Source organism: Desulfogranum marinum, assembly GCF_016918565.1.
GTDB lineage: Bacteria > Desulfobacterota > Desulfobulbia > Desulfobulbales > Desulfobulbaceae > Desulfogranum > Desulfogranum marinum.
Map to the genome: position 1 here is coordinate 1 of NZ_JAFFQD010000001.1, position 57,671 is coordinate 57,671.

Consider the following 57,671-nt stretch of genomic DNA (forward strand, 5'->3'; position numbering starts at 1 on the left):
ATTTTTCGGTGACCATAGCGAAGAGGCTCCACCCGTTCCCATTCCGAACACGGTAGTTAAGCTCTTCAGCGCCGATGGTACTGCATGGGTGACTATGTGGGAGAGTAGGTCGTCGCCGTCTCTTTTTAAAAGACCCAATACACAATTGTGTATTGGGTTTTTTTTTGTTTGCTGCCGGCAGGGCCTACCACAGCCGAACAATTACAGTATGAAGTAGATTGATAGTTTTAAGATTTTTGCTAAATAGTTACAAAAAAACTACTCCAAAATTCGCCCTACTTCATACGCCAGATCCTCCGCATTAAAAGGTTTTGCTAGATAACCGGCCAGTCCTAGTTCCTCTGCATTCTCGCGTGTGACCAGCTTGCTATAACCCGTACAGAGAAGGACCTTGGTTTGAGGCTGGAGTTCTTGTATCCGTTCAAACAACTCAAGACCCGTCATCTCAGGCATCCCCATATCGGTTATCACAAGATCAAAGTTACCATCAGCCTGTTGAAATATCTGCAAAGCCTCTTTACTTACCGTGCTGGAAACAACCTCATAACCAAGATGTTCGAGGACTTGAGACTGAAGGCTTACAATTTGAGGTTCATCGTCCACTATGAGGATTCTACCGCCTTTAAAGACTGATAATTTACCATCCACTTTCCAGTCATCTTCTTCTGGATCAGCAGCTGGAATGTACAAAGAAAATTTAGTCCCCTTCCCTACTGTTGACTCAACTTTTACGGCACCTCGGTGATCATTTACTATTCCATGCACAACCGATAATCCCAGCCCGGTCCCTTCATTTTGGGGCTTAGTCGTAAAATATGGCTCAAATATACGAGATATATACTCCTTTGGAATTCCCTTGCCATTATCTTCCACAGTTATACATACGTATGCCCCGGGACTGAGATTGCCTATCTCCAACCCTTGTCGTGGGGTCAACACAACTTCTTCTAATCCGACCTTTATCTCGCCACCTGTTTCTTCCAGTACCTGAAAAGCATTTGTACACAGATTCAAAACAACTTGGTGCATTTGGGTCGGGTCCGCCTTAACCATTGCGCCCTTCGCTAAGTTTGCAATTATTTCAATATTGGCCGGAAGACTGGCGCGTAAAAGTTTTAATACTTCGTTTACGATTAAATCTATCTGCAATGTAGAAACACTTTTTTCACTCTGGCGACTAAACTGCAGGATCTGATTAATGAGTTTCCCTGCCCTTTCAGCTCCACGTATGACCTCCCCTAAATTATCATGCAGCACCGTGTTTTCTTGACTGAGGGCCTGGCTCAATTCCGCATAGCCCAAAATAGCAGTGAGGATATTATTAAAATCATGGGCTACCCCACCGGCAAGGGTGCCGATCGCCTGCATCTTTTGCGACTGGCGCACTTGGTTTTCCAGCGTTAGTTGCCGAGTAATATCTCTTTTTACTGCTACATAATGCCTGATCGCTCCCTGCCCATCCTTCACAGGTGTAATCGTCGCCTCTTCTTTATACAGACTGCCGTCTTTCCTTCTATTGGTAAAAGTTCCCCTCCAAACCTGCCCCTTCGAAATCTCCTGCCACATCAAATTTGTCTCCATCCGCGAGGTCTCACTGCTACGCAACATTTTCGGAGACCGCCCAACTACCTCTGTAATATCATATCCACTGACCTCTTCAAAAGCTGGATTCACATATTCGATTGTACCTGACAAATCAGTAATCATAATAGATTCTGCCGCCTGTTCCACGGCTGTTGCCAATAAACGTCTACGTTCCTCCAGCTTCAATCTATTTCGCAAATCATGGAAGGTAACCAATGCCACCCTTCTCTCTCCAATTTCTGCACTGGCAAGATGAATTTGCACTGGTACCAATTCACCATCTCCCCCTGAAATAGCAGTATCAAGACTTGCAGCATTATCTTCGCTCTGTAATTGCTGTTGATAGTACCGCCTATAGGTCGCTCTTTCCTCCTTCGGATACAGCAATGCATGGTCACTGCCAACCATAGACTCCGGTTGTCGACTAAAAAGTATTACTGCTTGCGGGTTGACCTCAAGGATCTTGTTCATGGCACAATCTATCAGGATAATCGCATCATTTGCAGCAGTGATAAGCATCCGATACTTTTCCATCGACTCCTGCAACTGGGAAATAAGATACCTCTCTTCTGTGATATCTACAAAACTTAACATGGCTACATGTTTCCCCTCCTCAGGGAGAAAATCCATATACACAGTAAAATACAGACGACCTTTATCTTGTTGGGAAAGTTGAGCCTCAAAACAGGCATTTTTTTTCTCATGCAGCAAAAGAGAGGTTACTTTGCGAAGAATATCTGTTTTGTCGGTAGAAAAGAGTGATGGCATTCTCAATTTGAAATCTGTTTCACTTTTCACTGCAAAAAGAGCAAGCATACTGGTATTCACGGCAAGACTCTGTAACAGGGCAACACCTTTTTCCTGGAGCTGCCGTTCCGCTGAAAGATAAGCATCAAGATCTGAGAGTTCCAAACGGCGTAGGTTTTCACACTCTAAATGCAAGGCTTCAAAATCTATCAACCACCTCGCAATCTGTCCGCTTTGAAAAAATATTTGGAAATAATTGTTCGCCATGCCGCCTCTGTGGCAATATTTCTACAGCAGTTAACTCAACATTTTGCTATTTTAACCAGATACTTTCAGGATACCTTTTTTCCTTATCAGCTACATCCTTTTTATTTACAGATCCAGAGTCTATCTTTTCAGCTATCTTCCCCATAATTCACAAAAAAAACCTATCCGCCATGAAACAGGCCCAGCATCTTCCCACAAACAAGGCACCCTCCGGACAACTTTATGTTGTTGCCACCCCTATCGGCAATCTCGGCGAGATGAGTAAACGGGCTTGTGAAATTCTCCACTCTGTGGATGTTATTGCCTGTGAAGACACGAGACATACGAAAAAGCTCTGTTCAGCTTTTGGGATAGCGACCCCCCTAACAAGTTATTACCGTGAAAAGGAGCAACAAAAATCCGACCAGCTTGTCAATCAACTGCTTAATGGTAAAAACATTGCACTTGTTTCAGATGCCGGAACCCCAGGTCTTTCAGACCCCGGGGCAATACTTGTTAAGAAGGCAAGGAATGCCGGAATTCCTGTATCTGCTGTAGCCGGCCCTTCGGCCCTTGCAGCAGCCTTATCCATATCCGGAATCACCGAAACCGGTTTTTTCTTTGCTGGTTTTCTGCCCGCCAAAAGCAGTGAACGAAGACAAATTCTCAAAAGCCTCCGTCCCCTTCCCTATCCATTGGTCTTTTATGCATCACCACACAAGATCCAGACAATCCTGAGGGACCTCCTCACGGTTCTCGGCAATCGGGATGCCCAGCTAATAAGGGAGCTCACAAAGATTCATGAAGAATGTCGCGAAGGGACCTTAAATCAACTCGTTGAATCTGTAGCAAAAGGCGTCAAAGGCGAGTTGGTACTTATAGTTCAAGGGGCTGCTGCGCCACATCAAGAAAAACCTGATAATTTGCATGAGCTCGTAACGTGGTACAGGGACGAACAAAACGCAACCCTCAAAGACACTGTTCGCCATATATCAGGTGATCTTGACCTTCCCCGTTCAGCTGTTTACAAAGAGGTTTTAGCTCTCTGGAACGACTCCTCCGACAGCTGACAAGCCGTCCGTAGATTCTTTCCCTACCAAATCTATGCATGTTCATCATGATCTTGAGGGATTTTGTGCATAAACAACGTCTACTCTTGCCCGTCTACATTTTCCTTTAACCTGTGATTACATTATCATTACTCAATGAATAGAATAACAACTGCTGCCGCTGACTGCAGAGATTCGCGACAGGGCCCCCTTGTTACCGTCGCATGCAAAGCCGCCTTGGCAGGCGGAGCTTTACTTACTTCGCTATATAAACAACCGCACACTATTACAATGAAGGGGAAAACAGATCTTGTTACCGAGGCAGATCTTGCCGCTCAAGATACCATTACCACTGTACTGGCAAAAGACACCCCTGGTATTGCTCTGCTCGCTGAAGAATCGGCAAAGGGGCATACTGACAACATGGACGGACAATTATGGATTGTAGACCCTCTTGATGGAACTACCAATTTCGCCCATGGCTTTCCCTATTTTTGTGTTTCCATAGCCTTACTTGCTCAAGGCAAGCCTCAGGTGTGCGCCATATATTCGCCCTGTATGGATGAATTATTTTATGCCTGCGCAGGGAAAGGAGCATGGCTTAACGGAGATCCCATAAAAGTTACGACAACAGATCATCTTATTGAGGCACTCATTGGCACAGGTTTTCCCTATGATGTCCCCCAACATTTGCAGGAACTCATTGCGCAACTGAAAACTGTTCTGCCCCAGGTAAGAGATATCCGGCGTGCAGGCGCAGCGGCACTGGACTTAGCTTATGTTGCCTGTGGTCGCCTGGACGGCTTTTATGAACGAGCACTTCAGCCATGGGACACGGCTGCAGGCTGGTTGCTCGTAGAAGAAGCCGGCGGTAAAGTCAGCAATTATGGAAACAAGCCGTACTCTGTTTTGTCCAAGGAAATAGTAGCCACCAACGGTAGCTTACATCTCAAGCTGCTGCCCCTGCTTAGATGATGAAAAAGTTACAACAAAACACAGGAGCCATCCCTGCACTCTGGCTGGTACACGGGTGCATTCTCTTCAGTACTACTCTGGTCGCCACCTCATTTACCGTGGGTAAAGCAATTGCCCCTGCACTTGACCCGGGCATCATCATTCTGCTCAGGTTTATATGCGCTGCCTGCTTTTTCATACCTTATATCCACTGGCAATATAAGCTGACATCTCCCTCTGCAGCAGCTCTCTTTCGGTACAGTCTTATCAGCGGGGTTCTGGTCGGCTTTTTTTGGTCAATGTTCCTTGCATTACGATTTACCACGGCACTCAACACAGGCGTTATCTTCACCCTGGTTCCGGGAATATCAAGTGTTTATAGCGCAGTGCTGATCAAAGAAAAACTGGGGATGTATCGGTTGGCATCACTCCTGCCGGCCACTTTAGGAGCGCTTTGGGTTATTTTTGAGGGCAACCTGCAAAGGATGCTCTCCCTTGAGCTTAATCAGGGGGATTTGATCTTTTTCTTCGGCTGCCTGCTCATGGCACTGTATACCCCGTTGGTCAAACGCCTCCATCGTGGCGAGCCGATGGCAATAATGACCTTTTGGATACTGGTGACAGGATGTGGCTGGCTACTGGTGCTCAGTGGGTACAAGCTCCCGACAGTAGCCTGGATGGATATTCAGCCAAAAATTTGGGTGGGCATTATCTACTTGGCAATTTTCACCACAATCATTACCTTTTTCGTTTCCCAATGGGCTACACTGTATCTTGGGCCTACCAGAGTCATAGCCTATTCTTTTCTCTATCCGCCACTCATAGTCCTTATCGAATGGCTCTTGGGAAAAGGTATTCCTCCGCTTTCCACCCTTTTGGGCGTGCTGCTGATTCTACCGGCAATGTTTATTATTCAAAGAGGGGTAAAACGGCAGTCGACCAGCAGGAAACAATGAAATAACTCCCCCTTTTCCCTACCGAATAAAATTAGTCCAATCTGTTCAAGAGCGATTCTATGGTATCAAGTCCGCCCTCCCAGAAGGATGCCGCATTCAAATCAATTTCAAATGGCTCCAGCAATTCGTAAGGCGATTTACTGCCACCTGCTTTCAGCAGTGTTTGATATTTGTCGACAAATGCACTTCCTTCCTGCTGGTAGAGAGAATAAAGCGCCAACACAAGCAGCTCACCAAATGCATAGGAATACACGTATCCCGGCGTACTTAAAAAATGAGGTATATAAGACCACCAGGAGGCATAATTTGTAGTCAGGGTAACGGAGTCGCCGAACATAGCCTGCTGCGTATCTAACCAGATACTATTAAATTCTTCTTCTGCCAGCTCCCCTTTTTCTCTCCGTTTAATATGCATGTGATGTTCGAACCTATTCATCGCCACCTGCCTAAAGACAGTGGCAAATATAGATTCTATTTTCTGGCAGAGAAAGCCTCGCCGCTGATTTTTATCCTTGAGTAAATTCAGCTGAGCGTTAAAAACGATAAATTCGGCAAAAACAGAAGCTGTTTCAGCAAGAACTAACGGGGTATCACTATTATAGAATCCTTTTTCTGCAGCTAAGAACTGGTGCACCCCATGGCCGAGTTCATGGGCTACCGTCGACACATCACGCATGGTCCCTGCGTAATTAACCATCACATAGGGATGGACTTCAGGCACACACGGATGGGCATAAGCACCGCCTCTTTTGCCCTCTATGATCGGCGCATGAATCCACTGATTGGTAAAAAAACGATCGGCAATGTCGCCCATCCGTGGCGAAAAACCACTAAAAGCATCGACCACAATCTGCCGGCAATGCTCCCATGGAATTGGATCTTCAGTGTCGCTGAGCACCGGAGCATATCGATCATAATCAAACAACTCGTCATACCCAAGCAATTCTTTTTTGTACTGATAATAGCGGTGCACCAAGTCGTAACGCCCTGTTACTGCATTGATTAAGGTATCGACAGTCTGTGCTTCCAATTCGTTGCTGAGATTGATAGCGCTGCTCCACGAATCATAGCGACGCACCCTGTCGGAAATCATCTTTTCCGATGCCAAGGTATTGAAGATATGGGAGAGCAAATGCATATTGCTCCCCAGTGCATCTGTCATTTCCTGTGCGGCTTGCTTTCGCACCTGTCGCTCACTGTGGTACAGGTCACTGAGCACTTCCTCTTCTGTCCGACCGGATTCTCCAAACCGTAGCTGGCCCATAAGTTTATCAAAAAGCACATTCCATGCATTGCGACCAACCGGAGCAAAATCCTGCAACAACTCTTCTTCCTTGCCGGAAAGTTGATGTGGAGCAAAACGTCGCAGTGATTGAAGATAATGCTTATACGGTGTCAGTGCTGGAGCAGCAAGTAACCGATTTGCTTCCATCTCTGTAAGATCATTAATTTCCAGACGGAAAAAAACAGTTAACCGCCCTACTTCAGCAGCCAGTTCTTCGACTCGTTGCAAGAATGCAGAAGCCTCACCGTTACCAGTCTGGGTGGAAAAAAGCAAATAGGCAAATGTAGCAAGTTTAGCAACCAAGGTATCAACCGCTTCCAATTGAGTAACCAATAGCAACATCTGGTCGTCATTGAGCCCTGCCACTTTTTGCGAGTATTGTTGGGAGAGACTTTCAGCTTTTTCCCTACACTGTTCAATATCTATGGTTGCAGCAGGATCATCGGTGCCTGAATAGAGATCACCAAGTTCCCAAACAATATCTTTCGTTCCAAGTGCTTCCGCGTTAACCTGTCCCATCCTCAGTATATCTCCTTCCCCAGTTCTCTTGCCTCTAGGATCATTGCCGTTCATAGCAACGCTTGGTACCGCCAGCTCAGGCGGCGCCGGCCAGTTCAGCAATAAAAGGCCCCACCGCTGCTGCACCCTGTTCATCTACAAGCCTGATAGTGGCCGTGCCGATAACCGCCATGTCGGCCTTCCCGGTCAACATCGCAATATCATCCCTGTTGCTGATACCAAAACCGACTGCCAAAGGCAGCCCCGTGGCTTGACGACATTGCTCAAGATACGAATCTAGAGATTCGTCAATCGCTGTCTGCTTGCCGGTTACGCCTCTCCTGGCCACGCAGTAAACAAACCCTTCTCCCTGCTGTGCGACCTCTGTCATTCTTTCCGCAGTTGAGGTCGGGGTAAAGAAGGTGATCGGGGCCAGCTCTAATTCTTTACTCAAAGCAAAATACTGCTCCCCTTCTTCGGGAGGCAGATCAGGTATAATCGTACCAACCAGTCCGACATCTCTGGTTCGGCGAAGAAACGCTGCCTCGCCATACTTGAAGACTATATTGTAATAGGTCATAAACAAAAAACAGACATCCGGATATTTGGCAGCCATTTCTGCTGCAAAGGCAAAACATTGTTCAACCGTAATCCCGGCCTCCAGGCTCTGTTGATTGGCTTTTAAAATAACAGGGCCATCTGCGATAGGTTCGGAAAATGGAATCTGTAATTCTATACAGTCAACCCCATTGAGGGCCATCTGTTCTATCACCTCTTTATTGGTATCCAAAGATGGATAGCCTAATACCAGGTGGGTCATCAGCAATATATTCTTCTTTTTCAGCCGCTGTTGTAATTCTGTTTGCAATTCCATGCTTTTTCTTACCATGTACTGTGTTCATTGATTGTTGCTCTACACTCAAGGATCGTACTTACTTACTGTATTCATTCCCCCTATCAACAATAAACTTCTTCCAGGACGGGTCATCAAAGGCATGAGCAACGGTAAAGATGTCTTTATCTCCACGACCTGACATATTGATAATGATTGCCTCATCGCCGGCCATGGTAGGTGCTTCTTTAAACGCCTGGACAAAACCATGGGATGATTCAAGGGCCGGGATGAGTCCTTCCTTGCGCATGGACAGTGCAAGTGCATCGACTACTTCTTTGTCAGTTGCCGCCTCAAACCGAACTCGGCCTTGCTCACCAAGATCAGCCAGGATGGGCGATACTCCGACATAGTCCAAACCCGCTGCAATAGAATGCGTATCAAGCATCTGCCCCTCTGGGTTTTGGAGAAACATGGTCTTATACCCCTGTGCAACGCCGGCACTTGCACGGTCGCCAGTCATACGGGATGCATGCCTATCGGTATCAATCCCTTCTCCGCCCGCCTCAACACCTACTAACTCAACTTCAGGTGTATCCAGAAAACCTTGAAAAATACCCATGGCATTTGACCCGCCACCTACACAGGCATACACACGGCTAGGCAAACGACCGAATTGCTGCAGGATCTGCTTGTGTGCCTCAATCCCTATGATGGATTGAAACCAAGCCACCATCTCGGGAAAAGGGTGTGGACCACACACTGTTCCGATCACATAATGGGTATCATCCATGGAACTTACCCAATCACGAAAGGCTTCATTCATCGCATCCTTCAACGTCCGTGATCCTGAAGTAACCGGTACGACAGTTGCCCCGAGTTTTTCCATCCAGAAGACATTGGGGCGCTGACGGGCAACGTCCTCCTCTCCCATATAAACAGTGCAATCAAAACCAAAACGAGCAGCCATGGTTGCGGTCGCAACCCCGTGTTGGCCGGCTCCGGTTTCAGCAATAACCCTTTTTTTCCCCATACGTTTAACCAGCAACCCTTGTCCCATAACATTATTTGCCTTATGGGCGCCGGTGTGATTAAGATCTTCTCTTTTAATGTAGATCCTTGCGCCACCAAAATGATTACTCAGGTTTTCTGCGTAGGTTAATGGCGTTGGGCGGCAGGAATAATTGCCCATCAACTCAACATATTCTTGCCAGAATGCAGCATCTGCACGCGCTTTTTCATATTCGGTATTGAGTTGTGCAAAAGTTGCGTAGAGTACTTCGGGGATAAACGCCCCACCCCATTGCCCAAAATATCCTTTTTTCATTACAATAGATTCCATTTATTTTTTTTTACAACTTCCTGGAAAAATCAACAAAGGCCATACGACAGGCACTGGCAAAATCTTCAGGATAATGACCACAGATATATCTCGACTGCGCTTCGCTAAAAGCCCCCATTGACCACGGTAGCTTAGGAAGCAACGAATAGAGTAAACGCTGTCCGTTTCTTTCACCAAGTCGCTTGGAAAATTCAATAGTGGTGACAAGTTCCGCCCCCAGCGCGGCTAATGTCTGCTGGGCAATGAGCAAACCTTTATCAAGTGAAGCCCGGACGGCATTCCCAGCCTCAATAATATTGCCGATTGGCTCCTGGTTGCCATTTGCAGTAACCATCAATTGCAATTCCCATTGCGATACTTGCGCTTTAGGGACAAAGAGTAACACATTCTCATCCTCCCAAACAACCAGTGAGCGTTCACCAACGCCCTGATCTACCCTGGAATTAGTGCGTATAGCTGTAAGATAATCTTCAAAAAAGTCTGTGCCATAAGCGTCATGGTATTGTTCAACTGTATCTGCCACCATGTCACCACAGGAAAAGGCTGTATACTCTTCCCCATTGACTGTTTGAACAGATTCGGGAACCATGGCATACTGCTGATGGATCATTTGATGGGAAGCATGCAGGCGATACCCGGAACCGGAAAAATCATACCCAAAATTCCATCCCCACAGCGTTGCAATTTTTTCAGGAACTGTTTTCGCGACTGCCGCAACGATTGCTAAACGTAGCTCTTCCAACTCAGTGACAGAATACTGCCTCCCTTTTACAGGGCTCGCTAATCCTAATTTTCCAGCCAAGACGACAAAAGTTCTCTGATAGTACAGATGTCGCACCCCCCTCATATCTTGCAAAGATAAATCATGAATACGATATCGGATTGAATTATGGGCAAAGTTAGCGGCAAAATGCCCCCAAGGAATATATGAATTCCCGCGTAGATACTCAAAAATCTCTACATCTTCACAGACATAGTCGCCGACGATTTCACTCTTTCCTTGCACTCCTGGACGCAGCACCATCACTTCTTTGTATGCATCAGGTAAATAGGGGTTATTGGCAACTGTCTCAAATAATTCAAAATCACCAATACTGACAACTGGTTTGTTAACATTAGTCGTATATTCGAGGCCTTGAGGTTGACCATTTACATCGAAAACGATTTTGCAGCACATTTTGGCAAGTAAAATCAATTCTTCCGGGTCATCAGAAGTCTGCGCGACACTCAGCTGGAGTGATCGAGGTAAGTCTTGAAAAATACTGTCGATTGTTTCCCCTGACAAATGCTTACCCAGTGTTTTTACAAACGATCCACGAGGAGACGGGGAAAGCCTAATGGATTGTAAATTCTTCGAGCGGTTAGCAGCCCAACTGGAATCGATATAGGTACAGCCACGAAACGGGAATGGATTTCTAATTTCATAAATAGTTTTCGTGCTCTTAACCTGCACATCACCTGTTACAAAATTAGCCTCATTAACAAGCACAGTGCCATCTTTGAACTTTCCTAAGTTCAAAGTATGATCATTTTGCCGAAGATTAACCACTTCGTATTCAGGCTGGTATACGCCGACACGGAATGACCCACCGGGGACGACTGAGGTACGTATCATGATATTTCGATTATCTGTTGATAAAATGAGGAGACTAATGAAGGAGTAGTTGATTAAATTACAGCGCACAAAATGACAACAACAATGATTCTACATGAAAGAACAGGGTATGGCCATCATATATCTATCCACACAATAAACAAGAGCAAAACAAATCTTTTTGTACCCATTCAGCGAATATCAAAAAACAGTCAATCTACCGCGAAGTATAACGGTTCAGCAGTGCTCTAAATGTTGACCCGCTGACCGAATAGCAGATAAGCCTCGACTTCAATGCATCGGTATGTTGAGCGGGAAGATCGTCGAGAGTTGGGTGCTGCTGAAGTTACATCTTTTAACAAAGAGACAGACAGAATAACGAAACAGCATAAACCATCATCTTGTTCTAAACAGCATGCCCAAAAGATAAACACAGTTTCAAAAAGATCGAGGACATTATTCCCGAAAATACATCAGGCAAAAATCAATGTGTGCTAATTGTGCAATCATTACAACGTAATCGTTCACGACAAAAGATTTTTCGATCCATACTACATGAATTAAATCAAGTCGATTTGGAGCGCAACCCCCAAATAACCCGTCTTCACAATTGGCACAATTGGCACACAAAAAAACGCACTCTCAATGCTCTGAATAATGAATAAATCCTGCAGATTATTAGCAACTTTTTTTTTACTTGACAGGGAATCTACCCCCTGTTAATGAATGATCGTTCAGTCAATAAATCTTGTTTGTTACTGAATATGGTCACGTTGCCAAAACCGGTTGAAACGCAGTACGTTTTTGTTTTTCGTTAACCAAAACTCAAGGTCAACAATTATGTCGTGGTTCATTCAAACTTGTCGGTCATCTTTAGGCAAAAAGTACATCATGGCCCTAACAGGTTTTCTGTTAGGAGGTTTCTTGCTTGTACATACCATTGGTAACAGCACTATCTTCTGGGGAAGAGAAGCTTTCAATGCGTATGCACATCATCTGCATTCGTTAGGGATTTTTGTTCCAATTTTTGAAATCGGACTCTACTCGATTTTCTTTATCCATGTTATCACAGGTGTACTTCTCTGGCTCCAAAACCGTAAGGCAAGGGGTCCGCAGAAGTATGAAGTACAGACCAATCCAGGTGGTAGGACTTGGGGATCCCAGACCATGATCTACACCGGCGCGACCATTTTTGTTTTCATCCTGATTCACCTGGCAAATTTTCACTTTGTTGAAAAGACGGAAGTGTTAACTATTTCAGACATTGTAACCAAGGTCCTTAACAATCCTGGTTTCACCCTTATCTATATCATAGGCATGTCCGTTTTGGCACTGCACATCAGCCACGGATTCTGGTCACTCTTGCAAACATTCGGCATCAATGATCCCCAGTACAACGCTCCCATTCGTGTTGTTACCTGGGCAGTTGCAGCTATTATGATCACCGTCTTTGTTTTGATCACTTTGCTGCTCGTTGTTTCTCAAAACCAACTGCTCGGCTAGAGCATTAGACGGCGCAACGTAACTGAAAACAAATTGCAGCAGAGAGTAAGGTACGGATCTACTGTTGCGATTAATGAATAGAGAGTCGACCTTTAAAAAGTCGCTACTTCACTTTCCACCCATAGCCAGAAGAAAATATTATGCAGCTTGATTCGAAAATACCTGAAGGACCGTTGGCAGAAAAATGGGATAAAGCCCGTTTTTCCAATAAACTCGTCAATCCGGCTAACAAAAGGAAATACGAAGTCATTGTTGTGGGAACAGGACTTGCCGGAGGAGCAGCAGCAGCGACCCTAGGAGAACTAGGGTATAACGTTAAATCATTTTGTATCCAAGACAGCGCCAGGAGAGCCCACTCCATCGCTGCCCAGGGTGGCATTAATGCTGCCAAGAATTATCAGGGTGATGGTGACTCCATCTTCCGTCTCTTCTATGACACCATCAAAGGTGGTGACTTCCGTGCTCGTGAGGCAAATGTTTACCGCTTGGCACAGGTATCCAACAACATCATAGACCAGGGCGTTGCCCAGGGAATCCCTTTTGCTCGTGAATACGGCGGAACGCTGGCCAACCGCTCATTTGGTGGTGCTCAGGTTTCTCGTACTTTTTATGCACGCGGCCAGACGGGGCAGCAGCTTCTTATCGGCGCGTATTCTGCAATGATGCGTCAGGTAGCAGCAGGTAAAGTTACCCTCTATACCCGCCAGGAAATGGTTGACTTGGTAGTCGTTGATGGCGAAGCCAAGGGTATCATCACCCGTAACCTGATCACTGGTGAAATTGAACGTCATTCAGCACATGCGGTTGTACTGGCAACTGGTGGTTACGGAAACGTATACTTCCTCTCTACAAATGCCATGGCATCTAACGTGACTGCAGCTTGGCGCGCTCATAAAAGAGGCGCTGGATTTGCCAACCCATGTATGGTGCAGATCCATCCCACATGTATCCCTGTTCATGGAGACTTCCAGTCTAAACTGACGTTGATGAGTGAGAGTCTGCGAAACGACGGTCGCGTTTGGGTACCAAAAAATCCAAATGAAACCAGAAAGGCCGCTGACATTCCTGAGTCGGAACGTGACTACTACCTTGAGCGTAAATACCCAAGTTTCGGTAACCTCGTTCCTCGTGACGTTGCATCCCGTAATGCGAAGCAGGCTTGCGATGACGGTCTTGGTGTCGGCGAGACAAAACTTGGTGTGTACCTTGATTTTGCTGAAGCTATCGAACGGGATGGTTTAGATGTCATTTTGAGAAAATATGGAAACCTTTTCCATATGTACGAAAAAATTACTGCTTCCAACCCAACCAAAGAACCAATGATGATTTACCCTGCGGTTCATTACACCATGGGTGGCCTCTGGGTTGATTATGAGTTGATGACCACTATTCCCGGTCTGTACGCCGCTGGTGAAGCGAACTTCTCTGATCACGGTGCGAACCGGCTTGGAGCTTCTGCTCTCATGCAGGGCCTTGCTGACGGTTACTTTGTATTGCCTTACACCATTGGTAATTACCTGGCAAACGTTGCTCCTGAACCAACCACCACCAACCACGAAGCGTTTGACGAAGCAGAAACTAATGCTAGGGAGTTTACAAACAAACTTCTCAAGAACACAGGTTCCGGCAAAAGCGGTCTGCAGACTGTTGACTATTACCACAAAAAGCTTGGTCAGATTATGTGGGATGATTGCGGTATGGGCAGAAACAAGGAAGGCCTTGAACACGCCCTGAAAGTTATTCCTGAAATTCGCGAAGAATTTTGGGAAAACGTTACCGTACCAGGCAACCGCAATGAGTTGAATCAATCACTTGAAAGAGCTGGTCGCGTTGCTGACTTCCTCGAATTTGGTGAATTGATGGTACGTGACGCCCTTGAGCGCGAAGAATCATGTGGTGGTCACTTCCGAGAAGAAAGCCAGACAGAAGAAAATGAGGCCAAGCGTGATGACGAGAACTTCTCTCATGTTTCCGTATGGGAACATAAGGGCGAAGGCAACAAACCCGTCATGCATAAGGAACCACTCACATTTGAAAACGTTACACCTTCACAACGAAGCTATAAGTAACGAAGATCATATACAATCGTATTGGAATTGTGGGTGTACCACTGAAGCATAAATCAAAACGCAGAAGATATCTCATGTCATCGAAAACGATTAATATCATAGTAAAAATATGGCGACAGAATGGACCCCATGCAAAAGGGTCCTTCGAAGATCACGCTCTCAAGGATATCAGCACTGGCAGTTCGTTTCTTGAGATGCTCGACGTAATGAACGAAGCTCTGGCTAACAAAGGAATCGAGCCAATAGCTTTCGACCATGACTGCCGCGAAGGTATTTGCGGTATGTGCGGTGCTGTGGTCAACGGAACAGCGCATGGACCTGAAAAAGAAACCACTTTATGTCAGTTGCACATGCGAAGCTTTAAAGACGGTGATACCATTATCATCGAACCTTTCAGAGCTACTGGTTTTCCGGTTGTCAAAGACCTTATTGTTGACCGGTCAGCACTTGACCGCATTATCCAGGCTGGTGGATTTGTTTCCGTTAATTCCGGCTCTCCTCAGGATGCCAACAGTATCCTTATTCCTCAGCACATTGCTGAACAAGCCATGGATGCCGCTGCCTGTATCGGTTGCGGTGCCTGTGCAGCCGCTTGTCCGAATGCTGCACCGATGCTGTTTATTGGTGCAAAAATTTCCCAGTTAGCGCTGTTGCCTCAAGGACAACATGAAGCCAAGACAAGAGCCGTTAATATGGTTAGCTGCATGGACGAAAATGGATTTGGTAACTGTGGTAACGAACGTGTCTGTGAAAACGTATGCCCTAAAGGTATATCTATCAGACATATCGCACGCATGAACAGAGAATACCTGAAGGGTTCCTTTTTTCGTGACGAATAACAGCCATTAATTATTTCATACAGCTGCCTAAAAGGCCTGCTTGCCCTAGTGGCTAGCAGGCCTTTTTTAGTTGCCGCCCTTCCCTTTATCAACCTTGTCATTCGGTTGTCCCCTTGTTATGGTATTTAATAATACATATTATCATGGTTCTTTTCTCCCTTAGGCCAAACGTTTGCGAATGCAATTACTAGCTACATTGAAAAAATCACTTGAAGTCACCTCCGGGTGTACTGAACCTGCGGCTATTGCTTATTGCGCAAGTTTTGCCGGCAAACATCTCGAAGAACAGCCAACCCGATTTGTGTTCAAAATCGACCAAAGAACCTATAAAAATGCGTTTGCAGCAGGAATCCCTCACGCTGGATCCCGTAAAGGATCCGAATGGGCTCTGCTCCTCGGTTTTGTGACAGCAGCGCCCGAACAAAGGTTATCGCTCTTCACACTTCTCAATCCTGAATTATTGAACCAGGCAGACCAACTTTACGCCCAAGACTTGATAGAGGTAGAGCTGATTGATACAGAGGGGCTACTGATTGACCTTATTGTGCACAGCAGTAACAACAAGGTGCATACTATCCTCCAAGGAGGGCATACCCGTATCAGTCATCTCAGTAGAAATGGTGTTGAGCTTGCAGCAGAAAGTCATCTATCACAAAGCAGTTCGCCCTTACCTATTACTTTTGATAAATCGTTCTACAACCCAGAAAGATGGCCCAAATTAGTTGACACAGCCTATGGGGATGCCGAACTACGACAGACTGTTCGCCAAGGAATTGCCTACAATATGGCTGCCGCCCTACATGGTCAGCAATATATCCCCTCTCAAGGAAATGACGGGGAACACCTTGTGATGGGGGCTATATTTGCCCGCATGAATGGTGACCCTATTCCGGTTATGAGCTGTGCAGGTTCCGGCAACAAGGGACTTACATCCTTTATTCCCGTAGTGGCTTACTCCAGACAACATAATCGAGGAGAAGAAACTGAAATAAAGGCGGTCCTTGTATCGATATTGTTAACCACCTTGATTACTTCACGCTTTGGTGAGGTTTCTTCTGTCTGTGGAGCTCAATATGCTGCAGGAGCTGGGATAATAGGCGGCATTCTTTATCTGCGCGATGAACTACAGCTTTTTGAAGGAGCATATAATAATTTTGTGTCTTCCATAAGCGGCGGTTTCTGCGACGGTGCCAAAGGAAGTTGCTCCATGCGCGGCAGCACTGCAGTATCAGTAGCGCTCGCCTCTATAAAGCATGCTGAAGCAGGATTTATAGTATCTTCAAGGGACGGGTTTTTAGGCCAGTCTTTTTTGGAAACGCTCGATAATCTGCAAAAATACAATCCACTTATTGCCAAATTTGAGCTAGAGACCATACGAATATTAAAAGAAAAATAACTTTATTCCTCTATCACTTTTCTTTATTTTTTTTTATCTGTGAACTCTTGTAACTTTTTTTTCAAAATGATACCGGGCCGTATTCTTGTTCTTGTCTGTTGTCTCTGTTTTTCCGCCCCGACTGCTTTTGCCGGAACGTCTCAGGCAATAGACCAGGATATCTCTCCAACTGAATTGAAAGGGTACTTTCCGGCAAACACGCCGGCCAATCTATCCCTCGATGACATTGTTCACCAACTCTACCAGGAAAATAATTTTTCCCCTCTCTGGATTCAGAGAAACGGCCAAAGAAATAAAGCAGCTACCATTATAAAAATCCTTGCTGACAGCTGGATTGAAGGACTTCACCCGGAAGACTATTTGCTGCCCTCTATCCATTCTCTGTGGTACAGGACCAGTCCGCAGGCATTAGCACAGCTAGACATCCAGCTCACCAAGGGCCTTGCCAGGTATACCTCTGATATTCAAGGGGGAAGAATCAACCCCTGTATGCTTAATCCACAACTTTTTGCTGCGGCCCTCGGTAAAAAGGTAAATATTCACCAACTTCTCCAACAGGCTGTAGCAGCATCTGATCTTGCAGGATTCATGAAAAACCTGCTTCCAGCCCACAACGAATACAGACTTTTAAAAGAAGCCCTCTCGCGTTACCGAAACATAGCCAGTGCCTCTACCTGGTCACCCATTGCGTATGGTCCAGTTCTTAGACCTGGGATGAAAGACTCCAGGGTACCCAGCATTATTAAACGACTGCAGGCCGGCGGTGACTTACCTGACACTATCATTCCCACAATGCAATATACTGAGGAAACGGCCGCAGGTATTGTCTCCTTCCAAAAACGTTTCAACCTGGCCGCAGATGGGGTGGTAGGCGATAAAACGCTGGCAGCATTAAACATCTCTCCAAATTCCCTCATCAAACGTATACTCATCAACCTAGAACGGTGGCGTTGGTTGCCCCACAAGTTGCAGGGCATGCATATTTTTGTCAACATTGCCAGTTTCCAGCTTACTGCCTTTAACGACAATAGCCCTCCTCTGCATATGCCGGTTATTGTTGGCAAGGTGTACAACAAAACACCTGTATTCAGTGATTTGATGCGCTATATTGTTTTTAATCCCTACTGGAATATTCCTTTAAGCATAGCTGCCGAAGAAATGGTTCCCAGTCAAATCGAAAATCCCGACTACCTTACTGAACATAATATAAAAATATTTAAGGGATGGGATGCCTCCAGCCCTGCCATTGATCCTGATGCACTTGATTGGGTAAACCTCGGCAACAAAATTCGAAACTATAGACTGCGCCAAGAACCTGGTCCAGGTAATGCGCTGGGCAGGCTCAAGTTTATTTTCCCCAATAAATATAATATTTATTTGCACGATACCCCTACTCAAAATCTCTTTAACCGCCATCAGAGAGCATTCAGTCATGGATGCATACGTGTTAGTGATCCGGAAAAGCTAGCACTTTACCTACTCCAAGGAAATCGACAACAATGGAACGTTGAAAATATCCGGCAACAGCTAGGAACAGGCAAAAGAAAGGTTGTCGTCCTCGATAACCCGGTGCCAGTGCACATTCTTTACCGAACCGTTTATGTTGATCCGGAAACACACGCTGTTCATTTTTACCCAGATATTTATGGTAGAGACAGCGAACTGCTGAGTAGTTTTTTCACCGAAGCTAATGAGCGAATTTGCCTTTATCCTCCTTATTGAGTCTGATTATCCACAGTGTTTGTGCTGACCTCAAAGAACTTCACATAAAAAAGGAAAGGAACCCATTGCCAAGATATTGGCGTAGCTTTGAAATGGCGGCAACACAGAAAGATTGGCCAGCGATCAGGATTGGCCACAGAAGAGACCTGTATACGCCCCTGTGGCCGGCCAACAAGAGATGTTCCCCCCAACGGTTGGGATAGAACAGAGGAAGGAACTGGTATAACCAGCGGGTTCGCTGTTTTTTGAGCAAAAAAAGTCAGTATACAGAAAACCCTGTCGTAGCTGAACGTTCTTTGATAGCTAAACTGCTAACAAAAGAGGAAACAACATTCTGCACAGAATCGAGATGGCTTAACGCTCCTCTTGGATGCTATTGAACCACCAAGAAGGGCCTTGAAACAGTCAGTACGTTTAATGTATATACAGCCTCCATTTATCCCATAATTCGTTTTCTTGATATCTCCCCTCTCCCCTTTTTTCATCTCCGACCGGAGACAAAAACATCATCAACCGCAGGAATCTGCATCATTAGGGTCATAGGTCCATGCGCCGTTACGATAGAGATAATCGTTAACCAATAACAATTCCTCTTGAGTGAGAACGTCCCACGAGCCATCACGAGCACATTTTTTGCGTCGTTTAAAAAATATCCTGTTCCAGGCTGCAGAAGTGTATGATTCTGCATGGAGAAATGGTGCCCCGCTATCACTCTCTCTTGAATGACAGCTTTTACATACTTCTCTGAATTTTTTACCGCCTGTTCCCCAAGGTTCGCTTTCCCAGTCGAGTGGAGGTTTAGCTATCAATCTACACATCTGCGTACGCTGATCGAACCGTTCAGTTGGACGCGCCTGTACTTCGTTTAAGCAGAAGGCAAAAAAAACAATTGCCATTATTGAGGCTACCATCGAGCTTTGCATATCACCCTCTTCAATACATTATGAGCAAAATTAACCGAACAGCAAATTAAATGCTTAACGCAGTTATCGTGTTCCTGTCATGGTTGTTTCAGAGATGAGATCTTAAAAGTCGTTAAGAGTAATACGTGAGAAAAGGGAAATTTTCCTGCTTGGGTAAAATCCCAAGCAGGAAAAAATCAATCGTTATTAGGGACCAGAAAAACCGGAATATTGCTATACCGGGTGACGCGCCGCGCACACGTTCCCATCATGGTATTACCGAAAAAGGAATGTGCACTTTTCCCGATCACGATCACATCCACATCGTTCTCTTCTGCAATTCTCAACAGTTCACGACTTGGGGTACCCAGAGTAACATGGACCTCTGTGTCAGGGATCCTTTCCGCACTCTCAGCCGCCAGTTCTTCTTCAGCAAAAAGTTGTACCCGTTTCTTCATTTTCTCCAAGACATCATGCATTCCCCCGTTTTTGAGAACTTTATCTGCTGTTTCAGCAGGAAGGTACGTCTCAACAATGGCACTCCCTGCGGTGCCGAGGGGCTCCACGACGTGAACCATCAGTAAAAGTGCATTATACCGACGGGCAAGACTAACTGCACGACGAAATACAGGTCTGGTATGCTCACCAAGGTCAGTAGCATAAAGAACTTTATTAATTGGTGGAATCATGTTGGTCTCCGTAATTTTTCATTTGCCCTTAGTCTCAAACAAAAACACCTCTGAGAAACTCAGAGGTGTTTTCAACAACGGTCACTTATTGATACCCGTGCAACTTATCCAAAAACTCTGGAAGGAAAAGTGATACCTGTGGGATATAGGTAATAATCACGAGGAACAAGAGTAACAACATCAACCATGGAAGACAGGCGCGGATAACCCAGCCAATACTATTGCCGGTTATGCCTGCAGTAACAAAAAGATTAAGCCCAACCGGCGGCGTCAGCATCCCAATTTCCATGTTGACCACCATGATGATTCCAAGGTGAATAGGATCAATACCAAGCTTAACAGCGATGGGAAAAAGAATAGGAGCCATAATAAGCAAAATGGCTGATGGTTCCATAAAATTTCCAGCCATAAGCAACAGAATATTGACTACGATAAGAAACATCCAGGGAGAGAGTCCCCAGCCGATAATCAGCTCAGCAAGGTGATGTGGAATACGTTCAGTTGTCAATACATGCGCAAATAACATGGCATTGGCAATAATAAACAACAGCATGATGCTGACTTTTGATGCATCAAGTATGATCTTTCGCACATCCTTGTCGTTGAGACATTTGGGTACAGCTATTATGCATTTCCCAATATTTCTGCCAACTGCACTTCCAAAACCTTCCCCCTTGTTACGCCATGCAACTTCTTTTAAAGGACCGACATCTCGGTAGCCGAAGATGGAGACTAAAAAGGCATAAATTGCTGAAACCGCCGCAGCTTCGGTGGGACTGGCAATGCCACCGTAAATGGAGCCAAGGACAATAATAATCAGCATCAGACCGCCAAAAGCTGATGACCCGGCAGAAAAGACTTCACCAAAACCTTTCCATGGCATGGCCGGCAGCTTTTTAATCCTGGCAGCAATGTAGATGGCAAGCATTAAAATACCGCCCATCATCAAGCCGGGGAGAAAGCCGGCCATAAACATTCTGGCGGCAGAGACCTCGGTAGCGGCAGCATAAACAAGCATAACAATAGAAGGTGGAATCAAAATTCCCAATGTGCCGGCATTGGTAATAACCCCAGCTGCAAAACTCTCGGGATAACCTGCCCGTACCATACCAACAATAACAATAGAGCCAATGGCCGCAACCGTTGCCGGTGATGATCCTGAAACAGCAGCAAATATCATACACGCCATGACTGATGCCATTGCCAAACCACCGCGAATGTGGCCGACCAGACTAAGTGCAAAGCGGATAATTCGCTTGGCAACACCGCCAGTAGAGAGAAACGCTGATGACAGGATAAAAAACGGGATAGCCAGTAAGGTATAATGCTCGGATAGTGCTTCGAATAATTTCAATGCGATAGAAGCAAGCGAGTCACTGGAGAAAAAGAGAATGGTTGTAATACTGGATAGCCCTAATGCAAGGGCAATGGGCATGCCAAGCAGCATACAGCCAAAGAGCAATATAAAGAGTGCTGCTGTTGTCATGACATGACCTCCTCTTCTTTTAATTCTTCAACAATCTCCATACTCTCTTTAGCCTCATCCACGTGACGAAACCCATCAGCATCGCCAACAATAACCTGATACAAGAGTATCAATATACGGATAGAAATAAAGGAAAACCCTACAAGCAACATTCCATGAGCAAGCCAAGTAGGTATTGGGAGATCTTCAAGTTCAATCCCTATTTTTTTCATCTTACTCAGATAAATCCAACTACCGTAAAGGATGAGTCCGCAGTAACAAAGAGAGAGAGTGCAGGCCACAATGGTTATTAATCTTCTCATTCCTCGAGGAAAGAGCTTTACAAAAGCATCCACGCCTATATGTGAACCGACCTTAATTCCATACGATGTACCAAACAGTACAAACCAGGCAGACATATGCAGCGTTAATTCCTGGGTCCACATAAAACCGGTATTAAAACCGAAACGCATAACCACATCCAGGAAGACTAAAAGCGTGGTTGCTATCAAAAGAAGACTGATCATCGCCTCTTCGACTTGATTTAAAACACGCAAAAACATAGAGCGAATCCTCATTAAAAAGAGAGGATAGGGACTAATCTGAAGAATTGCCCCTATCCTTGAATTTATTGCATCACAACGCCTATAGGAACTACCCTCTCTTTATTTATTGGAGTTATAAGCTGCATCGATCAGTTCTTTACCAATCTCATGCTCAAATTTACTCCAAACAGGCTTCATAACCTCTACCCATTGCGCTCTTTCTTCGCGAGTTAACTCAATGATTTGGCTGCGCTTTGAGTCAATAATCTTTTGTTTGTCGGACTTGGCTTTTTCAGCGGCAACCTGGTTGCCGAATATAATTGCCTCATCAAGAGCTTTTTTCACTTCCGCGCGTATGTCGTCGGACAGGTCCATCCAGAACTCTGTTGAAGTAACGACCATGTAATCAAGCAGTCCATGATTGGATTCTGTAATATATGGTTGTACTTCAAAGAATTTTTTCGAGTAAATATTAGACCAGGTGTTTTCCTGTCCATCGATGGCCTTGGTTTGCAGCAGAGTAAACACCTCTGAAAAAGGCTTTTTCAAAGGTGTTGCATCGACCGCCTGAAACTGTGCGGCAAGAACGTCTGAAGACATGATCCGGAATTTAAGACCAGCTGCATCAGCCGGTACTTTCAGCGGTTGCGAGGAAGAAAGCTGCTTCATTCCATTATGCAGATAACCAAGACCAATCAGGCCTTTCTTTTTCATGGCATTAAGCATATCCTGCCCTTCTTTACTCGATTGAAATTTATCAACCGCAGTAATGTCTTCGAACAAAAACGGCAGGTCATACAGAGCAACTTTTTTCGTGTATCTTTCAAACTTAGACAGTGAAGGGGCAGCCATCTGTACATCACCCAGCAACATGGCTTCAAGTACTTTATTATCACCAAAAAGCTGAGAGTTTGGATATACTTCAACCACGACCTTATCCCCAAGCTTTTCAGCAATAAGTTCCTTAAACTTGTTTGCCATCTGTCCTTTAGGGGTATTTTCTGCAACGACATGGGAAAATTTGATGACAATCGGCTTAGCCAATACAGGTCCGGCTGCTAGAGCTGCTGTAATTGTCAGTGCTGCTGCTGCCATTGTAATTTTACGAAACATACAATCCTCCATTTCTTATTCGGGTGATACATTACCGGCAAATGCCGAAGTCGATAAACTCTGCCAAGATAAAACGGCAGGGCTACCCCATATTTCTCATGAAATAGGGCTAGGAATTCAAACCTGTCATGGTTTGTCGGGTCTATGATTGCAATTTTAGCACCACTAAACAGAATTAGATGGTAACAACCTGAAAATGTGATAAATACCAAAAAAGATGTTTGGCCCAGGAGATATACCAATGGGTGAAAAACCACCCATTAGCAAAGAGATTGGAGGCGGAAGCCTACCCGCCAATGGGAAAAAAGGACTACTTAAAATCGTTTTTATCTAAACCGTATTTTTGCAGTTTATCATAAAGGGTCTTTCTCGGTAATGATAGGGTGGCCATAACCCCCTTGAGTGAGCCTTTATGTGCACTCAGAGCCTGCTCCAACAAAGCCCGTTCAAACATTTCGACCTGCTGATGCAGACTGCCGGAAAGTTCTGTAACCTCGCCTGCCAGCAATTGCTCAACCGACCAATCTGACTGACTTCCCAAGAGCACATAGCGCTCAGCCAGGTTACGCAGTTCCCTCACGTTACCCGGCCAGTCATAGGTCATCAGCATGTTGACTTCCGCTGGTTGGGGGGCTGGTACTTCACGCTGGTAGCGATGTCCGGCCACGAGCAAGTAATGATGAAACAGCAATGGAATATCTTCCCGCCGATGCCGTAATGGGGGGATATCGATACACACCACATTCAATCTATAATAGAGATCTTTTCGAAATTCGTTTCTGTCCGAAGCCTCCTTAAGATCAACTTTGGCCGCAGCAACTACTCGAATATCCAGCGGGATCAGCTTATTGGAACCTAATCGTTCCACTGCACGTTCTTGTAGCACACGAAGAAGATGTACCTGCATCTGGAGCGGCATGCTCTCAATTTCATCAAGCATAAGGGTGCCGCCATTGGCATGCTCTAATTTACCGACCCTCTTGTTTTTTGCGTCCGTAAAAGCACCTGCCTCATGACCAAGCAACTCACTTTCGATCAAATTTTCAGCAATCGCACCACAGTTAACTGCTACAAAATTTTTATTTCTTCTCCTGCTATGCTCATGGAGGGATCTGGCAACAAGTTCTTTACCTGTTCCGGTTTCACCGACGATCAGGACATCTGCTCCGGTGTCTGCTATCTGGGCAATCGTCGCACGGAGCCTCTTGGTTGCCGGCGTTACCCCTATAATCCTCGGTCCAGGAGCACTGTGGACCTCAAGCTCTGAGCGAAGGAGCCTATTCTCAAGGGTCAGCATCCGTTTTTCGAGGGCCCTGGTCACCGTTTTAATAAACCGCTCAGGTGCATAGGGTTTCTCTAAAAAATCATAGGCACCGTTACGCATCGCTTTGACGGCAGTGGAAACGTCTCCGTGACCGGTTATAAGAATAACGGGGAGGTCCCGGTCCATAAGGTTGATTTTCTCCTGCAGTTCCATCCCATTCATCCCGGGGAGACGGATGTCGCATACAATTACCCCTGGCCAGTCTTTGGTAATGATATCAAAAACCTCTTCTGCACAATCAGACGCTACAACTTCTAGCCCTGCAAGCTCAAGGGTCTGGCGGTTTGCCTGGCGAATATGCTTTTCATCATCAATGAAAAGGACCTTGGTTAAAACATTCATAACTATTTATTATGGCGCTTCTAATTGAATTTCAAAACAAGTCCCAACGGGCCTGTCGACAAGGGCAAGCGTGCCACCCATTTCTTTTATAATACGCGATGAAATTGTCAGCCCTAAACCCAGCCCCTGGCCCGGTTCCTTGGTCGTAAAAAATGGATCAAATATCTGTTCAGCATTTTTTTTATCGATTCCCGATCCACTATCCTGAACCACCACGTACACTTTCTGATCGACTCGGTGAGCAAAAATTTCTATTTTTTTCACCTTTTGGTCTTTCACGGCATGGATCGCATTACTAATTAAGTTAACAAACACCTGCTGCAATAAAACGTTATTAGCCTTGACTTCCAAGTCATCAGGGTCAATGCTGATATCGGGTTGGACAGCTGATTTCCGTATGACCGGCCCTAGTATTTCCAATGCTCCGTCAAGGGAACCATGAAGTGGTACGACATCAACCTTGCCGCTGTTTTTTCTGGCAAAAAGCTTGAGTTGCGCGCCAAGCTCTGCCATCCTTTCGGTTAATTCACTTATCTGTTCCAGGTTCCACAACGCATCTCCGCTCCGATGCTGCTGAAGGAGTTGCACTGCATTGTCGGAATAAACACGAATTGCTGCAAGCGGCTGATTTAATTCATGGGTTATCCCAGCCGACATCTGTCCCAATGCTGCCAGCTTCGCTGCATGGATCAGTTCCCTCCTTGCTCGTCGCAACTGCTCTTCTGTTTTCTGCCGTTCTTCAATTTCCTGCCTCAGCTTCACATTGGACTCGGTCAATTCAACCGTCCGACTGGCAACTCTAGACTCAAGCACTTCGTTAGCATCTTCAAGCAACTTACGTGAATTCTCTTCGTACCGATGGCGCTCGCTCAACCGTTGCTGATGTTGCCAGAATAAAAGTATAACCATGATCACGAATACAAAAAACGATCCGACCAGGACAATGGTACGCAAGACAAACTGATCAATTCCTTTGATGTCGGAAAGGATCTGTACTTCCCACCCTGCATGTGGCATAGAGGCACTGACATGAAGGTAACGATGAACAACTCCCGAAGAGTCATCTACTATTGATAAAATATTGTACCCCTGCCCCTTTTTGGTATGAGCGACGGAAAGGGGCAGCAAAGAAGCATCAGGATATCGCTTGCTGGCTGTAATCTGTGACAATACTTCCTTAGAAAGAGGCAAGAGAGTGCGGTAACGCCAATCAGAATCGGTAGTAATAAAAATTACCCCCTCAGGGTCTGTAACAAGAAAGGTGTCTCCCTGTTTGTTCCAGTTTTCCTCAACTACGTCGATATTAATCTTCATCACCAGCGCTCCGAGAATGTTCTTGCCCTGTCGAACAGGATAGGCAAAGTAATATCCACGCTGGCTTGATGTTGCACCTAGTGCAAAATAGCGCCCCAATTGTCCCTGCATTGCTTCTTGAAAATAAGGTCGAAAACTAAAATTTCTCCCAACAAAAGGACGGGGAGCCTGCCAATTACTGGCAGCAATAGTGAGCCCCTCTTTGTCCATGAGATAGGTATCTGCGGCATCGCTGATCACATTCACGGTCTCTAAATATCGATTAAAGGCTTCAATTCTCTCTCTACTGCCTGGGTTTTGCAAAAAATTGACCAACCGTTTATCGTGAGCCAGCAGCTCAGGCAGAATTTCATACCTTTCAAGCACTCCCTGCAAATACGATATATACAGGGTGAGTCTGGTGGAAACCTCTTCTGCTTTTTCGGTAACCCCCTGCTGATAAGCCCACCTGCCGGCTCCTGCAATAGTGAGCACCAAAAACAGTATACCGCTAATCAAGGCTATGATTAATGAACGTCCCACTTGTTTTTCAAACCTCTCATTGCAACAAGTACAAATGACACCTTGGATCCGCTTTTCTTCAACACAGGTGATTGTCTCTGGCTAATTTAAGACGGATCTCTTATATTCCTGGCAGTTAAACGCTTTTTACCTTGGGCCTGCGCTACAAAATTTATTTTTCTGATCAATACCCGGTACGCCCTTTGTATTGGCGCTCATAAATTTTACCGGTGACTTTCAGCAGCACGCCACCTGATCAGTTACAGATGGGAGTTAGCCCGAATTTCTCATGAGTTTTTTGCTTTTCGACTTAAGTTTTGATATTTATAGAAAATAAGGTAGCGCTAAAAAAACAAACTGTTTTTTCGTCGATAATCAAAAAACTCACCCTCCTGGTCAGCGGATTTTTCCGCAGACTCTTTGTTGCAGGCCATTTGCGGTAGCTTACTATCGGAGTCTACGCTTACCTGCTGCGTGTCCTGCGCCTCGATCTGCGAAAAACTTCACTGATGAGAAATCCGGGTTAGGGCTAGGCTATCTGCTATTCCCTGAATAGTAACTTTTACTGCAGAAATATTTCTACACAAAGTATACTCCCCGTTTACCAACCGACGAGGAGCAGACACTGTACCATATCCCAGATATCGGGAAAGGAATCCTTTTTTAAAATGATATTGAACCATAGTCAGTACAAATGAGTAGCTATATACCTTTTCCTTCGGCCAGCATCACACAACCCAAACAGCTAAATGTGTTGCGGGATATGGATATGGAAAGTATCAGCAGGGTGCATGCTACCTATCCTATGCGAATAAGTAATTACTATTTCCAACTCATCAAAAAATTTGGTACCCCACTGTTAAAACAGGCAGTGCCTGACATTCGTGAACTCCATGATCCCGACGGCCTTGTAGATCCTCTGGATGAAGAAAACCTGAGTCCGGTTCCTAACCTGGTCCATAAATATCCAGATCGTGCTCTTTTCCTCATCAGTAATCAATGCTCCGTATATTGCCGTTTTTGTACCAGAAAAAGAAAGGTTGGCAAATCTGAAATGGTCATTACCGACCAAACTATCGCGGATGGCATTACTTACATAAAACAAACGCCGGCAATAAGAGACGTTCTCCTCTCCGGTGGCGACCCACTCATGCTTACTGACCAACGTCTGGAAAAAATTATACAAGCTGTTCGCTTGATCCCTCACGTAGTAACCATTCGTATTGGCACGAGAATTCCTTGCACCCTGCCGGAAAGAGTCACACCGGAACTGGCACAGATGCTGGGAAAATACCATCCCCTTTATATAAATACCCATTTTAATCATCCTGCAGAGATCACCCTCCAATCCAGCCGGGCGTGTTCACTACTGGCTGATGCAGGTATCCCCTTGGGGTGCCAAACAGTTCTGCTTCGCGGAATTAACGACGATCCTGATATTATAAGAGAATTGATGTACAAACTTATACAGATACGAGTTAAACCATACTATCTTTTTCAAGCCGACCTTACCCGGGGTACCTCACATTTCCGAACTTCCATTGAAACCGGGATGGCTATCATGCGACATTTAATCGGCCATGTATCCGGCATGGCTATTCCGACCTACGCTTTAGACGCTCCTGGTGGAGGCGGCAAGATACCATTGACACCGGACTATATAACCAGCCTTGATAATACTCTTCAATTTACAACCTATCAGGGTAAATCCTGCAGCTATCCCAACACGACAATCGACTGAAAGAGAACTATTCAGCGTAGATTCCTCCTTGAATCCTTCAAAAAATCCGTTGTATACTCTATAGAGTAATATAATGATTAAACTCGTTAAATAATTGTACTGTTTTTTTCAGTCGATGTACATCAATGCACTCAACAGGTGTTGGCAATGACCCAAAATTCAGAAGAAGTACTCGAGCAAATACTGCAATCTAACGAGCTCCCTACCCTCCCTGTGGTTGCGTCAAAACTGCTCACTATCACGGCAAAGGAAGAAACCACCCTCACAGATATAGCTAACCTCATTACACGGGATGTTGCCCTGTCGTCTAAAGTGCTGCGAGTATCCAATTCCTCTTTCTACAGCTTTCCCCAACAGATCGCCAACATTAACCAGGCGGTTTCGATCCTGGGAACCAATGCTGTAAGAAGCCTCGTACTTTCCTTTTCCTTTCTCAACTTAAGAAGCAAAAACAGTAGCCCTCGCTTTCAATTTAATACATTCTGGGAAGAATCCGTTATCTGCGCCACCGCAGCTAAACTGATTTTAGAGCAACTCAATGATGTCAGCACTGAAGAAATTTTTATTTCAGGATTACTCAACAATTTAGGCAAGCTCATCTTCGCCACCACCCTTCCCGCTGAATACGATAAAGTGCTGGCAAAACTGGAAGAAAATCCTGAAATAGATGAAGAAATAATTGAAAAAAAAATAATCGGTCTTTCACACAGCGTTGCCGGTTATGAAGCTGCGAAAGCATGGGGTTTTCCGGATAGTCTTCTCTTACCCATAAAATATGCGCATGCCCCTGAAGAGTACGACGGTCAGGATACCAACCTTGAACTGAATATTCGTGCAATCTATCTCGCGCAATTACTGACCCGGATATACTATTCTCAAAAACCGGAGCAGTATCATAAACTCTTTCGCAAAAAAGCTAAAAAGCTGCTTTCTTTAAACCCTCTGGTCATCAACACAATCCTTCGTCAATTGGACCGGGAAATTGATAAGAGTGCTGATTTTTTTAATATAAAAATTCATAATATTAAATCAGTGGCTGAAATTCTTCAGGAAGCAAACCTGCGACTCAGTCTGCTTAATCTCTCCTATGAAGAGATGAACCGAGAACTGATAAAGGCAAAAATGGAGCTTGAAAACCTCACAGATGAGCTTGCTCAAAAAAATGCTCTACTCGAGAATTTAGCTAACATTGACAGTCTGACAGAAATCAACAACCATCGCTTTTTCCATAACTTTCTCGACACCGAGATCAATCGTTCCATTCGTAACAACAGTACCATCTCCATCCTTCTGGCCGATATTGACCATTTCAAACAATTCAATGATACATATGGCCACCAGGTTGGTGATTTTATTTTAAAAGAATTCTGCCGAGTTGCGAAAGAAAATATCAGAGAATATGACCTGATTGCCAGGTACGGTGGTGAAGAATTTGTCTTTGTGCTGCCGGAGACAGAGCCGGAAGAAGCCATGCTTGCTGCCGAAAAAATTCGCACAATCATAAATGATTATGATTTTGACGATAGAGAGCGCACCTATAAACTCACCATAAGTATCGGCGTTGCCAGTGCGCGACCAGAAAGTAAGGATTTTTCAAAAAATGATTTTATCAATCTGGCTGACAATGCGTTGTATGAAGCTAAAGCAGCTGGTCGGAATAAAACAGTCCTCTACTCACCGAAAAAGAAAAAATGGTTTAAACTATAACGATCTCGATTTTTGAGGCTCTCCTTGTAAGATCGTTCCAAATATTTTTTTACCGGCTATACTTTACATGCATGTAACCCCACATACAGGCACCCAATCTCTGGACAGTACTGATCTCTCGCATAGATGACTCTGTTGATTTACTAGAATTTTCGTTCAAGGTCGAGGCATGATAAAAAAATAACCACAGGCATATATTTGATATTCCGAGGATTATTTTTTTAACATAACGAAGAGATTGGTCGAAAAGGCAGTAAATCAACGGGCTCATAGATGAGTCTACCGAAATCTTCGCTTCCTTCGAAAAATCATGGCTGTCCAAACTGATGGTACATGCAAGCAGTTACATCCAATATAACATAATTGCCATCCTAGACTTTTCCATACTGCAAAAAGTTATCCACTACTCGGCAATGATCACAACCAACCTACGCGAGTATCCCCAACCCTTGCTAAATATAGATACAATTTCAGAATAACATGGCGTGACGTACATATCCTTACCAGTTTATCCAGCTAAAGATTGAGGGCATCTACGTTGCAAATAGAATATTTTACAGGCAATAGCCTTTCTCACTATAAATTTCTTAACAGGAAGCAGCCATCCTGATAAGGTAGACACTTGATTTAATATGATAAGTTTTCCCCTTTTTTCCGCCACCAATTTAGCTCACCATGAGGTGTATATGAAACCAAGACGATCAAATCTTTCTGTGCCCGGTCATGTTGAAAAAATGCATGCAAAGGCAGCCAAAAGTGCCGCGGATGTGATAATGCTGGATCTTGAAGACAGTGTCCCGGTTGATAGCAAAGACCAGGCGAGAGAACAAGTTATTGAGTCTCTCACGCAACTGGATTGGAGTAATAGTACGGTAACGGTAAGGATAAACAGCCTCGACACTCCTTTTGCCTACCGTGATCTACTTGAGGTTGCTGAAAATTGTGGCCATATCATCGACGCTATTGTCATTCCTAAGGTAAACCATCCTAGTGATATTCACTTTGCTGATCACTTGCTCAACGGTGTCGAACTCAATAAAAACATATCCGTTGCCGTCGGAATAGAAGCCTCCATTGAAACAGCTGAAGGCCTCCAGGCCGCATATGAAATAGCAGGGGCAAGCCAACGCGTAACTTCGCTCGTTTTCGGGATTGCTGACTATTCAGCATCTATTGGAGCACGTTTGGTTTCTATTTCAGGTCATGGTGAAAAAGAAGAAGATCTCTATCCTGGGCACAGATGGCACTTTCCACTCAGTAAGATGGTGATGGCCGCCAAAGCCAATGCCACTCTTGCTATTGATGCCCCTTATGGTAACTTTAAAGATCTCGATGGATTACGCCGGTCAGCCGTCATGGCGTGTGCCTTGGGATGTGACGGCAAGTGGGCTATTCATCCTGGACAGGTTGATGTAATCAACGAAGTCTTTACTCCGGCACAAGAGGATATAGATCTTGCTCAAAAAGTATTGGCAGCCAACGAAGAAGCTAAAGCAAAAGGGAAGGGAGCGATTGCGGTAGAAGGCCGAATGGTGGACCAGGCAACGGTACGCCTTGCAACCAACCTCTGGAACCAGGCTAAACACCTGGGACTTGTCTAAATTGAATTGCTAATCGGTTTAGTAACAATATAAAAAAAAGGGGTACTCAGAAGAGTACCCCTTTTTTTATACTACTGGGTAATGCGCGTTAGCCGATAACAGCCAAAACTGCATCTTTAACAACGGTATCACCGGAGGCAAAGCCAAGAGCTTTTACTTCGCCATCACATGGTGCACCAAGAGCGTTTTCCATTTTCATGGCTTCAAGAATAACGACGGTATCACCAGCGCTGACAGTATCACCAACATTTACATTATACTTGATGATCAGACCAGGCATTGGAGCGGTCAAAGGTGTTCCACCTTCAACAGCTACCGGAGCAGGTGCGGCAGCGGCAGGTGCAGCAGCAGGAGCGGCAGCAGCAGGAGCGGCAGCAGCGGCTGGCCTTGGAGCAGCAGCAGGAGCGGCAGCAGGTGCAGCCATTACAGGTACGTCACCTGTCGGGTCAACTTCAACGTTGAAATACTCACCGTCAACAAACACGTTAAATGTTCTAAGGTTAGCGGTTTTTTCAGGAGTGTCAGGCTTGGCTTCAAGCAATTGACCGGCTTTTGCCTTGGCAACCAATGCATCTTTAGCCTTAATTTCGTCCATGGTGAGCGGACGAACTTCTTTAGGCGGCTCAGAAACACCATATTTCCACTCAAGGAATTTCTTACCGGTTACAGGATAAATGGCATACAGTATGAGATCGTCGATATCTTTAGCAAGATCGCCGATTTCCTTTTTTGCTTTTTCCAATTCAGGCTCAAGTACTTCTGCAGGACGACAAGTGATAGGTTCTTCACCACGCTCGTATCCTTTCAGCGCTTTTTTCTGTACTTCAGGATCAATAGGTATAGCGGTTTTACCATACAGACCATAACAAAGATCTTTTACCTGGGCGGTAATCATCTTATACCGCTCTTCTTCGGTATCAAACAAAACGTTATTGACAGTCTGAATACCAACAATCTGGCTTGTAGGTGTAACAAGCGGAATCTGACCAAGTTCTTTACGAACGATAGGCAGCTCTTTGTATACGTTGTCAATTTTGTCAAGAGCGTCCATTTCACGGAGCTGATTAACAAGGTTAGACAACATACCGCCAGGAGTCTGGTGCAACAGTACGTTGATGTCAGTGATGGAAAATTTGGAATCATCTGCCAGGTGCTTGTACTTAGGTAGAACTTCTTTTTCCAGAATAACGTTAATTTCCGCAAGCTTCTTGATGTCAAAACCGGTGTCGCGGTTGGTACCCAACAGTGACATAACAAAAGGTTCAACTGCTGCATGCGATGTACGATAGGCATATGGGGCCATACAGGTATCAATAATGTCAACGCCGGCTTCAATTGCTTTCAGGTGACTCAGCGGAGACATACCTGAAGTGAAGTGACTATGCAGATGAACAGGTGTATCTGTATTTTCCTTGATAGCCTTAACAATCGCATACGCATCATAAGGAGCAATCAGACCAGCCATATCTTTGATACAGATTGAGTCTGCACCCATGGAATCAAGGTCTTTTGCTTTATTTACATAGTAGTCAATGTTATACAGATCGCCACCAAGACGAGGCTCGGTCAGGGTGTAGCAGATACAACCCTGGAAATGCTTACCGGAAGCCTTGATTTGTTTAACAACGGTCTCAAAGTTACGGTAGTCATTGAGTGCATCAAAGGTCCGGAAAATATCCATTCCGTTTTCAGCTGCACGTTCAACAAAGGCAAGTGCCAAGTCATCGGCATAGTTGCGATATCCAACCAGGTTCTGCGCACGAAGCAGCATGGAAAAAGGGGTTTTCTTGATATAACGCTTCAGGGTACGCAGACGTTCCCAAGGATCTTCGTTCAAAAAACGATGCATTGTATCAAAAGTAGCGCCACCCCAGGTTTCGATTGCCCAGAAGCCAACCTCATCCATCATTTCCGCCACAGGAATCATGTCTTCAGTACGTCCGCGGGTTGCGAACAGAGACTGATGTCCATCACGAAGACTGAGGTCCATAACTTTTACTGGATTTTCCGCTGCAGGACGGTCAGCATCGTAATTCATGGCGGTCATTTTCACTTGGTCGCTCATTGTTTGTGTCTCCTCTAATTCTTGATCATTAAAATTCGAAATATATGGGGAAGCAATTAAAACAATCTTGCTTGCAACATTCTTCGCATGGACATCATTTCCTGTCGTCCACTAATTGCCCATAAGTTAGGTCCGGCCTTTGCAGCTGCAGCAGCCATAGCTTGCTGCTCCAGGTAGGCAGCTTCAGCTTCCTGCTGCAAATAAGCATTTACTGCTGCAAGCGCCGCTGCCATTTTTACGCTCTTTTTTGCCATCGTATCACCCATTGATGATTAATTAGATCACTGCATTTCCATGTCCAGAGGACTTAAACTGCGATGTCACTCCTACAGTGGAATATTGCCGTGCTTTTTCGCTGGGTTGGTATCGCGTTTACCACTGATGGTGTTCAAGGCATTAATGATGCGTGAACGAGTCTCAGCAGGCTCAATAACGTCGTCTATATACCCACGCTCTGCTGCACAATATGGATTGGAGAAGTTAGTGGTATACTCGTTCTCTTTTTCAGCAAGGAATGCAGCAGGATCATCTTCATTTTTCGCTGCACGCGCATAGAGAACTTCAACAGCACCCTTACCACCCATAACAGCAATCTCAGCGGTAGGCCAAGCATAGTTGATGTCGCAGCGAAGATGCTTGGAAGACATAACACAGTATGCCCCACCATATGCCTTACGGGTAATAATGGTAATTTTAGGAACTGTTGCCTCACCAAAGGCGTACATCAGCTTAGCACCATTTGTGATAACACCGCCGAATTCCTGATCAGTACCTGGAAGAAAGCCTGGTACGTCGACAAAGGTGATAACAGGTATATTAAAACAGTCACAGAAACGAACAAAACGAGCTCCTTTTTTAGAAGCATCGATATCAAGAACGCCTGCATAATACGAAGGTTGGTTAGCAACAATACCAACACTCTTCCCGCCATAGCGGGCAAACCCTACGATGATATTAGCTGCAAAATTTTCCTTGATTTCAAAGAAAACACCGTTATCAACAGTCTCTCTTATGACGTTTTTCATGTCATAAGCAGCATTGGGATTATCCGGAATAATCTCGTTGAGAGAGTCACAACGTCGAGTGATCGGATCGTCGCACTCTACGTCTGGAGGATCTTCCATGTTATTCTGCGGCAGGTACGACAACAGGTTCTGAATGTAGAGAATAGCTTCATCTTCATTCTCTGCGCCGTGGTCCGTAACACCGGATTTGGTGGTATGCATGGATGCACCACCAAGTTGTTCAACGGTTACGTCTTCGTTGAGTACGGTTTTAACAACCTTAGGTCCGGTCAGGAACATATAGGATTGCAATTTAACCTGGATAATAAAGTCGGTAAGGGCAGGTGAATAGACAGCTCCACCGGCACACGGGCCGAACACACCTGAAATCTGCGGAACAACTCCAGAAGACAGAATGTTGCGCAAGAAGATGTCGGTATAACCGCGCAGAGCTTCAATACCTTCCTGAATACGAGCACCACCGGAATCGTTCAAACCGATAACCGGGATACCATTTTTCACGCCGAGTTCCATAACCTTGACGATCTTCTCAGCAAGGGTTTCGGAAAGAGAACCGGCCAATACGGAAAAATCCTGGGCATATATATACACAGGGCGACCATTAATTTTACCGCAACCGGTTATAATACCATCACCGGCAAACTTAATTTTTTCCATACCGAAATTAACACATCGGTGGAGCTTAAAACAATCGTACTCCTCGAAAGAGCCTGGATCGACGAGTTGATTAATCCGTTCACGCGCCGTTTTTTTCCCTTTGGCATGAATCTTATCAATCTTGTCCTGGCCGCCACCGAGAAGTGCTTTTGCTCTGCGCTTTTTCAGCTCTTCAATTTTTTCTTTTGTTGTACTACTCATGCTGTCTCCTTGCTGCAGAATTCAGTGATCATTCCGTACTTCAGTTATGAGCACAGGAGCAGTGACCGAACGATCACTGCTCCCGCCTATTGGTAATTCAAAGGATCAGAAAACTTTTTTACAAAGATCGCCCATTTTACCAAGGTTTTCACAATGATGAACACCACTGGTCTTCATTGCTTCAATCTTGGCTTCAGCGGTTCCCTTGCCGCCGCTTACAATCGCACCAGCATGTCCCATACGACGACCTGGAGGAGCTGTAAGTCCTGCAACAAAGCCAACTACAGGCTTATCGGTGTTTGCTTTAATCCACTCACAAGCATCCTCTTCTGCATTACCGCCGATCTCACCAATCATTACGATGGCTTTTGTTTCGGGATCAGCTTCAAATGCTTCCAAACAATCGATGAAGTTGGTGCCGTTAATGGGGTCGCCACCAATACCGATACAAGTCGTTTGACCAAAACCTACGGAAGTCAACTGGTGAACAGCTTCATAAGTCAAGGTTCCGGAACGGGAGACAACACCAACATTACCAGGCTTACCCATGGTGTTTGGCATAATACCGATTTTGCACTCACCTGGGGTCATGATTCCTGGACAGTTAGGTCCAATCAGACGGGTGGTCTTGGTTGCGAGATAATTCTTCACCCGCATCATGTCCATGACCGGAATTCCCTCTGTGATACAGACGACGAGCTCAATACCGGCGTCTGCAGCTTCCATGATGGCATCTGCTGCAAATGGTGGCGGGACCAAAATCATGGAAGCATTCGCTCCTGATGCAGCCCTTGCTTCTTTTACTGAATTGTAAATCGGTACATCGTCCATTTTCTGTCCGCCCTTACCGGGAGTTACACCGGCAACGACGTTGGTTCCGTAAGCAATACAGGACCTTGCATGAAACTGGCCTTCCTGGCCTGTAATACCTTGTACAAGTAAACGGGTGTCTTTATTTACGAAAACGCTCATTGTATTCCTCTATGGATCTATTTGATAATTCCGTTGAATTCGAGTTTATCTTCTTTCTCCGACTTCGCACTCCCGACTGGAGAGACAGACAAAGAGAACTCGTTTATTAGGCTACAAGTGCCGCGACCTTTTCAGCTGCGTCAGCAAGATCAACAGCATTAACCAGGTCGAGACCGGAGTCTGCAAGAATCTTGCGGCCTTCTTCAACATTTGTTCCTTCCATACGGACTACAACAGGTACAGAGAGGCCCAATTTGGTAGCAGCCTGTACAACACCCTGCGCCAGAATATCACAACGAAGGATGCCGCCGAAGACATTAATCAGAATACCTTTTACGTTAGCATCGCTCATGATAAGGCGGAAACCGTTTTCAATGGCTTCAGCATTTGCTCCGCCTCCTACGTCAAGGAAGTTTGCAGGAGAAGCACCTGCCATCTTAACGATATCCATGGTAGCCATAGCAAGGCCTGCACCGTTAACGATGTTACCTACGTTACCATCCAGGTTAATGTAGTTGAGTCCATACTGGCTGGCTTCCAGTTCAATAGGATCTTCTTCGTCCGGATCATGCATTTCTTTTACATCCGGATGGCGATACATAGAGTTACCATCAACGTCGATCTTTGCATCAAGTGCGATGATGTCGTCTTCTTCAGTAATGATCAACGGGTTGATTTCCAGCATGGAGCAATCATAATCTACAAACAGGTTGTAGAGGTTCTTCACCAGTGCAGACATCGGCTTCATCAACTCTTTAGGCAATTCCAGGCCAAAGCAAACCTGACGAGTGTGGAAAGGCTGAACACCGGTTGTTGGGCTGACATGAACAGTGATGATACGCTCAGGAGTTTTTGCTGCAACTTCCTCGATATCCATACCACCGTCCTGACTGCAAACAATAGCCACAGAACAGGTTTCACGATCGGGAATAACGGAAAGATAAAGTTCTTTCTTAATACTCACACCCTGCTCAACCAACACCTTGTTGACCTTTTTACCTTGGGCACCAGTCTGCTTGGTGACAAGAGTCATGCCAATAATTTCATCAGAAACTGTTTTCACATCTTCTTTGGTTTTAGCAAGCTTTACACCGCCGCCTTTTCCACGACCACCTGCATGAACCTGGGCCTTTACAACTACAGGGAGTCCAAATTCGTCCGCGATTTTTTCAACTTCTTCTGTTTTGTAAGCGACCTTGCCATTAGGGGTCGGTACATTGTATTTCCGGAATAATTCCTTGGCCTGATACTCATGAATTTTCATAGACGCATCCTTTTGCGGAGTACCGTTCGTAATCGACGGGCGGTCTCCTAGAGAAGTAAAGTTGTTTCAAATTCCAAATAAACACCGCTACTACGAGCTCCAAGTGAATATCACTCGCTTTTTCGGGGATGGATTCGGCTAGACATAAAAAAAAATGCTGCTTCCATGGCAACCGATAATCGCAGTTGCCCTTATAGCCATTGTCTCATGCTGTACAACAAGCCTAAACCAGGCGCCCGATAGGTTAGAAATCTACAAAGCGGTAGCTCTGCCGATCCTTCGACCCTCTCAGCGGACCACAATGTGGCCCAACGAGCAAACTCGAAAACCTATAAGCAACCGTTTTTTCAGGAAATGTTGAAGGCGAGAAAAAATGTGAAGATTAATGCCTGATGCAAAAACCCGGGTTTGCCCCACGTCTGAAAGGTGTGCGGAAAATAGAGTCTTCCCCTTTCAACAACGTTCATTTTACCGCTGCCATATCCGAAAAAACCACTCAAAACTCAGCACTTATCTCCAATTGCCAAGTCCGAGTCAAGCGATCATTAAAGAATGACGTGGGACAAAAAAAGAAATCCTGTTACATGAGAAGAAAAAACAAAACGTTATGCACTCCTTCCTAACGTTTTGTTTTGGACGTATCCAGCACGTTACACCCCGTCTTCACCCCACAAGATCGAAAATTACGCCCAGCACAATCCTTACTAATATCACTCAAAACTCAAGTTTTATAACAGCATTCACAACTGCCAGTCAAGGGATAAATAACGGTTGATACTCGTTATAAAATAAAGGGCCGTAGAGAAGATAAAATATAAAATAGGTAGACCAAAGAAAGTACCTGCAAAGAGTTATTGGTATACTTATTATTCCACGTCCTTTTTCCTCTCAGAAATTTTGTCTATTGAGATTTCAAGGGACTCAAGGATAATTCCTGTGTAGCGTTGCAGTCTCTCCTGTATATAGGATCGCATCTCGTGCAAGCCGCCGGCGAGTGTTTTTCCATAAGGTACGCTGACATACAAATCAATCCCGTAACCGGAACGAGAGCTTTTCACCTTAATCTTTCGTACCCGGACCTCGCTGTCATACTCATCTATACAGTGCAGAATCATCTGGGTGAGAGCTGCTTCAGAAATGGTTACACTGCCAGGTGTCTTTTCATTGCTGTGAAAGTCAGGCTGCACCACGGATTTATCAAAAAAACGTGCTTTTTTTACTCCGCTGGAATTTCTATCACCTTTAAAAAAAATGCGAATTGAGTCTGAAAGTATCTGGGCATAATCTCTTTTAATCTCAATTGCCGGAACAGGGATTACATGCTTCCCCTCTTCAAATCGTGACTTAATAGCATTTTCAATATCTTCTTTGCTGGCAATCTCTTCGATATTGACGATTTGACTTATGGGGGGTAAATCCAAGCGATCGGCCATCCTCGCTACCATTTTATTCGAAGTACCCAAAAGAAGAATTTTTTTAACCTTATTTTTCTGGATGGCTTCTACAACCTGATCACGATGAACAGAATCTGTAAAAAGGGCTGTTTTAATGGCACTGATATAATTTTTCTCCTGCTTCGCAGACCTACCAGCAAGAATAGTGGACTCATGGATAAGCAAACCGTCGTCCAGGATGTAAGGGATACCGATTTTCTCGGCCAATAATTTAGCGCGGAAGCTCTTCCCAGTACCACTTTTCCCGACCAGGGCATACACAGTAATCCCCTGTAATCGTCCTTTAACCTTGTTAAAAAATTGATAGATCTCTTTTCCTGTGAGATATATCCACTGCTGTTGTTCTTTGCTGCCTTTATCGGCGGAAACAGTCATAGGCCGTCTCTTGCTCAGCTCTTTGAAAATAAATCGTTGATAAACAGATACCATGCATCTATTTTTGCTCCAGGCATCATATTGTCCTCGAGATTAAGTACAGAGTTTGGCATCAATCTAGTAATTACGGGAGCAACAACATTTCCCTTAGGTTCGAAATCCTACCTAGAATTTCTCATAACTTTTTTGATTTTACACTCAATTATTTGATATTCTTTTTAAAAAATAACTGCGCGATTAACAGCCCATTTTTCATTTTCAATCAAAAAGGTCTCCTTTTTTCGAGTCAATAGATTTTCCAGCAGGATCTACGTTAAAAACCACTTGCGGTAGTTTACCACGGGGTCTTCGCTACCTGCTGCGCGGCCTGTGCCTTGCCCTGCGAAAAACTTTATTGATGAAAATTCCGGGCTCATCTTCATCACAAAATTATCACCCCAGCATGCCTTCACCTTTTTATCATTCTGCAAAAAACGCACCAACCCTACGCATATCTATCACTCTTGCCACCAAGTGTAGAGAAATTGCTCATAATTATAGTACAATGGGAGGGTTTGAGGATGCTTTAATCGTGCATCATAGGCTAGTCGATGATTGGCAAGGTACCAATTCGGTACTACATAGTAGCCATACCAAAGGACCCTGTCAAGCGCTCGACAAGCTGCAACCAACTGTGTCCTATTTTCAGCATAAATGATTTTTTCCACTAAATCGTCAACAATCGGATCCTGTACCCCTGCTATATTTTTGGAGCCTTTTTTAATCGCGGCAGATGCACTCCAATAATCACGCTGTTCATTTCCCGGCGACTGAGACTGTCCAAAAACAGCGACAGTCATGTCAAAGTCAAAATTTTTTATTCTATCAGTATATAATGCAGGATCAATGGTCCTGTACGTCACATCTATGCCCAGTCTTTTCAAATTCTTGACATAGGCAGCCATCACCCGCTCAAAAGACGGGCTTACAAGCAAAATCTCAAACCGAAAAGGCTGATTATCCTCATTCACCAACACCCCTTCTCGGACCGACCACCCTTCTTCTTCCAGCATCTGTTTAGCCTTGCGCATGTTTTTCCTCAAGCTACCTGGAGGGACGGTCGTTGGCGGGGATAACGGCTGGGTAAAAACCTCGGCTGGTAATGTATCCCGAAAAGGTTCAAGCATTTCCAATTCCAGGCCCGTAGGGAGCCCCTGAGCGGCAAGTTCAGAATTAGAAAAATAAGAGTTATTGCGGGTATATTGATTAAAAAATAACGCATTATTAGACCACTCAAAATCAAATGCAAGGCCAAGAGCCTGCCGGACCCGGGGATTGGCAAACAACTGTTTTCTCGTATTAAAAACAAATCCCTGCATACCTGCATTATTGTGGTGCGGGAAAGCGGTTTTCAATAACTCCTTACTGTTGAATCGTTTTCCTACTAAATCCCGCTGCCACTGTTTGGCTATATTGACGTACATGACGTCAAACTCACCAGCTTTGAAAGCTTCCACACTAACAACCTGATCTTTAAAATATTTGACGGTTATTGTGTCAAAATTAAACATCCCTTTACGAACCGGATGATTTTCAGCCCAATAGTTTGGATTTCTTTTATAGCTTATCGATTTACCCGGATTAATATCAGCTATCGTATACGGCCCTGAACCTATTGGGATTACCATGCCTTCTCCGCCTTCAGACGAAAAGGGGTGCTCATCATAAAACCGCTTATTGAGTACAGGGAGCTGACCCGCTATCATATGTAATTCGCGGTTCACTTGTGCAAAGTTAAAACGGATCACCAACGGGCTCAGGATTTCTGCATCTTTTATATCCCTCAGATAGATCTGGTAAAAAGGATGGGCAGCACTGCTTTTTAACGTTTGCAAAGAAAAAAGAACATCTTGGGCAGTAATTGGTGTCCCATCTGCAAATCGCGCTTCTTCATCCAGGGTGAAAGTTACCGATTTCTTATCTGCAGCCAACACGATATCTTTTGCAATAAGTCCATAATTGGCGAAAGGTTCATCCAGGCTGGGAACGGTCAGGGTCTCAAACACCAAGGATGATAGCCCCAGCGGTGCGGCACCTTTCAATGTAAACGGATTCAGCTTGTCAAAACTGCCGAGATCATGAAGAACGAGTTTCCCGCCCTTTTGGGCATCTGGTGAAGTATAAGCAAAACGCTCAAAGTCCGGCGGGTATTTCAAAGTACCGTCAAGGCTCTCTCCATGGGATGCAAAACAGGACGACGGAATTATTACCTGCCAGCAGCATACAAGCAGGACATAAAAACAAAATACTCTTTGCCGGGCCTTCGGGTTCAATATTTTTTTTTGCATAGTAGACTCTTCACGAGTTAAACGGGCAGCATGTACTCCGTTAGAGAGGGTGATCAAACAGTAAAAATAAGCTCAGGGGTTAAACATAAAGCCACTTGCAGAGCTCAACTCATGAGCAGGTGTAGCCACAACAATGACTCGACGACTTGACACTGTACCAGCAGTCACTATAAGCAATCACTCCGCTTCTGTACAGATGATAGCCCGGATTTCTCATCAGTTCAGGCAGCGTCAGGTTCAAAGTTTTTGGCTATGAATAAGAATAGGTTATATTCATGACCAAAATACTGAAGAAGATGGTGCTGGATGGACTGATCTGTGGTGAACATTGTGTTTAACTTTCAAACCCATATGAGTTTGCATGCCATGCAGAAATTGTCTCTAACTTGACAAGTTGAGACAATGTTCATGAGAAATCCGAGTTAGCAGCAAGTTACCCACTTCTTTTAAAGGAAAAAATTGACGAATTTTCACTCTGCGTGTAATTACTGTTCCTTTATTTAATCTTACCTCTCAAGACAAACCGGCACCTGTAAAAGTTGTCTGTCTGATCAAAAAATTTCCCTTTGATTCCTGGAGTAAAAAATGGGACAAACCATCACCGAAAAAATTTTTGCCGCCCATAAACGAGATACCCCTGCCCCTGATAACATGGTGCTTGATCTTGACGTTATTATGTGCCACGAAATTACAACGCCAATAGCGATAATGGACCTTGTGGAAAAAGGAATGGACCGCGTATGTGATCCGACCAAAATCAAGGCTGTTATTGATCACGTTACCCCTGCTAAAGACAGTAAAACCGCCACCCAAGCCAAAATCATGCGCGACTGGGCAGCTCGACACAATATACAAGATTTTTTTGATATCGGTCAAAATGGTGTTTGTCACGCCCTTTTTCCGGAAAAAGGATTTATCCGCCCGGGATACACGGTAATCATGGGTGATTCCCATACCTGCACCCATGGTGCTTTCGGTGCTTTTGCCGCCGGAGTCGGCACCACCGACCTGGAAGTAGGCATCCTCAAAGGAGTCTGCGCTTTCAGGGCGCCACAATCCCTAAAAATAGAAGTGACAGGAACCCTGCAGCCAGGGGTTGTTGCCAAGGATATCATCCTTCACATTATAAAGCAGCTGACGGTAAACGGGGCAACAGACATGGTCATTGAATTTTGCGGCCCTGTGATAACGGCAATGAATATGTCTTCTCGGATGACCCTGTGCAATATGGCTGTAGAAGCCGGGGCCACTTCCGGTGTCTGCCTCCCCGACGAGGTGACGGCACAGTATTTGTGGCCCTTTATTAAAGATGAATACGACTCAATTGAAGCAGCGATCAGTGATTTCAGCAAATGGCATTCCGATGCAGACGCGGTGTATGCGAAAGAACTTTCTGTCGATGTAACAGACCTGTCTCCACAGGTAACTTACGGTTACAGGCCAGACAATGTTAAGGATGTTGCCGAGCTTGCCGGCACCAAAATTGACCAAGTTTATATCGGCAGCTGTACCAATGGACGAATTGAAGACGTCCGCGAAGCGGCAGCCATCCTCAAGGGAAAAGTAGTAGCTCCAGGGGTCCGCGGTATCCTTACTCCAGCCACCCCTGGTATTTACTCACAAGCCCTGGAAGAAGGGCTGATCAAAATTTTCATGGACAGTGGTTTTTGCGTCCTCAATCCCACATGCGGTGCCTGTCTGGGCATGAGCAGTGGTGTCCTTGCCGAAGGCGAAGTCTGCGCATCAACAACCAATCGAAATTTTAACGGCAGGATGGGCAAAGGTGGCATGGTGCACCTGATGAGCCCGGCAAGCGCTGCCGCGGCAGCCGTTACCGGCGTTATCACAGATCCACGACAATTATCAAGCTAAACACATGTCAATGCTCTCCAAGTGGCAGGGCATTGACAGGCTAGCCATAAATAAAGGCAGGGAGAATTTGAGCGTAACACCCTCAATACCTCGACCTGACTATAAAAATAAAGAGGCACAATAACAATGAAACGCTTTGGTGGCCAAGCAGCCTTTATCAACAGAGATGATATTAATACCGACGAGATTATTCCAGCTAAATACCTCACAGAAATTACCAAAACCGCTCTCAAGCCTCACCTGCTTGAAGATCTGCATTTGGAAGGCCAGATTTTTGATCCTCACGCAGATGAGATCCAAAAAGCCAACGTGCTGGTAACAGGCTCAAATTTTGGTTGTGGTTCTTCCCGTGAGCATGCTGTATGGGCATTGGAAGTAAATGATATCAACCTGGTAATAGGAAAGAGTTTTGCCCGAATATTCAGACAAAACATGTTCAACTGCGGGATCCTCGCCATAGAGTTACAACAGGCCGATCTGGACGCACTCTTTGCAATGCCCGGTATAATTACAATCAGCGTGGACCTGGAACAGGAAACCATAACAGCTGTAAGCGATGCTCCCGAAACAGAAACACGGACCTGCTCCTTTACTTTAAACAGTTTTGATAAACAATTAGTCGCCGCCGGCGGCTGGCTCAACTTTGCCGATCAAAACTACTGATCCTGGTTTTTGCTCTTTTTCAGCCTACGAATCTCAACTCACCCTATCTCTGCCATGGACACCCTCTTTTCAGATAGAATTTCAGATGTTCCGCAATCGTTTATACGAGAAATACTCAAGGTAACCCTTGATGACTCTATTATTTCATTTGCAGGAGGGCTTCCCAACCGAAACCTGTTTCCGGTCAAAGAGCTGCAACAAGCCGCAGATTCGGTTTTCACAGAGGCAGGCCGCGAGGTACTGCAATATGCAAATTCGGAGGGGTATCTGCCTCTACGACAATACATTTCAGAGAGATACCGCATAAAGCAACAGTTGGATATACCACCTGAAAACATCCTGATCACAACAGGCTCCCAGCAGGGGTTGGACCTGCTGGGCAAAATCTTTATCAACAATGGCGATGGGGTGGCAATTGAAGAACCTGGCTACTTGGGTGCTATCCAGGCATTTTCGATGTATCGTCCCCTTTTCAAAGGTATTCCTGTTACTGAAGAAGGTATGGATACCAAACGGCTAAAATCTGCTCTAGAAGAAAACAACATAAAACTCATCTATACGGTTCCCAACTTCCAAAACCCTGCCGGTATTTCCTATAGTAGTACCAACCGCGAGGAAGTAGCTCAAATTGTCAGCCAAACCCAAAGCACCCTGATCCAAGATGATCCTTACGGTGATTTACGCTTTACCGGTCAAGCCAAACAAAATTTTCAATCGCTGATCCCTGATCAATGCGTTCTTCTAGGCTCTTTCTCAAAAACCATTGCCCCATCGTTACGCATTGGGTGGCTGGCGGCTAAGCCACAGCTCATGGAAAAGTTGCTTATAGCCAAACAGGCGTCTGATCTGCATACCGACTATTTGGCCCAAAGGATTTTGTATCAATTTTTAGCAGACAATGACCTTGACGCGCATATTCAAACAATTATTCGTGCATACGGGGAACAAAAGCAGACTATGGTGCAGAGCATCAAGCAATATTTTCCGCCTGATGTGCGCTTTACAAATCCTGAAGGCGGGATGTTTCTTTGGATCACCTTGCCCGAACAGTTGTCGGCAATGACCCTTTTCAAGACAGCCCTCAAAGAAAAAGTCGCCTTTGTGCCGGGCACACCTTTTTACGTGGACAGAGAAGATACAAACACATTGAGGCTAAATTTTTCCTGCATGGATAATGCGACCATAGAAACAGGTATTCAGCGACTGGGGGCAGCAATTCGCTCGCTGGCGAAAGAAAAAGACAACTCCATATGATGGTTATTTTTGAACAAGAATAAATAACCATCATATGGAGTTAAAAAGGACGAACTTCCTGATATGGAGTTAACTTAGATCAAACTAGAGCGACACTTCGCCCAGCGACTTTATAAGTTTTTCCTGCTCCTCGTTGAGTTCTTTTGGTATCTGAATCGCTATTTTCACAAGTAAATCTCCGCGATTTCCCCCTGGCCCACAGGGCAGCCCATACCCCTTGATACGCAACTTTGCTTCCTGCTGCACCCCTGCAGGCACTTTTACATTAAACTTTTTCCCTTCCAAAGACTCAACAGTCACCTTTGTTCCCAGACATGCCTGACTGAAAGGAATGCGCTCTTCCAGCACAAGATCTTCCCCGCTCCGTTTGAAACGCTCATGGGATTCTACATTCACTTTCAGATACAAGTCACCAGCCGGACCGCCTGAAGAAGACGGGCTCCCTTTCCCGGTCAAACGCAGCCTTTTGCCGGCCTCAATTCCCTGGGGGACTTTCACCGTCACACTGCGAGGTCGTCCATTATTGCGCAGGCTGATTACCTTTTCTGCCCCATTGAGAACGTCTTCCAGGGAAATGGTCAATTCAAAGGTAAGATCTTGGCCTTTGGTTTGCTGCGTATGCGTTGCACAACCACCACCACCGCATCCGCCACGTCCACTTGAATGGCTAAAAAAAGACTCGAAAGGAGTCCCTCCTCGGCGAGTTCCCTGGAACCCTGAACCGGTTCTAAAAGAGGCGCCTCCAAAACCGAATTGGCCGAGAATATCATTGAGATCAAAGCCTCTGAAAATATCTTCCTGGGAAAAACGCTGTTGAAAACCTGTCGAGCCGAACGTGTCGTACTGTTTCCTTTTTTCAGAATCTGAAAGAACCGCGTACGCTTCACTGATCTCCTTAAACTTCTTCTCCGCCTCTGCATTATCCGGATTTTTGTCCGGATGATATTTCAAGGCAAGTTTTCTGTAGGCTTTCTTAATTTCATCGGCAGTGGCTGTTTTAGCTACTCCCAAGATCGTATAATACTCCATTTTGTTTATCGACGTCGCTATAAAGTTGTAGAATGCGGGTTTTAACGCCGCCCTGAATTTTGTGGTTACAATATAAGCCCGATGTTACAATTGTCTATCAAACTCAATTGTAGTTTGCTTTATTTATCCACTGTCCCTGCGAAAAGAGCCCTTCCTCTAAATGACCGGTTTTCAATCGATCCAAAATTGAAGCACGATTGTTTTCAGGTTGATTAAGAAAAATAACATAGGGATGACCATCTGGAAAATACCCCGCATAATTATAGACGCCCTGCAAGGTGCCCGTTTTGGCGAGTACCCCCCTATATTTCCTGAGCAGTAACTTATGCGGTGTGAAAACTTTCAAAATTTTCAACATGCTTCGAACCGACATCCTGTTTTGCCGTGATAAACCGGCTCCATCAACGACAGCGGCGGCATCAGACATATCACCTCCTAACGCCTCATGCAATACCTGCTGTATGGCAGTGGCAGATTTTTCCCACGTTGCCGGATACCCAAACCGCTTAGCACCACAGGCAAGAAAAAGCTGGTTTGCTATAAAATTAGAGGAATAATAAAGCATATTCTTCACAACCTCTTCAAGCGTCCTTGGGTTTTTGTAAATAAATATGCACTGTGCTGTAGTGGGAACCGACCTTACTCCTGTTTCGCCTGAAACAAGGATTCCGACCTCCTTAAAGAGAGCGAGAAAAAGTTCGCTGGTATAACGCGCTGCAGCTGTTTGCGGCCGACACCCACCAACACAGATATTCACTCGGTGAATTCCCGGCTTTCTCCCTTTGCCGACCTCTTTCATAAAGGGCAACCATGGGGTCTGGGGCTCACTTGAAAGCACACGTCTTCGACTATCGACCCGAACAGGCAGACTGTTAAAATTGACCGAAGTGGCTGCAACAGGCGCGTCATAGGCGTTACTACTATTACTGCTTCCTGGTGGTACACCATCAAGCGCATACACTGAATTATCAATAAAAATCCCTTTGATATGTCCCACCTGCTGCGTTTTCAATTGAGTGACAATACGACGCACGTCTTCAGACAAGAGCAGCGGATCACCATAGCCCTTGATGTACAAGATCTGCTTGTCATCCAGATAAAATTCAGTGGTAAACCGATACGCTGGGCCAAGAATCCGGAGGGCTGAAAGAGCAGTAACAATCTTAACAACGCTGGCAGGAATGTAGGCGGTATCGAGATTGCAACCATCTACGACATTCCCGAAACTGTCGGCAATGCCATAACCACCGCTTTTAATAAACGTAGAATAATCCCGGCAGGCTGCATGTACAGCCCGCAGAGGGAAACAGGAAGCGATAAAAAAAAAGACAGGCAATATTAAAAATTTCCGCACCACTTCCGCTTCTCCTTTTCATCCCTATTGCTCATGAACTTTGTTTCAATTTACCCATCTGCACACAAGTTCGTCTTGTGGAACAACACCAGCTGCAGGTACAATTTTCCTCCATGTTCACCAAACGGAAATTGGCTATGCAAACAGTACCCTTTAAGCAGGTGTTTCTATTTCACGAATCTCAACTTTTTGAATTCTAACAAGAAGTGCCTGTTCTGGTGACAGGTTCAATCCATGTTCAAGTACTTCCCGTGGGTTTGTTCCTGCCTGACCGTGATAGTGAAGGAGTTCTACAAAAAGATCATGCCCCTGAGCCTCCATTGAAGCCACCAATGGCCGTAGATCAAGTTGCCGTCTTTTTTTCTTTCGTATTCGTTCTATGACCAGCTGGTCAAGAGCGTTAAAAGCAATCACCTGTTGCTGAATTTCATTTTCTGAAAACTCATCCAAAGTAACCTTGTACATGGCACAATAGCTGGCTTGGCGAACTTTCTTTTCCAATGTAATGTCAGTCACGGTTATAGTGGCCGGCAACTGTGCATCAAGGTTCGTTATTGTCTGGGCAAGAGAAGAAAGAGGCTTTCCAAGCTCAACATAAAAGTATTCAGCCCGACTTTCGATGCCCACCGGTAATGCCTGGCTAAAAGAAACCTTAGGCGACGGATTGTACCCCTGAGAAAAAAGGACAGGCAGACCGGCACGGTGTAGAGCGCGGAAAATCAGCTGCAAAATTTCCAGGTGCCCGTAGAATCGACTGTCACCCATACGAGAATACGACACTCTATATACAAAAGCCGTCCTTTCAGGTTTAACGATTTTTTCCCTGTTCAATGGAGCCGGAGGTAAAGAAGCCTCTTTTTTCTCATTTACCCTGGGCTTAATTGTCTCGAAATCGCAGATTCCGCACTGCTGACACCCTCCATTTCGACAATCTTCGGTGTAGAGTTGTTTTTTGGCATCAGCCAGCTCCTGCTCTAAAAACTGACGGTCTACCCCACTGTGCAGATGATCCCATGGTAGTATTTCGTCAAGGGTACGTTCACGAAGATAGGTATCCATTTCAATACCACACTCATCTGCTGCAACTTGCCACTGGTTAAGGTTAAAATGTTCCGACCATCCATCTAGACGTGCTCCTTTCTGCCAGGCTGTGAGAATCAGGTCAGCCAACCGTCTATCACCCCTGGAAAAAACGCCTTCCAGATACGATTGTTCAGGTTCATGCCACTTCAGGGCAAACCCCTTTCGAGGCAATATTTGTTTCAAACGATTTATTTTAGCCCGGGACTGCTCACGGGAAATTTGCGGTTCCCATTGGAAAGGAGTATGCGGTTTTGGAACAAAGGTGCCGATGCTGACATTTATTTTCACCTTCCCTCCTCGCCCTTGTCCAGCCTCCAGCTTGGCCTTTCGGGCCAGCTCTACAATGGCCTCCACATCCTCATCAGTTTCCGTCGGCAAACCAATCATGAAATAAAACTTGATCAAATTCCAGCCAAGAGCAAAGGCATCTTGACAGGTGTCCATCAGATCTTTCTCAAAAATACCTTTATTAATAACCTCTCGCAAACGATCGGTCCCAGCTTCAGGAGCGACGGTAAAACCAGTTTTCCGGACTCTCTTTATTTGATCCATGACCACCGGAGTCAGCGTGCCGACACGCATGGACGGCATGGAAACCGATACATATTCATCGGCAAAGCGATCCATCAGCTTGGTCATCAATGTATCCAGGCACGAATAATCTCCAGTTGATAAAGAAAGCAATGCAAGCTCATCAAACCCGCTGTTGGTAATACCGGCCTCAGCCAGTTCCATGATATCGTCTACTGATCGTTCCCGTACCGGCCGGTAGGTCATCCCGGCTTGGCAAAAGCGGCAGCCACGAGTACACCCTCGCGCAATTTCAATGCCTAACCTGTCATGTATAGGCTTAACAATCGGTACCAGGGGCTTGCTCACCAAAGCCGGTGATTGCATTTCAGGCAGTACTCGCCTCATGACTGATGTATACTCGGGCAATAAGGGTTCCACACTAGTGATTCGAGAACCATTGTACTGGGGCTGAAAAAAAGAAGGTACATACACCCCGGTAAGGGTACTGAGCTGCTTGAGTATTTCTTCACGTGACTGTCCCTGCTGCTTAAACTGCAGAAACTGCTCAGTCAGCTCCTCAACAATTTCCTCACCGTCACCAAGTACAATGGCATCGAAAAAATCAGCAACCGGCTCAGGGTTAAAAGCTGCCGCACCGCCGCCTAGAATGATAGGATGCTGCTCGTTACGATCCTTTGCATGTATGGGTATAAAGGCCAGGTCAAGCACAGTGAGAATATTGGTAAAACAAAGCTCATAGGGCAGCGTGATCCCCAGAATATCATAATCCGCCAATGGTCTGCGCTGCTCTAAGGAAAAGAGAGGCTGCCGGCGAGCTTTTAACGCTGCTTCCATATCAACATCCGGAGTGAAGCACCGATGGGCAAGCGCATCGCTACGCTGATTGAGGATATGGTAAAGAATCTGTAGTCCCTGGTGAGACATGCCTATTTCGTAGAGATCTGGAAAAATTAAACAAAAATGTACCTGCTCTTCTTCCCAGGTCTTGTCTACTACGTTAAGTTCCCCACCAATATATCGTCCCGGTTTGCGAACTAAAGGGAGGATCTGCTCTATGTTAACCTGTTTATTCATTGACATTATAGATAATTTAGGCTGTAATTCTCGTAGTCTCTACCGCAGGCGGTAAAGACAGTAAATGATTTAATACTACTTAATTAATATGCATTACAGTATGGCGTAATCACGCAATCACCATGAAAAAAATACAAATCTTTATTGCGTTTTCCTGTTGTTTGCTGTTTGCAGCATCCTGGTCAGCAGCTGTCGACCACAAACAATTGCTCAACAGCATTGAATATTTAGACCTCTCCTCGAATGCGGATCAAGTCACTTTTAAACTCAACGGTTCCTATAGCCCAAAAGCCTTTACTTTAAAAGGTGAAAGACCTCGAATGGTCTTTGATTTTCAGGATGTTCAAATCACCGGTAATATCAAAAACAGCATGCCGACCAACGGCCCCATTATTAAACAGATTCGTGTGGGCCTGCACAAAGGTGAGCCCCCAAAAACACGCGTTGTCTTTGATTTAGCCACCACAAAAGAAATATTCGTTGATCAACATTTTAACGATACAAGCTCAACGTTAACCGTTACGCTGTCAACCTTGGAATTTCCATCCACCGATTCTACGCAAGCACCAGAGCCTGGACAGGGTGTAAAAGTTGAAAAGGTTCTTCCTCCCGCAGCTCCAGTTCCCGCGAAAAATATGCTGCAGGCAGAAACGGTTCCGTCCAGTACCTCCACGCAAGAAAAAATCACCTCACCGCATAACCAGAACAGCAGCCCCGATTCCGGTCAGGCTGCGAATGCGCCCTTGCTGCGAGACGTTTCCTTTGACAATTCTTCCAACAAAGGCGAGATGGTGCTTTTTAAGCTCAATGGATTTTACCCGCCAATTGTACACGGCGTAGAAGTGGGACTTCCCAGAGCGGTATGTGACTTTCAAAATACAGTGCTTGCTGAAAGCGTTAAAAGTATAGAAAAAGCCAATGGCAAATATGTGAAATCAATCAGAGTAGGTAAACATAAAAATCCTGATAAAATCAGGGTCGTTCTCGATCTCGAGCCCAACAACAATTATGATCTACAACAGGTCTTTTTCAGGGAAGACAATCTCTTTGTGATCATCGTCAACACCATAGCATCTGCGCCCTTAAAACAATAAAGGCTCTTTTAAGGCAAAATGTCCACGGTAAAGTGGCTGGGTATGGAGAGATCAAAGGCTCCAGCGGGGAGTGGCGCAACAGATGCAACCTGCTGAACCTCCAGCCTGAATTTTCCCCTGACAGACTCTCCGCTAATATCAATTTGTCTCGGCCAGTGTGCGGTTCCAGAGGCAACCGGCAAATAGTCACTGTATAATATATCGATTGCAGGTCTACTTTCACTGTCAAGCATCAGGCGTCGTTTAAGAAATCCGTCATTTTGATCAAGCAGTAAGCGCTGCTCGCTCGCCCCCGAAGCTTCACTAACGCCATACCAGACTTCTTGACTGTGTTCAGCCCTGCCGCTTCCGGTAAAAAGACGATTCTCTGCCCCGGAAAGAAAACCGCCAAGCAGATAAAAAAGGTCCTTTGGCTCTATCAGCACCGGAATATATTGATGCCAGGTCTCTGATGCTACCTCACCTTTATATGCTCTGCCCGTGTGACTATCTACGATGGTGAACGTTTTGTTATCAGCAACAATGATTAATAACGCGCGCCCCAAGGGATCTAATGCGGTCAAACGAATGGAAGCAGGTCGCTGGAGCTGCAACACTCCATCAATACTCCCTTTACTGCCAAAGACATCCCAACTCAGATGCACATCGGCATCCAATGCCTCCGGAAGCGGTTGTTCCAGATATCTAAGCAATACTTCTTCCGCAGCCGCTCGCTGATCGCCCGGCAATGGCCGCAACGGGAGCACCTTTGCGCTGCAGCCATAAAAAAGAAAGACGCATAGCGATAGCAGCAGCAATCCGCTCCCTTGACTCCATCGCAACAGGTTCAATGATTGTCCCTATATTTTTTGCTACGATTAATTTTCTCCATCACGTTATCACGCTGTAAAGGATTATCCACAAAAAGCTCCCAAGCCCTCTGGTAGGCAACAATTGCTTGACCATATTGCCCGTTTTGCGCATATGCATCGCCCAGATGATCAAAAATAGCGGGATCATCTGGAGAGAGTTCGATTGCCTTTTTCAGCGCCTCAATCGAAAGCGCCAGCTTGCCCATTCGAAAATAGACCCAGCCAAGGCTATCTTGGATATACCCATTGTCGGGCTTCAATTGAACAGCCTTCTGAATATATTCAAGAGCTTGGTCTAGATTACGGCCCTCATCGGCCCAGGTGTAGCCTATAAAATTCAAAGCAGCCGCATTTTCAGGGTTGATGATGATGACCTGCTTCATGGCCTGCAAAGCAGCTTTACGATCCCCGCTATTTTCTTGAAAAAGACCATATTCATACAACAACATATCACTCTCGGGAAATGCAGCTATACCGTTAGCATAGGCTGCGGCAACACCTTTTTGATCATCCATTATCTCATATAATGCAGCCAATACGGCATACAATTCGGCAGATCGAATATCCTCTCGATCGACCATCGCCTTCACTAACGATACAGCCTCGTTAATTCGTCCCTGTTGTTGATAGATATGAATTTTCAAAAAAAGGGCATCGGTAAAATACTCGCCCTGCGAATCTATCTGCTGTAAGTGATGTAGTGCATCATCATATTGCTCCCTCTGCACATACAACTGGCCAAGCAGATATCTTGCCTCCGGCATTGATTCAACGGCCACGACCTCCTCCAGCAGGGAGGATGCGGCTGCATATTTCCGTTGTTTTATGTATAATCTGGCAAGAATCAGGTCAATCCGCCACGGCTGGTCAGAGATTTGACGTAATCCTTCAAGAACATTAACCGCCTTATCCTCCTGATCAAGCAACTGGTATACATGAAAAAGTCCTATTCGAGCCTCTTGGCTATACTCATCACGATCAAGAACTTCCTGGTATGCCTCCATAGCTTTTACATATTCTTTATTTTCCAGATAAAGCTCACCGATCTCCAACACTATATCTGCTGTCCACTGCTCAAGCAGCACTTGTTGAAGATGATATATTGCTTTTGTAGGATTGTGTTGACGCTTGAAGATACGAGCAAGCAGCAGGTGCCCACGGGGTGCACCATTGTCCATGGTTAACACCGGCAAAAGAATATGCTGTGCACGCTCGTATTCCTTTCTGGAAAAAAAAAGTTCTGCCAGAAGATACCGCGGGATTGGATTGCCAGGAAGCTGTTGGATAAGATATTGGTACTCTAAGATCGCCTGATCGAAATTATTTTGCCTCAAGTAGGCCTTTGCCAGCAATTCTCTCATTGCCGTATCATCAGGGGTGTGGACAAGGTGGTTTTTTAGCCAGGTTACAGCTTCATCGTCCCGTTCCATACGTAGCAATATCACAGGTATCTTGCGCTGGATAAAAGGATTTCCAGGATCACAAATCAACGCTTTCCGGTAAGCTGCGAGCGCCTCATCAAACTGTAAATACAGTTCTGTATACCTTGCCCAGAGAAAATAAAAATAAGAGCAACTGGGGTCAATTTCCTCTGCTACCTGCCGGTCGGCCGCATCTTTTGAGATTGTTCCGGAAATATCAGGGGTTGAGCATCCTGTATGTAGCAGCAAAATGCTTGCTAGAAACATAAAAATACAACGCCGATGGAGCCCCATACCTCTACCTGTTCACGATTGTAGTTTTTGAGCACACACCCGATCCACTGTCTCTCTGATCTTTTGCTGAACTTCTGCAAACGCGCCACCCGCTTCTATTCTCACGATAGCCGGGTCATCAAAAGAAGCAAACAGGGCGGCAACCTGCTCCAACTGCGCGGCCTGTTCGAAATCATTGAGCTGTTCCTGTCGCTGCTCCTGAATCCTCCGTAGACTCACATCAACACCCATGGTTAATAAAAGTACCAGATCAGGCCTCGGGGCAAATGCATTACGCTGAAAAATAGACTTGGGATCAGCTCCCAAAGCGCCCTGGTAGGCTGCGGTGGAATAATAATAGCGATCAGTTAACACCACGCAGCCTTTGTCGAGTGCAGGCTGGATGCATTCTGCAACGTGCTGACGGCGGTCAGCAATAAATAAGTCGAGTTCCTCTTCCATGGTCACAGTATGTCGACTGGTGTATAATGCCCTGATTTTTTGCCCATAAGGACCATCTGTAGGCTCTCGTGTTTCGACAACTTCTTTTCCCTTGCGGCGAAGGTAGTTGGCAAGATATTGTAATTGTGATGTCTTGCCGGTACCATCTATCCCTTCAAATGCGATCAACATACCTTTTTTCATCTACCCATAGCCTTTTTCCGATTGGATACGATGTCCGCAGCCATGGAAACAGCAGCAGCTAAACTTTTTTCATCAGCCAGCCAACGCCCAGCAATATCATAGGCAGTACCATGATCAACAGAGGTCCGCACAATCGGCAGACCTAAGGTAACATTTACACCGTTTTCAAAATGAAGCAGTTTAAAAGGAATCAAGCCTTGATCGTGATACATAGCAATCACAGCATCATATCGCCCTGCAGCAGCTTGATAAAAAACCGTATCAGGGGGCCAGGGTCCGGAAACATCGCCCAAATGTCGGCACGATTGAACTGCCGGGGTAATGATCAGTTCTTCCTGATCACCAAACATTTTCCCTTCCCCTCCGTGTGGATTGAGTGCAGCAACAGCAACCCTGGGACAGGGCAGACCAAAATCACGTTTTAATGAAGCCATAGTCATTGCTATACAATCAACAATGGAGTTTTGATTCAGCAGAGAAGGTACTTTTTCCAAAGCCTCATGAATCGTAACCAAAATCACCCGTAACTTTTCTCCTGCCATCATCATTCGGTAATTTTTGGTACCGGTCAAGCTGGCAAGCATCTCTGTGTGCCCGGGAAAAGGATAGCCTGCAAGATGGAAACTATATTTACTGATAGGACAGGTTACTAAAGCAGCAGCGTGGTCTTTTTGCACAAGTTGGACACTTTTTTCAATGTATTGCCCCATAACCTTACCGGTTTCAACATCAGGCTTACCCCAGCGCGTTTCATCATATTCCAAGTTGGAGACCGGGTAAACGGGAACAGTACCAGGCTCTATTTTTTCTCCAGGAGACCAGGAAACAACATCCAGCGGCACGCTCAAAGCACGAATAACTCCACGTAAAACGGCAATATCCCCAACTACCACCATTTGCTCATGAAAAGGGCAGTCGGGATGACTGAAATAGCGAATGATAATTTCAGGTCCTATGCCTACCGGACAGCCCATTGTCAGAGCTAGAGGTTTACCTAGAGGATCAGGTGTGCTGGACGATGTTGTCATAACGGCGTACTTTCAAAAGCATTGGTGATAATTTCGATCCGGCTTGTGCCGTCATTTGCTAGCTGGACAGCAACGACATCAAATCGGGCGTTCACATTGATTAAATTATGGCGACTAAGGTAATCCTGGGCGATTCTCGTAAGCTGACGCTGCTTCCTCACGTCGACAGCCTCAAAACCAGTGCCGAAAGCAGCAGACCTCCGGGTTTTAACCTCCACAAACACAATGGTAGCATCTTGGCGGGCGACAATATCGACTTCGCCAAACCGTCGTCGATAATTTCTGGTTATAATAGAGTAACCACTCTGGATCAGGTAATCAGCAGCTATATCTTCGCCATGTTTCCCAAGCTCTATATTTTTTGTTTTGCGTTTCAAAAACATGATCAGGTGAAAATCATCCAGGCTCAGCCTCTGCCATGCGAGCCATTTTTCCCTGATATACAGGAAAAAGGACAAACCATTCCAAAGGGCTTGAAAAAGAAATTCCGGAAGAGGGAGTCGAACATCTCACAATCTGCCCATGCACCTCATCTATTATGAGTTTGCTGAATTCACCAGGAAAGACAATATTGACAATGCATTCCTGGTCTTGATATTTTCCAGGAATTTCAGTGTCCAGAGCAAGTCCGGAAACACTGACATTATTTGACCATCCTTGAAATATTTTTTTATCAGAAAGCAGGATTATTGTCACATAAACCCTGTACGTCAACCGTGATCCATTCCTTCTGTCATCAATATCCTGCTTTAATTGCATACTCGTCTTTGCCTCAGCTAAGGTTTGCGGCTTTCACACTTACTCCTTCATTTGCAGCATAAACGAAAACAACTATAATTTCGACCAGATAAAGTTTTCCAATCTCTCGCCTGAAATAAAGAACCTACCTTTTGCAGGCATACTCAATAAACATAAAAGCAACCGGGCAGTATTACCTACCACAGCGAACCTTGCTCAGATGAGCTTGTCCGCTCCCCCTGCTGCCAATACTCACGGACACCCTTAAAAGTACGCCGGTGAAGTGGGCATGGACCGTATTCTTTGATTGCGAGCCTATGTTCTTTTGTAGGGTAGCCCTGATTTTTTATAAAATTATACTCTGGATACGCTTGGTGGTAGTCAGCCATTAATCGATCACGGGTTACCTTGGCCACAATAGAGGCAGCTGCTATTGAAAAACTTTTTGATTCACCTTTAACAAGAGGCAGTTGCGGTAGTGGCAAAGGAACTTGGAATTTGCCATCCACAAGCAAAAAATCGATTTTTCTCTTATGCAGTTTTTCGGCGCACTCCTCA

At 45.3% G+C, this 57,671-nt stretch carries 44 protein-coding genes and 1 rRNA gene (1 of these 45 running past the window's edge); 16 read left to right on the forward strand and 29 right to left on the reverse strand.

The genetic code is table 11. The annotated features are described in order from the left end of the window. Positions 1 to 4: 4 nt before the first annotated feature. A 5S ribosomal RNA gene (gene rrf, locus JWH17_RS00005) occupies positions 5 to 121 on the forward strand. A gap of 137 nt (positions 122 to 258) precedes the next feature. Here the strand turns inward: rrf and JWH17_RS00010 are convergent. Beyond that, positions 259 to 2,598: a PAS domain-containing hybrid sensor histidine kinase/response regulator gene (locus JWH17_RS00010; RefSeq protein WP_205220496.1), complete on the reverse strand. Its 2,340-nt coding sequence runs from the start codon at positions 2,596 to 2,598 to the stop codon at positions 259 to 261. Positions 2,599 to 2,768: 170 nt separating this feature from the next. On the opposite strand from JWH17_RS00010, the gene rsmI reads away from it, so the two are divergent. The 3 genes from rsmI to JWH17_RS00025 all read left to right on the forward strand — a co-directional run bounded on the left by rsmI (position 2,769) and on the right by JWH17_RS00025 (position 5,536). Continuing rightward, on the forward strand, positions 2,769 to 3,647 hold the full coding sequence (gene rsmI / locus JWH17_RS00015) for a 16S rRNA (cytidine(1402)-2'-O)-methyltransferase (protein ID WP_205220498.1): 879 nt from the start codon (positions 2,769 to 2,771) through the stop codon (positions 3,645 to 3,647). 135 nt (positions 3,648 to 3,782) lie between these two features. Next, positions 3,783 to 4,601 (forward strand): inositol monophosphatase family protein, encoded by an 819-nt coding sequence (locus tag JWH17_RS00020; RefSeq protein ID WP_205220499.1) that lies wholly within the window; start codon positions 3,783 to 3,785, stop codon positions 4,599 to 4,601. Beyond that, entirely contained in the window at positions 4,598 to 5,536 is a 939-nt protein-coding gene (locus JWH17_RS00025; protein ID WP_205220500.1) for a DMT family transporter, read from the forward strand. The genes JWH17_RS00020 and JWH17_RS00025 overlap by 4 nt, the downstream gene beginning before the upstream one ends. 31 nt (positions 5,537 to 5,567) lie before the next feature. On the opposite strand, the gene JWH17_RS00030 is transcribed toward JWH17_RS00025, so the two are convergent. The 4 genes from JWH17_RS00030 to JWH17_RS00045 form a co-directional block, all read right to left on the reverse strand. Next, on the reverse strand, positions 5,568 to 7,340 hold the full coding sequence (locus JWH17_RS00030; RefSeq protein ID WP_205220501.1) for a M3 family oligoendopeptidase: 1,773 nt from the start codon (positions 7,338 to 7,340) through the stop codon (positions 5,568 to 5,570). Positions 7,341 to 7,416: 76 nt separating this feature from the next. Beyond that, the gene (trpA, locus tag JWH17_RS00035) at positions 7,417 to 8,193 is read right to left on the reverse strand and encodes a tryptophan synthase subunit alpha (RefSeq protein WP_205220502.1); all 777 of its coding nucleotides are present in this window, start codon (positions 8,191 to 8,193) and stop codon (positions 7,417 to 7,419) included. A gap of 58 nt (positions 8,194 to 8,251) precedes the next feature. Continuing rightward, on the reverse strand, positions 8,252 to 9,478 hold the full coding sequence (gene trpB, locus JWH17_RS00040; RefSeq protein WP_205220503.1) for a tryptophan synthase subunit beta: 1,227 nt from the start codon (positions 9,476 to 9,478) through the stop codon (positions 8,252 to 8,254). A 25-nt stretch (positions 9,479 to 9,503) separates the two neighbouring features. Continuing rightward, the gene (locus tag JWH17_RS00045; protein ID WP_205220504.1) at positions 9,504 to 11,108 is read right to left on the reverse strand and encodes a hypothetical protein; all 1,605 of its coding nucleotides are present in this window, start codon (positions 11,106 to 11,108) and stop codon (positions 9,504 to 9,506) included. An 819-nt stretch (positions 11,109 to 11,927) separates the two neighbouring features. On the opposite strand from JWH17_RS00045, the gene JWH17_RS00050 reads away from it, so the two are divergent. The 5 genes from JWH17_RS00050 to JWH17_RS00070 all read left to right on the forward strand — a co-directional run bounded on the left by JWH17_RS00050 (position 11,928) and on the right by JWH17_RS00070 (position 18,616). Then, entirely contained in the window at positions 11,928 to 12,590 is a 663-nt protein-coding gene (locus tag JWH17_RS00050; RefSeq protein ID WP_205220505.1) for a succinate dehydrogenase cytochrome b subunit, read from the forward strand. A 140-nt stretch (positions 12,591 to 12,730) separates the two neighbouring features. Beyond that, positions 12,731 to 14,659, forward strand: coding sequence for a fumarate reductase/succinate dehydrogenase flavoprotein subunit (locus tag JWH17_RS00055; protein WP_205220506.1), 1,929 nt, complete (start codon positions 12,731 to 12,733; stop codon positions 14,657 to 14,659). Positions 14,660 to 14,733: 74 nt separating this feature from the next. Then, positions 14,734 to 15,498 carry a succinate dehydrogenase/fumarate reductase iron-sulfur subunit gene (locus tag JWH17_RS00060; protein ID WP_205220507.1) on the forward strand — a complete coding sequence of 255 codons (765 nt, stop codon included), beginning with the start codon at positions 14,734 to 14,736 and terminating at the stop codon, positions 15,496 to 15,498. Between the two features lie 178 nt (positions 15,499 to 15,676). Then, positions 15,677 to 16,894, forward strand: a complete 1,218-nt coding sequence (locus JWH17_RS00065; RefSeq protein ID WP_205220508.1) for an L-serine ammonia-lyase, iron-sulfur-dependent, subunit alpha — start codon at positions 15,677 to 15,679, stop codon at positions 16,892 to 16,894. Positions 16,895 to 16,960: 66 nt separating this feature from the next. Further along, positions 16,961 to 18,616 carry a L,D-transpeptidase family protein gene (locus tag JWH17_RS00070; protein WP_205220509.1) on the forward strand — a complete coding sequence of 552 codons (1,656 nt, stop codon included), beginning with the start codon at positions 16,961 to 16,963 and terminating at the stop codon, positions 18,614 to 18,616. Between the two features lie 509 nt (positions 18,617 to 19,125). On the opposite strand, the gene JWH17_RS00075 is transcribed toward JWH17_RS00070, so the two are convergent. The 7 genes from JWH17_RS00075 to JWH17_RS00105 form a co-directional block, all read right to left on the reverse strand. After that, positions 19,126 to 19,539 (reverse strand): hypothetical protein, encoded by a 414-nt coding sequence (locus JWH17_RS00075; protein ID WP_205220510.1) that lies wholly within the window; start codon positions 19,537 to 19,539, stop codon positions 19,126 to 19,128. 176 nt (positions 19,540 to 19,715) lie between these two features. Beyond that, complete coding sequence (locus JWH17_RS00080; protein ID WP_205220511.1) at positions 19,716 to 20,207, reverse strand: universal stress protein; 492 nt, start codon at positions 20,205 to 20,207, stop codon at positions 19,716 to 19,718. Positions 20,208 to 20,292: 85 nt separating this feature from the next. Further along, positions 20,293 to 21,693 carry a TRAP transporter large permease gene (locus tag JWH17_RS00085; RefSeq protein WP_205220512.1) on the reverse strand — a complete coding sequence of 467 codons (1,401 nt, stop codon included), beginning with the start codon at positions 21,691 to 21,693 and terminating at the stop codon, positions 20,293 to 20,295. Further along, positions 21,690 to 22,235, reverse strand: coding sequence for a TRAP transporter small permease (locus tag JWH17_RS00090; RefSeq protein WP_205220513.1), 546 nt, complete (start codon positions 22,233 to 22,235; stop codon positions 21,690 to 21,692). The genes JWH17_RS00085 and JWH17_RS00090 overlap by 4 nt, the downstream gene beginning before the upstream one ends. Positions 22,236 to 22,337: 102 nt before the next feature. Continuing rightward, entirely contained in the window at positions 22,338 to 23,330 is a 993-nt protein-coding gene (locus tag JWH17_RS00095) for a TRAP transporter substrate-binding protein (protein ID WP_205220514.1), read from the reverse strand. A gap of 310 nt (positions 23,331 to 23,640) precedes the next feature. Next, the gene (locus JWH17_RS00100) at positions 23,641 to 24,996 is read right to left on the reverse strand and encodes a sigma-54-dependent transcriptional regulator (RefSeq protein WP_205220515.1); all 1,356 of its coding nucleotides are present in this window, start codon (positions 24,994 to 24,996) and stop codon (positions 23,641 to 23,643) included. A 9-nt stretch (positions 24,997 to 25,005) separates the two neighbouring features. Then, positions 25,006 to 26,832, reverse strand: coding sequence for a sensor histidine kinase (locus JWH17_RS00105; protein WP_205220516.1), 1,827 nt, complete (start codon positions 26,830 to 26,832; stop codon positions 25,006 to 25,008). Between the two features lie 673 nt (positions 26,833 to 27,505). On the opposite strand from JWH17_RS00105, the gene JWH17_RS00110 reads away from it, so the two are divergent. The 3 genes from JWH17_RS00110 (at position 27,506) to JWH17_RS00120 (ending at position 31,860) form a co-directional block, all read left to right on the forward strand. Next, positions 27,506 to 28,552 carry a KamA family radical SAM protein gene (locus tag JWH17_RS00110; protein WP_205220517.1) on the forward strand — a complete coding sequence of 349 codons (1,047 nt, stop codon included), beginning with the start codon at positions 27,506 to 27,508 and terminating at the stop codon, positions 28,550 to 28,552. Positions 28,553 to 28,699: 147 nt separating this feature from the next. After that, positions 28,700 to 30,259 (forward strand): sensor domain-containing diguanylate cyclase, encoded by a 1,560-nt coding sequence (locus JWH17_RS00115; RefSeq protein WP_205220518.1) that lies wholly within the window; start codon positions 28,700 to 28,702, stop codon positions 30,257 to 30,259. Between the two features lie 686 nt (positions 30,260 to 30,945). Next, on the forward strand, positions 30,946 to 31,860 hold the full coding sequence (locus JWH17_RS00120; protein WP_205220519.1) for an HpcH/HpaI aldolase/citrate lyase family protein: 915 nt from the start codon (positions 30,946 to 30,948) through the stop codon (positions 31,858 to 31,860). Between the two features lie 88 nt (positions 31,861 to 31,948). On the opposite strand, the gene JWH17_RS00125 is transcribed toward JWH17_RS00120, so the two are convergent. From JWH17_RS00125 to JWH17_RS00155, 7 genes are all read right to left on the reverse strand, one after another. Continuing rightward, entirely contained in the window at positions 31,949 to 33,925 is a 1,977-nt protein-coding gene (locus JWH17_RS00125; RefSeq protein ID WP_205220520.1) for a pyruvate carboxylase subunit B, read from the reverse strand. Between the two features lie 56 nt (positions 33,926 to 33,981). After that, entirely contained in the window at positions 33,982 to 34,179 is a 198-nt protein-coding gene (locus JWH17_RS00130; RefSeq protein ID WP_205220521.1) for a hypothetical protein, read from the reverse strand. Between the two features lie 72 nt (positions 34,180 to 34,251). Next, positions 34,252 to 35,808: an acyl-CoA carboxylase subunit beta gene (locus tag JWH17_RS00135; RefSeq protein WP_205220522.1), complete on the reverse strand. Its 1,557-nt coding sequence runs from the start codon at positions 35,806 to 35,808 to the stop codon at positions 34,252 to 34,254. Positions 35,809 to 35,913: 105 nt separating this feature from the next. Continuing rightward, positions 35,914 to 36,780 (reverse strand): succinate--CoA ligase subunit alpha, encoded by an 867-nt coding sequence (sucD, locus tag JWH17_RS00140; RefSeq protein ID WP_205220523.1) that lies wholly within the window; start codon positions 36,778 to 36,780, stop codon positions 35,914 to 35,916. Positions 36,781 to 36,886: 106 nt separating this feature from the next. Further along, positions 36,887 to 38,044, reverse strand: coding sequence for an ADP-forming succinate--CoA ligase subunit beta (gene sucC, locus JWH17_RS00145; protein ID WP_205220524.1), 1,158 nt, complete (start codon positions 38,042 to 38,044; stop codon positions 36,887 to 36,889). 866 nt (positions 38,045 to 38,910) lie between these two features. Continuing rightward, complete coding sequence (locus JWH17_RS00150) at positions 38,911 to 39,873, reverse strand: hypothetical protein (RefSeq protein ID WP_205220525.1); 963 nt, start codon at positions 39,871 to 39,873, stop codon at positions 38,911 to 38,913. A 497-nt stretch (positions 39,874 to 40,370) separates the two neighbouring features. Then, positions 40,371 to 42,200, reverse strand: a complete 1,830-nt coding sequence (locus JWH17_RS00155; RefSeq protein ID WP_205220526.1) for an extracellular solute-binding protein — start codon at positions 42,198 to 42,200, stop codon at positions 40,371 to 40,373. Positions 42,201 to 42,785: 585 nt separating this feature from the next. Between JWH17_RS00155 and JWH17_RS00160 the strand changes: the two genes are divergently transcribed. The 3 genes from JWH17_RS00160 (at position 42,786) to JWH17_RS00170 (ending at position 45,989) form a co-directional block, all read left to right on the forward strand. Then, positions 42,786 to 44,072: a 3-isopropylmalate dehydratase large subunit gene (locus JWH17_RS00160; RefSeq protein ID WP_205220527.1), complete on the forward strand. Its 1,287-nt coding sequence runs from the start codon at positions 42,786 to 42,788 to the stop codon at positions 44,070 to 44,072. Positions 44,073 to 44,198: 126 nt separating this feature from the next. Beyond that, positions 44,199 to 44,735, forward strand: a complete 537-nt coding sequence (locus tag JWH17_RS00165) for a 3-isopropylmalate dehydratase small subunit (protein WP_205220528.1) — start codon at positions 44,199 to 44,201, stop codon at positions 44,733 to 44,735. Between the two features lie 54 nt (positions 44,736 to 44,789). Next, on the forward strand, positions 44,790 to 45,989 hold the full coding sequence (locus JWH17_RS00170) for an aminotransferase-like domain-containing protein (protein ID WP_205220529.1): 1,200 nt from the start codon (positions 44,790 to 44,792) through the stop codon (positions 45,987 to 45,989). 84 nt (positions 45,990 to 46,073) lie between these two features. Here the strand turns inward: JWH17_RS00170 and JWH17_RS00175 are convergent, their stop codons facing one another. The 3 genes from JWH17_RS00175 to JWH17_RS00185 form a co-directional block, all read right to left on the reverse strand. Continuing rightward, positions 46,074 to 47,018, reverse strand: a complete 945-nt coding sequence (locus JWH17_RS00175) for a DnaJ C-terminal domain-containing protein (RefSeq protein ID WP_205220530.1) — start codon at positions 47,016 to 47,018, stop codon at positions 46,074 to 46,076. Between the two features lie 103 nt (positions 47,019 to 47,121). Beyond that, positions 47,122 to 48,375, reverse strand: coding sequence for a D-alanyl-D-alanine carboxypeptidase/D-alanyl-D-alanine endopeptidase (dacB, locus tag JWH17_RS00180; protein ID WP_205220531.1), 1,254 nt, complete (start codon positions 48,373 to 48,375; stop codon positions 47,122 to 47,124). Positions 48,376 to 48,525: 150 nt separating this feature from the next. Then, positions 48,526 to 51,063, reverse strand: a complete 2,538-nt coding sequence (locus tag JWH17_RS00185) for a TIGR03960 family B12-binding radical SAM protein (RefSeq protein WP_232370799.1) — start codon at positions 51,061 to 51,063, stop codon at positions 48,526 to 48,528. Positions 51,064 to 51,185: 122 nt separating this feature from the next. Between JWH17_RS00185 and JWH17_RS00190 the strand changes: the two genes are divergently transcribed. Then, positions 51,186 to 52,157, forward strand: a complete 972-nt coding sequence (locus tag JWH17_RS00190; protein ID WP_205220533.1) for an AMIN domain-containing protein — start codon at positions 51,186 to 51,188, stop codon at positions 52,155 to 52,157. Positions 52,158 to 52,165: 8 nt separating this feature from the next. Here the strand turns inward: JWH17_RS00190 and JWH17_RS00195 are convergent, their stop codons facing one another. From JWH17_RS00195 to rnhB, 7 genes are all read right to left on the reverse strand, one after another. Further along, complete coding sequence (locus JWH17_RS00195; RefSeq protein ID WP_205220534.1) at positions 52,166 to 52,987, reverse strand: DUF4292 domain-containing protein; 822 nt, start codon at positions 52,985 to 52,987, stop codon at positions 52,166 to 52,168. Next, positions 52,984 to 54,678: a tetratricopeptide repeat protein gene (locus tag JWH17_RS00200; RefSeq protein WP_205220535.1), complete on the reverse strand. Its 1,695-nt coding sequence runs from the start codon at positions 54,676 to 54,678 to the stop codon at positions 52,984 to 52,986. The genes JWH17_RS00195 and JWH17_RS00200 overlap by 4 nt, the downstream gene beginning before the upstream one ends. Before the next feature lie 57 nt (positions 54,679 to 54,735). Continuing rightward, positions 54,736 to 55,335 carry a dTMP kinase gene (gene tmk / locus JWH17_RS00205; RefSeq protein WP_232370800.1) on the reverse strand — a complete coding sequence of 200 codons (600 nt, stop codon included), beginning with the start codon at positions 55,333 to 55,335 and terminating at the stop codon, positions 54,736 to 54,738. A gap of 8 nt (positions 55,336 to 55,343) precedes the next feature. Next, positions 55,344 to 56,375: a 4-hydroxythreonine-4-phosphate dehydrogenase PdxA gene (pdxA, locus tag JWH17_RS00210; RefSeq protein WP_232370801.1), complete on the reverse strand. Its 1,032-nt coding sequence runs from the start codon at positions 56,373 to 56,375 to the stop codon at positions 55,344 to 55,346. Then, complete coding sequence (locus JWH17_RS00215) at positions 56,372 to 56,758, reverse strand: YraN family protein (RefSeq protein WP_205220537.1); 387 nt, start codon at positions 56,756 to 56,758, stop codon at positions 56,372 to 56,374. Before JWH17_RS00215 ends, pdxA begins: the two co-directional genes overlap by 4 nt. 13 nt (positions 56,759 to 56,771) lie before the next feature. Beyond that, positions 56,772 to 57,134 carry a PilZ domain-containing protein gene (locus tag JWH17_RS00220; protein WP_205220538.1) on the reverse strand — a complete coding sequence of 121 codons (363 nt, stop codon included), beginning with the start codon at positions 57,132 to 57,134 and terminating at the stop codon, positions 56,772 to 56,774. Positions 57,135 to 57,310: 176 nt separating this feature from the next. Further along, positions 57,311 to 57,671 carry the 3' portion of a ribonuclease HII gene (gene rnhB, locus JWH17_RS00225; RefSeq protein WP_205220539.1) on the reverse strand. It continues 353 nt past the right edge of the window, so 361 of the gene's 714 nt are visible here — the last part of the coding sequence; its start codon lies beyond the right edge, outside the window — the gene reads right to left on this strand; it ends in the stop codon at positions 57,311 to 57,313.

Coding starts and splice junctions, on each gene's coding strand:
- JWH17_RS00165 (WP_205220528.1), top strand. CDS start 44,199: ATGAAACGCTTTGGTGGCCAAGCAGCCTTTATCAACAGAGATGATATT.
- JWH17_RS00155 (WP_205220526.1), bottom strand. CDS start 42,200: ATGCAAAAAAAAATATTGAACCCGAAGGCCCGGCAAAGAGTATTTTGT.
- JWH17_RS00010 (WP_205220496.1), bottom strand. CDS start 2,598: ATGGCGAACAATTATTTCCAAATATTTTTTCAAAGCGGACAGATTGCG.
- JWH17_RS00175 (WP_205220530.1), bottom strand. CDS start 47,018: ATGGAGTATTATACGATCTTGGGAGTAGCTAAAACAGCCACTGCCGAT.
- JWH17_RS00160 (WP_205220527.1), top strand. CDS start 42,786: ATGGGACAAACCATCACCGAAAAAATTTTTGCCGCCCATAAACGAGAT.
- JWH17_RS00060 (WP_205220507.1), top strand. CDS start 14,734: ATGTCATCGAAAACGATTAATATCATAGTAAAAATATGGCGACAGAAT.
- pdxA (WP_232370801.1), bottom strand. CDS start 56,375: ATGACAACATCGTCCAGCACACCTGATCCTCTAGGTAAACCTCTAGCT.
- trpA (WP_205220502.1), bottom strand. CDS start 8,193: ATGGAATTGCAAACAGAATTACAACAGCGGCTGAAAAAGAAGAATATA.
- JWH17_RS00075 (WP_205220510.1), bottom strand. CDS start 19,539: ATGCAAAGCTCGATGGTAGCCTCAATAATGGCAATTGTTTTTTTTGCC.
- JWH17_RS00065 (WP_205220508.1), top strand. CDS start 15,677: ATGCAATTACTAGCTACATTGAAAAAATCACTTGAAGTCACCTCCGGG.
- JWH17_RS00025 (WP_205220500.1), top strand. CDS start 4,598: ATGATGAAAAAGTTACAACAAAACACAGGAGCCATCCCTGCACTCTGG.
- JWH17_RS00215 (WP_205220537.1), bottom strand. CDS start 56,758: ATGTTTTTGAAACGCAAAACAAAAAATATAGAGCTTGGGAAACATGGC.
- JWH17_RS00185 (WP_232370799.1), bottom strand. CDS start 51,063: ATGAATAAACAGGTTAACATAGAGCAGATCCTCCCTTTAGTTCGCAAA.
- JWH17_RS00170 (WP_205220529.1), top strand. CDS start 44,790: ATGGACACCCTCTTTTCAGATAGAATTTCAGATGTTCCGCAATCGTTT.
- JWH17_RS00115 (WP_205220518.1), top strand. CDS start 28,700: ATGACCCAAAATTCAGAAGAAGTACTCGAGCAAATACTGCAATCTAAC.
- JWH17_RS00070 (WP_205220509.1), top strand. CDS start 16,961: ATGATACCGGGCCGTATTCTTGTTCTTGTCTGTTGTCTCTGTTTTTCC.
- trpB (WP_205220503.1), bottom strand. CDS start 9,478: ATGAAAAAAGGATATTTTGGGCAATGGGGTGGGGCGTTTATCCCCGAA.
- JWH17_RS00120 (WP_205220519.1), top strand. CDS start 30,946: ATGAAACCAAGACGATCAAATCTTTCTGTGCCCGGTCATGTTGAAAAA.
- JWH17_RS00085 (WP_205220512.1), bottom strand. CDS start 21,693: ATGACAACAGCAGCACTCTTTATATTGCTCTTTGGCTGTATGCTGCTT.
- rsmI (WP_205220498.1), top strand. CDS start 2,769: ATGAAACAGGCCCAGCATCTTCCCACAAACAAGGCACCCTCCGGACAA.
- JWH17_RS00045 (WP_205220504.1), bottom strand. CDS start 11,108: ATGATACGTACCTCAGTCGTCCCCGGTGGGTCATTCCGTGTCGGCGTA.
- JWH17_RS00095 (WP_205220514.1), bottom strand. CDS start 23,330: ATGTTTCGTAAAATTACAATGGCAGCAGCAGCACTGACAATTACAGCA.
- sucD (WP_205220523.1), bottom strand. CDS start 36,780: ATGAGCGTTTTCGTAAATAAAGACACCCGTTTACTTGTACAAGGTATT.
- JWH17_RS00080 (WP_205220511.1), bottom strand. CDS start 20,207: ATGATTCCACCAATTAATAAAGTTCTTTATGCTACTGACCTTGGTGAG.
- JWH17_RS00220 (WP_205220538.1), bottom strand. CDS start 57,134: ATGCAATTAAAGCAGGATATTGATGACAGAAGGAATGGATCACGGTTG.
- JWH17_RS00130 (WP_205220521.1), bottom strand. CDS start 34,179: ATGGCAAAAAAGAGCGTAAAAATGGCAGCGGCGCTTGCAGCAGTAAAT.
- JWH17_RS00125 (WP_205220520.1), bottom strand. CDS start 33,925: ATGAGCGACCAAGTGAAAATGACCGCCATGAATTACGATGCTGACCGT.
- sucC (WP_205220524.1), bottom strand. CDS start 38,044: ATGAAAATTCATGAGTATCAGGCCAAGGAATTATTCCGGAAATACAAT.
- tmk (WP_232370800.1), bottom strand. CDS start 55,335: ATGTTGATCGCATTTGAAGGGATAGATGGTACCGGCAAGACATCACAA.
- JWH17_RS00030 (WP_205220501.1), bottom strand. CDS start 7,340: ATGGGACAGGTTAACGCGGAAGCACTTGGAACGAAAGATATTGTTTGG.
- JWH17_RS00135 (WP_205220522.1), bottom strand. CDS start 35,808: ATGAGTAGTACAACAAAAGAAAAAATTGAAGAGCTGAAAAAGCGCAGA.
- JWH17_RS00055 (WP_205220506.1), top strand. CDS start 12,731: ATGCAGCTTGATTCGAAAATACCTGAAGGACCGTTGGCAGAAAAATGG.
- JWH17_RS00150 (WP_205220525.1), bottom strand. CDS start 39,873: ATGACTGTTTCCGCCGATAAAGGCAGCAAAGAACAACAGCAGTGGATA.
- JWH17_RS00020 (WP_205220499.1), top strand. CDS start 3,783: ATGAATAGAATAACAACTGCTGCCGCTGACTGCAGAGATTCGCGACAG.
- JWH17_RS00090 (WP_205220513.1), bottom strand. CDS start 22,235: ATGTTTTTGCGTGTTTTAAATCAAGTCGAAGAGGCGATGATCAGTCTT.
- JWH17_RS00050 (WP_205220505.1), top strand. CDS start 11,928: ATGTCGTGGTTCATTCAAACTTGTCGGTCATCTTTAGGCAAAAAGTAC.
- JWH17_RS00190 (WP_205220533.1), top strand. CDS start 51,186: ATGAAAAAAATACAAATCTTTATTGCGTTTTCCTGTTGTTTGCTGTTT.
- JWH17_RS00100 (WP_205220515.1), bottom strand. CDS start 24,996: ATGAATGTTTTAACCAAGGTCCTTTTCATTGATGATGAAAAGCATATT.
- JWH17_RS00110 (WP_205220517.1), top strand. CDS start 27,506: ATGAGTAGCTATATACCTTTTCCTTCGGCCAGCATCACACAACCCAAA.